At 39.2% G+C, this 57,671-nt stretch carries 52 protein-coding genes, 1 tRNA gene and 7 pseudogenes (1 of these 60 running past the window's edge); 36 read left to right on the top strand and 24 right to left on the bottom strand.

From position 1 onward, the window contains the following. A protein-coding gene (locus ACFINS_RS02055) for a hypothetical protein (RefSeq protein WP_375621575.1) crosses the window boundary here: on the bottom strand, positions 1 to 21 show its beginning. 501 nt of this gene lie to the left of the window's left edge; 21 of the gene's 522 nt are visible here — the first part of the coding sequence; its start codon is at positions 19 to 21; its stop codon lies off the left edge, out of view. Positions 22 to 1,871: 1,850 nt separating this feature from the next. Here ACFINS_RS02055 and ACFINS_RS02050 point away from each other — a divergent pair. The 9 genes and pseudogenes from ACFINS_RS02050 to ACFINS_RS02010 form a co-directional block, all read left to right on the top strand. Then, positions 1,872 to 2,438, top strand: a complete 567-nt coding sequence (locus ACFINS_RS02050; RefSeq protein ID WP_375633370.1) for a hypothetical protein — start codon at positions 1,872 to 1,874, stop codon at positions 2,436 to 2,438. Between the two features lie 1,470 nt (positions 2,439 to 3,908). Next, the gene (locus tag ACFINS_RS02045; protein ID WP_375650143.1) at positions 3,909 to 4,853 is read left to right on the top strand and encodes a YopJ/AvrA family T3SS effector serine/threonine acetyltransferase; all 945 of its coding nucleotides are present in this window, start codon (positions 3,909 to 3,911) and stop codon (positions 4,851 to 4,853) included. Between the two features lie 323 nt (positions 4,854 to 5,176). Then, on the top strand, positions 5,177 to 6,103 hold the full coding sequence (locus tag ACFINS_RS02040) for a YopJ/AvrA family T3SS effector serine/threonine acetyltransferase (RefSeq protein ID WP_375705818.1): 927 nt from the start codon (positions 5,177 to 5,179) through the stop codon (positions 6,101 to 6,103). Positions 6,104 to 6,427: 324 nt separating this feature from the next. Then, a complete protein-coding gene (locus tag ACFINS_RS02035; protein WP_375705817.1) occupies positions 6,428 to 7,354 on the top strand; it encodes a YopJ/AvrA family T3SS effector serine/threonine acetyltransferase in 927 nt (308 codons plus the stop codon). Between the two features lie 694 nt (positions 7,355 to 8,048). Beyond that, positions 8,049 to 8,711, top strand: a complete 663-nt coding sequence (locus tag ACFINS_RS02030) for a lysozyme (RefSeq protein WP_375611604.1) — start codon at positions 8,049 to 8,051, stop codon at positions 8,709 to 8,711. Then, a complete protein-coding gene (locus ACFINS_RS02025) occupies positions 8,708 to 8,944 on the top strand; it encodes a hypothetical protein (protein WP_273790902.1) in 237 nt (78 codons plus the stop codon). Before ACFINS_RS02030 ends, ACFINS_RS02025 begins: the two co-directional genes overlap by 4 nt. Beyond that, positions 8,868 to 9,080: a hypothetical protein gene (locus tag ACFINS_RS02020; protein ID WP_375627760.1), complete on the top strand. Its 213-nt coding sequence runs from the start codon at positions 8,868 to 8,870 to the stop codon at positions 9,078 to 9,080. The genes ACFINS_RS02025 and ACFINS_RS02020 overlap by 77 nt, the downstream gene beginning before the upstream one ends. Further along, on the top strand, positions 9,073 to 9,285 hold the full coding sequence (locus ACFINS_RS02015) for a hypothetical protein (protein ID WP_375610233.1): 213 nt from the start codon (positions 9,073 to 9,075) through the stop codon (positions 9,283 to 9,285). The genes ACFINS_RS02020 and ACFINS_RS02015 overlap by 8 nt, the downstream gene beginning before the upstream one ends. Positions 9,286 to 9,872: 587 nt before the next feature. Further along, a pseudogene (locus ACFINS_RS02010) lies at positions 9,873 to 10,042 on the top strand (integrase); the annotation flags it as partial. A gap of 774 nt (positions 10,043 to 10,816) precedes the next feature. Here ACFINS_RS02010 and groEL read toward each other — a convergent pair. The 3 genes and pseudogenes from groEL to groES all read right to left on the bottom strand — a co-directional run. Further along, positions 10,817 to 11,022, bottom strand: a pseudogene (gene groEL, locus ACFINS_RS02005) (chaperonin GroEL); the annotation flags it as partial. 70 nt (positions 11,023 to 11,092) lie between these two features. Further along, positions 11,093 to 12,736: a chaperonin GroEL gene (groL, locus tag ACFINS_RS02000; protein WP_375606493.1), complete on the bottom strand. Its 1,644-nt coding sequence runs from the start codon at positions 12,734 to 12,736 to the stop codon at positions 11,093 to 11,095. Between the two features lie 58 nt (positions 12,737 to 12,794). Next, complete coding sequence (gene groES / locus ACFINS_RS01995; protein ID WP_005774667.1) at positions 12,795 to 13,091, bottom strand: co-chaperone GroES; 297 nt, start codon at positions 13,089 to 13,091, stop codon at positions 12,795 to 12,797. A gap of 227 nt (positions 13,092 to 13,318) precedes the next feature. On the opposite strand from groES, the gene fumC reads away from it, so the two are divergent. From fumC to ACFINS_RS01975, 4 genes and pseudogenes are all read left to right on the top strand, one after another. After that, on the top strand, positions 13,319 to 14,707 hold the full coding sequence (gene fumC / locus ACFINS_RS01990) for a class II fumarate hydratase (protein ID WP_375638305.1): 1,389 nt from the start codon (positions 13,319 to 13,321) through the stop codon (positions 14,705 to 14,707). Positions 14,708 to 14,840: 133 nt separating this feature from the next. After that, positions 14,841 to 15,032: a hypothetical protein gene (locus ACFINS_RS01985; RefSeq protein ID WP_375705816.1), complete on the top strand. Its 192-nt coding sequence runs from the start codon at positions 14,841 to 14,843 to the stop codon at positions 15,030 to 15,032. 623 nt (positions 15,033 to 15,655) lie between these two features. Next, a pseudogene (locus tag ACFINS_RS01980) lies at positions 15,656 to 15,875 on the top strand (lyase family protein); the annotation flags it as partial. Between the two features lie 626 nt (positions 15,876 to 16,501). Further along, entirely contained in the window at positions 16,502 to 17,389 is an 888-nt protein-coding gene (locus tag ACFINS_RS01975; protein WP_375611600.1) for an outer membrane protein, read from the top strand. Between the two features lie 1,637 nt (positions 17,390 to 19,026). Here ACFINS_RS01975 and ACFINS_RS01970 read toward each other — a convergent pair. Beyond that, positions 19,027 to 19,111 (bottom strand) — tRNA-Leu (locus ACFINS_RS01970). A 221-nt stretch (positions 19,112 to 19,332) separates the two neighbouring features. Between ACFINS_RS01970 and ACFINS_RS01965 the strand changes: the two genes are divergently transcribed. Continuing rightward, positions 19,333 to 19,938 (top strand): YqaA family protein, encoded by a 606-nt coding sequence (locus ACFINS_RS01965; protein ID WP_273790911.1) that lies wholly within the window; start codon positions 19,333 to 19,335, stop codon positions 19,936 to 19,938. 12 nt (positions 19,939 to 19,950) lie between these two features. Beyond that, complete coding sequence (locus ACFINS_RS01960; protein ID WP_375668247.1) at positions 19,951 to 20,523, top strand: disulfide bond formation protein B; 573 nt, start codon at positions 19,951 to 19,953, stop codon at positions 20,521 to 20,523. On the opposite strand, the gene ACFINS_RS01955 is transcribed toward ACFINS_RS01960, so the two are convergent. Continuing rightward, on the bottom strand, positions 20,520 to 20,654 hold the full coding sequence (locus tag ACFINS_RS01955; protein WP_375613250.1) for a hypothetical protein: 135 nt from the start codon (positions 20,652 to 20,654) through the stop codon (positions 20,520 to 20,522). The genes ACFINS_RS01960 and ACFINS_RS01955 overlap by 4 nt on opposite strands. Before the next feature lie 164 nt (positions 20,655 to 20,818). On the opposite strand from ACFINS_RS01955, the gene ACFINS_RS01950 reads away from it, so the two are divergent. After that, complete coding sequence (locus ACFINS_RS01950) at positions 20,819 to 21,343, top strand: type II toxin-antitoxin system PemK/MazF family toxin (RefSeq protein WP_375613249.1); 525 nt, start codon at positions 20,819 to 20,821, stop codon at positions 21,341 to 21,343. Positions 21,344 to 22,414: 1,071 nt separating this feature from the next. Here ACFINS_RS01950 and ACFINS_RS01945 read toward each other — a convergent pair. Together ACFINS_RS01945 and ACFINS_RS01940 are read right to left on the bottom strand one after the other, a co-directional pair. Beyond that, entirely contained in the window at positions 22,415 to 22,615 is a 201-nt protein-coding gene (locus tag ACFINS_RS01945; protein ID WP_375631973.1) for a hypothetical protein, read from the bottom strand. A gap of 289 nt (positions 22,616 to 22,904) precedes the next feature. Beyond that, positions 22,905 to 23,567, bottom strand: a complete 663-nt coding sequence (locus ACFINS_RS01940) for a hypothetical protein (protein WP_375705815.1) — start codon at positions 23,565 to 23,567, stop codon at positions 22,905 to 22,907. A 1,073-nt stretch (positions 23,568 to 24,640) separates the two neighbouring features. Between ACFINS_RS01940 and ACFINS_RS01935 the strand changes: the two genes are divergently transcribed. From ACFINS_RS01935 to dut (ACFINS_RS01925), 3 genes and pseudogenes are all read left to right on the top strand, one after another. Next, positions 24,641 to 25,450: a VIT1/CCC1 transporter family protein gene (locus ACFINS_RS01935; protein ID WP_375611594.1), complete on the top strand. Its 810-nt coding sequence runs from the start codon at positions 24,641 to 24,643 to the stop codon at positions 25,448 to 25,450. A 259-nt stretch (positions 25,451 to 25,709) separates the two neighbouring features. Continuing rightward, the gene (dut, locus tag ACFINS_RS01930; RefSeq protein WP_375640903.1) at positions 25,710 to 26,240 is read left to right on the top strand and encodes a dUTP diphosphatase; all 531 of its coding nucleotides are present in this window, start codon (positions 25,710 to 25,712) and stop codon (positions 26,238 to 26,240) included. Positions 26,241 to 26,428: 188 nt separating this feature from the next. Continuing rightward, a pseudogene (gene dut, locus ACFINS_RS01925) lies at positions 26,429 to 26,906 on the top strand (dUTP diphosphatase). 853 nt (positions 26,907 to 27,759) lie between these two features. Here dut (ACFINS_RS01925) and ACFINS_RS01920 read toward each other — a convergent pair. Together ACFINS_RS01920 and ACFINS_RS01915 are read right to left on the bottom strand one after the other, a co-directional pair. After that, complete coding sequence (locus ACFINS_RS01920; RefSeq protein WP_375705814.1) at positions 27,760 to 28,353, bottom strand: biopolymer transporter ExbD; 594 nt, start codon at positions 28,351 to 28,353, stop codon at positions 27,760 to 27,762. Next, on the bottom strand, positions 28,350 to 29,252 hold the full coding sequence (locus tag ACFINS_RS01915) for a MotA/TolQ/ExbB proton channel family protein (RefSeq protein WP_375705813.1): 903 nt from the start codon (positions 29,250 to 29,252) through the stop codon (positions 28,350 to 28,352). The genes ACFINS_RS01920 and ACFINS_RS01915 overlap by 4 nt, the downstream gene beginning before the upstream one ends. 1,005 nt (positions 29,253 to 30,257) lie before the next feature. Between ACFINS_RS01915 and ACFINS_RS01910 the strand changes: the two genes are divergently transcribed. Both ACFINS_RS01910 and ACFINS_RS01905 read left to right on the top strand, forming a co-directional pair. Then, positions 30,258 to 30,584, top strand: coding sequence for a YqjD family protein (locus ACFINS_RS01910; RefSeq protein ID WP_375640905.1), 327 nt, complete (start codon positions 30,258 to 30,260; stop codon positions 30,582 to 30,584). Between the two features lie 3 nt (positions 30,585 to 30,587). Further along, entirely contained in the window at positions 30,588 to 31,031 is a 444-nt protein-coding gene (locus tag ACFINS_RS01905) for a hypothetical protein (protein ID WP_375631986.1), read from the top strand. 119 nt (positions 31,032 to 31,150) lie between these two features. On the opposite strand, the gene ACFINS_RS01900 is transcribed toward ACFINS_RS01905, so the two are convergent. Further along, on the bottom strand, positions 31,151 to 31,345 hold the full coding sequence (locus ACFINS_RS01900) for a hypothetical protein (RefSeq protein ID WP_375612520.1): 195 nt from the start codon (positions 31,343 to 31,345) through the stop codon (positions 31,151 to 31,153). A gap of 1,024 nt (positions 31,346 to 32,369) precedes the next feature. On the opposite strand from ACFINS_RS01900, the gene ACFINS_RS01895 reads away from it, so the two are divergent. Beyond that, on the top strand, positions 32,370 to 32,534 hold the full coding sequence (locus ACFINS_RS01895; protein ID WP_375705812.1) for a hypothetical protein: 165 nt from the start codon (positions 32,370 to 32,372) through the stop codon (positions 32,532 to 32,534). Between the two features lie 732 nt (positions 32,535 to 33,266). Here ACFINS_RS01895 and ACFINS_RS01890 read toward each other — a convergent pair. Then, on the bottom strand, positions 33,267 to 34,010 hold the full coding sequence (locus ACFINS_RS01890; RefSeq protein ID WP_375638296.1) for a nuclease: 744 nt from the start codon (positions 34,008 to 34,010) through the stop codon (positions 33,267 to 33,269). Between the two features lie 158 nt (positions 34,011 to 34,168). Here ACFINS_RS01890 and ACFINS_RS01885 point away from each other — a divergent pair, with 158 nt between their 5' ends. The 14 genes from ACFINS_RS01885 (at position 34,169) to virB11 (ending at position 44,765) form a co-directional block, all read left to right on the top strand. After that, a complete protein-coding gene (locus tag ACFINS_RS01885) occupies positions 34,169 to 34,519 on the top strand; it encodes a TrbC/VirB2 family protein (RefSeq protein WP_375612518.1) in 351 nt (116 codons plus the stop codon). A 27-nt stretch (positions 34,520 to 34,546) separates the two neighbouring features. Further along, complete coding sequence (locus ACFINS_RS01880; RefSeq protein ID WP_375628050.1) at positions 34,547 to 34,870, top strand: type IV secretion system protein VirB3; 324 nt, start codon at positions 34,547 to 34,549, stop codon at positions 34,868 to 34,870. Then, positions 34,870 to 37,230 carry a VirB4 family type IV secretion/conjugal transfer ATPase gene (locus ACFINS_RS01875; protein ID WP_375705811.1) on the top strand — a complete coding sequence of 787 codons (2,361 nt, stop codon included), beginning with the start codon at positions 34,870 to 34,872 and terminating at the stop codon, positions 37,228 to 37,230. The genes ACFINS_RS01880 and ACFINS_RS01875 overlap by 1 nt, the downstream gene beginning before the upstream one ends. After that, positions 37,227 to 38,003, top strand: a complete 777-nt coding sequence (locus tag ACFINS_RS01870; RefSeq protein WP_375705810.1) for a type IV secretion system protein — start codon at positions 37,227 to 37,229, stop codon at positions 38,001 to 38,003. Before ACFINS_RS01875 ends, ACFINS_RS01870 begins: the two co-directional genes overlap by 4 nt. A gap of 24 nt (positions 38,004 to 38,027) precedes the next feature. Continuing rightward, the gene (locus ACFINS_RS01865) at positions 38,028 to 38,300 is read left to right on the top strand and encodes an EexN family lipoprotein (RefSeq protein WP_026500396.1); all 273 of its coding nucleotides are present in this window, start codon (positions 38,028 to 38,030) and stop codon (positions 38,298 to 38,300) included. After that, positions 38,300 to 38,566 (top strand): EexN family lipoprotein, encoded by a 267-nt coding sequence (locus tag ACFINS_RS01860; protein WP_375660640.1) that lies wholly within the window; start codon positions 38,300 to 38,302, stop codon positions 38,564 to 38,566. Before ACFINS_RS01865 ends, ACFINS_RS01860 begins: the two co-directional genes overlap by 1 nt. Further along, positions 38,566 to 38,979, top strand: coding sequence for an EexN family lipoprotein (locus ACFINS_RS01855; RefSeq protein ID WP_375705809.1), 414 nt, complete (start codon positions 38,566 to 38,568; stop codon positions 38,977 to 38,979). Before ACFINS_RS01860 ends, ACFINS_RS01855 begins: the two co-directional genes overlap by 1 nt. Positions 38,980 to 39,265: 286 nt before the next feature. After that, positions 39,266 to 39,688: an EexN family lipoprotein gene (locus ACFINS_RS01850; RefSeq protein WP_375660644.1), complete on the top strand. Its 423-nt coding sequence runs from the start codon at positions 39,266 to 39,268 to the stop codon at positions 39,686 to 39,688. Between the two features lie 46 nt (positions 39,689 to 39,734). Next, a complete protein-coding gene (locus ACFINS_RS01845) occupies positions 39,735 to 40,673 on the top strand; it encodes a type IV secretion system protein (RefSeq protein ID WP_375660645.1) in 939 nt (312 codons plus the stop codon). A gap of 6 nt (positions 40,674 to 40,679) precedes the next feature. Next, positions 40,680 to 40,967, top strand: coding sequence for a type IV secretion protein VblB7 (locus tag ACFINS_RS01840; protein ID WP_375660646.1), 288 nt, complete (start codon positions 40,680 to 40,682; stop codon positions 40,965 to 40,967). Then, positions 40,964 to 41,635 (top strand): virB8 family protein, encoded by a 672-nt coding sequence (locus ACFINS_RS01835; RefSeq protein ID WP_375660647.1) that lies wholly within the window; start codon positions 40,964 to 40,966, stop codon positions 41,633 to 41,635. Before ACFINS_RS01840 ends, ACFINS_RS01835 begins: the two co-directional genes overlap by 4 nt. 2 nt (positions 41,636 to 41,637) lie before the next feature. Further along, positions 41,638 to 42,489: a P-type conjugative transfer protein VirB9 gene (virB9, locus tag ACFINS_RS01830; RefSeq protein WP_375642883.1), complete on the top strand. Its 852-nt coding sequence runs from the start codon at positions 41,638 to 41,640 to the stop codon at positions 42,487 to 42,489. 27 nt (positions 42,490 to 42,516) lie between these two features. Beyond that, complete coding sequence (gene virB10, locus ACFINS_RS01825; RefSeq protein ID WP_375705808.1) at positions 42,517 to 43,695, top strand: type IV secretion system protein VirB10; 1,179 nt, start codon at positions 42,517 to 42,519, stop codon at positions 43,693 to 43,695. Positions 43,696 to 43,712: 17 nt separating this feature from the next. Beyond that, entirely contained in the window at positions 43,713 to 44,765 is a 1,053-nt protein-coding gene (gene virB11 / locus ACFINS_RS01820) for a P-type DNA transfer ATPase VirB11 (RefSeq protein WP_375638285.1), read from the top strand. Between the two features lie 867 nt (positions 44,766 to 45,632). Here the strand turns inward: virB11 and ACFINS_RS01815 are convergent. From ACFINS_RS01815 to ACFINS_RS01760, 12 genes and pseudogenes are all read right to left on the bottom strand, one after another. Next, positions 45,633 to 45,752 carry a type II toxin-antitoxin system RelB/DinJ family antitoxin gene (locus ACFINS_RS01815; protein WP_375705807.1) on the bottom strand — a complete coding sequence of 40 codons (120 nt, stop codon included), beginning with the start codon at positions 45,750 to 45,752 and terminating at the stop codon, positions 45,633 to 45,635. 166 nt (positions 45,753 to 45,918) lie between these two features. Further along, the gene (gene vbhT / locus ACFINS_RS01810; RefSeq protein ID WP_375705806.1) at positions 45,919 to 47,436 is read right to left on the bottom strand and encodes a type II toxin-antitoxin system protein adenylyltransferase VbhT; all 1,518 of its coding nucleotides are present in this window, start codon (positions 47,434 to 47,436) and stop codon (positions 45,919 to 45,921) included. Beyond that, positions 47,423 to 47,608 carry an antitoxin VbhA family protein gene (locus tag ACFINS_RS01805; protein ID WP_375628016.1) on the bottom strand — a complete coding sequence of 62 codons (186 nt, stop codon included), beginning with the start codon at positions 47,606 to 47,608 and terminating at the stop codon, positions 47,423 to 47,425. Before ACFINS_RS01805 ends, vbhT begins: the two co-directional genes overlap by 14 nt. Positions 47,609 to 47,808: 200 nt before the next feature. Then, a pseudogene (locus ACFINS_RS01800) lies at positions 47,809 to 48,054 on the bottom strand (HigA family addiction module antitoxin). A gap of 649 nt (positions 48,055 to 48,703) precedes the next feature. Further along, on the bottom strand, positions 48,704 to 49,681 hold the full coding sequence (locus ACFINS_RS01795; protein ID WP_375645687.1) for an RNA-guided endonuclease InsQ/TnpB family protein: 978 nt from the start codon (positions 49,679 to 49,681) through the stop codon (positions 48,704 to 48,706). Positions 49,682 to 49,704: 23 nt separating this feature from the next. After that, entirely contained in the window at positions 49,705 to 49,845 is a 141-nt protein-coding gene (locus ACFINS_RS01790; protein ID WP_375611780.1) for a helix-turn-helix domain-containing protein, read from the bottom strand. A 50-nt stretch (positions 49,846 to 49,895) separates the two neighbouring features. Then, positions 49,896 to 50,332 (bottom strand): annotated as a pseudogene (locus ACFINS_RS01785) (IS607 family transposase). After that, a complete protein-coding gene (locus tag ACFINS_RS01780) occupies positions 50,287 to 50,517 on the bottom strand; it encodes a MerR family DNA-binding transcriptional regulator (RefSeq protein WP_375611770.1) in 231 nt (76 codons plus the stop codon). The pseudogene ACFINS_RS01785 and the gene ACFINS_RS01780 overlap by 46 nt, the downstream one beginning before the upstream one ends. A 268-nt stretch (positions 50,518 to 50,785) precedes the next feature. Further along, the gene (glmM, locus tag ACFINS_RS01775; protein ID WP_375611769.1) at positions 50,786 to 52,159 is read right to left on the bottom strand and encodes a phosphoglucosamine mutase; all 1,374 of its coding nucleotides are present in this window, start codon (positions 52,157 to 52,159) and stop codon (positions 50,786 to 50,788) included. 470 nt (positions 52,160 to 52,629) lie between these two features. Then, positions 52,630 to 54,792: an ATP-dependent zinc metalloprotease FtsH gene (gene ftsH / locus ACFINS_RS01770; RefSeq protein ID WP_375705805.1), complete on the bottom strand. Its 2,163-nt coding sequence runs from the start codon at positions 54,790 to 54,792 to the stop codon at positions 52,630 to 52,632. Between the two features lie 114 nt (positions 54,793 to 54,906). Further along, positions 54,907 to 56,394 (bottom strand): tRNA lysidine(34) synthetase TilS, encoded by a 1,488-nt coding sequence (tilS, locus tag ACFINS_RS01765; RefSeq protein ID WP_375705804.1) that lies wholly within the window; start codon positions 56,392 to 56,394, stop codon positions 54,907 to 54,909. A gap of 18 nt (positions 56,395 to 56,412) precedes the next feature. Next, positions 56,413 to 57,671, bottom strand: a pseudogene (locus tag ACFINS_RS01760) (tol-pal system protein); the annotation flags it as partial.

The raw sequence follows: 57,671 nt of genomic DNA, 5'->3' as shown, positions 1-57,671 counted from the left end.
TTGTGATTTATCTTCGATCATACGGATATTTTCTCACTTCTAACATGCCCACTCACTCTTTGAGAACATGCAACCAGCAAAACCGGTTTATCTAGCACTCTTTTCACCATGAAACACGCGCTATAAGCCCCTTTAAGTCTATTTTTAAAATTTCTCATACGTGACAACATACAATCCCTAAACCTTACAAGCACAAATGCCATTGTATCCTCTTATCTATTACCCACACTTCAAAAGACAATGTTTCACAAAACTCAACAAGCAAAAATATTCAATCTAAGAAATATCTGATGTGTAAAGTTTACAAACAATACACTGATTTATAACAATTTATTGTTTTTCATATTAAATGAGAACCCTAAATACCGTAGGATTGTCTTATTCCAAACCTATTCCATATTAAATCAACCCAAACCATGTCTCTTGTGCGTTACAAGCAGAAAGAGCCATATAGAGTAAAACATTAAGAAAGGATGATAAATGCCTCTAAGGAAGCGCCTCAAATGCCAAGAGCTGTCCGCAACAATGAGAGCTGGCAAAATGTGTGATGCTATAGACTTTCTTCTTCACAAGCGTAAAAATGGAAGTGTGCAATAGATTTTATATTATTCAAACTTTATATGGATTTCATTGGGGACTTTATCGTTATACCCTTCATGAGCACCCTTGCAAAATGGGCAAAAGAGAGCCCTAAGACATGGCTCTTTAAAAAGCAACACAACACAAAACAAAGTCAAACAAGCAATCGATTATCCAGTATAAAAAACGTGCGACAAACAACCTTAATCCTCATTTGAAAGCTTCTTAATCAAAAAGGCTTCATTTTAAAAATTCTTCATTAAAGATGAAATATCTCACAGCCCCTACATTTGTATAGCCCCTACATTCATCAAGGCATCTCTTATAAAAGCATCTTTTTATAAAGGCATTTTCTTCTTATAAAAACAGCCTCTTTCGATAATGCATTCCGTCCTTTAAACGACATCCCCTCGTCTTATGATGAGATCCATTAAAACGGAAAACTTATACTCTATAAAGGATACTTACAAAGGATACACCAAACAAAATAGCGAGATCATTCACAGTTTATTTTAAGCCGATAAACGATATTTTATTTGAAAATATAGGGCATCTTATGCTATTATAATAGAATGCGGAGGTTTGCTTTTTGCCGCTCTCTGCCACTCAACAGAAGACAATATATCTCCTATAAAGGATAAAAGTATGCTTAACAGCGTGATGTATATCAAATATCTTGGGAAAGCGCCCAACAACAAAAAAATAAGAGAACCCAAATAAAAAGCTTCCAACTTAAGAAAACAATGACCTTTCAAAAGTGGAATTGAAAAATTTCCACAAAGCGCTCGTGAAAAAAGAGACAAATAATCCCATTAGAAAAAACTTCCTATTAGAAAGACGATGACATGCCCTTGAAATCCATTGTTATTTTTTCATTCACATTTGACAAAAATTTTCCTTCAATCTCTCAAGAACAGTTAAGAAATATTTAGAAAGCAAATAATCCGCTAGCAATAAAAAAATAAGCATGACAGGGGCGGAAGATAAGACTGATAGGGATAAGATAAAAAAGGTAAGAAACCACCTTAAAGATGATTTTTTCGCCCCACACCGTTGCTTTTCTTTGCATTTAAAACGCCTTTAGTATCGTTTGTTTTTTGATCTGCAACGGCTGATATTTCCCGGTATTTGCTCACTCCCCCCCAGTATTTTCCCCCTTTTAAGTATTTTCCTCTTTTTAAGTATTTTCCCCCTCTTAAGTATTTGCTCCCCCCAATATTTGCGCCAAGTGCTTTTTACATCACTGTCCCCCATCAACAGACAGTTTCTTTTTCATTCAAATGGTTAAGTTCATGAAAATACGTAAAAAACGCGGTAGATCGAAAATAACAGGAAAGCGAGAGCCCAATAGCTGTATTTCACGTGCCCAAAATTCCAGCGAATCTGCGCTTCAATCTGCGATTGAAATGCGTGCAAAACACTTTGGTTTAAGCTTCGAAGAAGCGAAAAATCCGCTTGTCGGAACCTATATTGGGCGTCTTTGTTTGCTTGGCTATAAAGAGGCTTCATCAGGCATCAGTAAAGAGCAATATGACACGGCGCAACAATACTTGCAAATTAGAAACGACTATTTATGTGCAAAAGGTTTACCAAACGGTTATTATGATGGTTTTACGCACAGCGCATCAGATGAGAAAGCAAAAAAGCAATGGGTCCAAAGAGCAACGGAACACTATGAAGCTATGCAAGAAGCGATTAAAGAAGCACAATATCTACATCGTCAACACAACTTCCATGCGGCATTACACTATCTTGTTATAGAAGATCAACCGCTGCCTAATCTTGTTGGTTCGTTGCGTATTATTCTTGATGCCCTTTATAAACATTTTGACAGTTCTACCCAAAAGAGCCTTGGCTAAAACACCCATCATTTCCTCCCCCTCACAGGATAAAGATTCTCCCCCTTCTTTTATAACATGCCTCTTTATAACCAGCGCCTTTATAAAGTCCCCCTTTGGCAAATGACACTTGAGAACCTCTGAGCATGCCCTTTCATAGAATTTCATGGGATTGACAAGCTTAAAGCGCACAACAAACAAGCTTAAAAATATCCACCACGCCCTTTAAAAAAATACTTCAACTGTCAAAGAGACTTAACCTTATACCTACCAGTGCCTCACTTAATCCATGCCTCAAAGGACAATATTTCACGGCATGGACAGGATAAATATTGCCCCCTCTTTAAAAAACAGCAACATTCTTCCCTCTACCCCCATTGTAACAAACCACCCTCATCATACACTTCACCCAATATCGCAACATCCTTAGCTCTTCAGACAATTCATTATCGTCATTTTACGTCTTTTCTTGTACAATTCTATATGGCTCTTCTGATCTTATGACGGACAAGAGCTATGGCTTTTATTTCAGCATAATCTGGGTTTCTCATTCAAGATAAATAATGATAAAATATCCACTATAAATCAATAGCTTATCATTAAAACAACCCGTTGATTTTTGACACAATTAAAAGCATCATCCCTTAAACGAAAGAAAAAGCCCCTACCAACAATCTCCTCCCTCATCAACAACTGCACCGATAACCCTCCACACCCATCACACCACCACTAATACGACAGCCAGCACAACCCCAATCACCCCCACAAATCGCCAACACCTAAAGCTTTGTTCCACAAACACCTTCCAACCACCGCCTTCCTAATTCCATCAATAAAATACCACGGATTTCAAAACCACAATTCTCCCTTCATCTTGTCCACGCCTTTCTCAAAGGAGAAAATGTTTTTTGCCACATCAAAAACTTTTCCATTAAAACAAGATATTTTGCTGCATAGCCAATGAATGAGCTTTTTTCTGTAGATTTTTTCCCGCGATAAAGGAGGAAAAATAATCGTTTTGCGGTTGACAGAATATGAAAAATCGTATTTAATGATGGGTGCGGCAAGGGGTTTTCTGCGTCCAGATTTCATCGTAAAATTTTCGCATTATCATAAACTGTTATAAAACAGTGTGTTTCGCGACAATGTTTAAAACTTTACGGTTTGAAGGTATCTTTCGTCCTTTTCTGACTGTTTTCTTTTGCATTACACAATTTGCATCACCAACAGCCCCATAATTTTGAGATTTTCAAAACAAGTGGTATTCAATAAGGGCTCTCAATAGAACGCCCTAATAATCCCCCCATAAAATACCAATATCATACATCACAGCAATGATGAGCACTACACGCATAAAAATATGAAAACGGCATTATTATGCTCTCATCGCCTCACCTTTCAAGATGCAAAGGCTTGTTTTTCAAAACATTGTTTAGCCAGAATTGAAGAAGATAATATCACTTATCGATCATCAACATAGAGGCTAAGATTATGAAGCCACAAGATTCTCCCCCACCACATTCCTCACAAACCCCAGAAGGTGCAAGTGCACCTGAAGGGACGCATGCAAATGCATCATTAGACACTCTTACTGCACATTTAGAACGGCTTAACATTGAAAAAATAAAAAACACCCCTTTTAATCGTGCAGAATTAAAAGATATTATTGCCGGTTTAGAAAAGCATAATGCCGATGGCAGTTGGATCAAAAATTATTATGATATTCTAGATCTGTACATGATGCCAGCCTTGGTCGATCAAGCAAATCGTAAATATCCAGAGATGAATCTCAAACTTACAAGCCCCCCTGACGGCTTTGCCCTTGCTCTCAAAGAAACGCTCGAAAAGGGCATAAAATCTTCTAGGCTGATCGTTAACGCACAAGATAGGGGAATTCATTTTGCGGTTGTCGATCATCAAACCATTGATAATAAAACATCTTTGATCTTTTTTGAACCGACCTTACTGCGTGACACGCTTCCCGCATTACTTGCATTAAGAACGCGACAATCCATTGAACATCACCAATTTCCGAATATTCATTTTGCCATGGTAGAAATGGATATTCAACGAAGCTCCTCTGAATGTGGGATGTTCAGCTTAAGCCTTGCCAAAAAGCTTTATCTCGAAGCTCAAAAATTAGAAAGACTACACAAAGATAATATTAAGGGTGTGTTATGTGAACCAGACACGCCTTTACCTGCTGAAAAATTAGATCCATATCTTCCAGCTCGTTTATACAAACACGTGCAAGGAAGAAGACGTCTTGGGGAATATCTAAAAGCCAATCCAGAAGCAGCACAGGAGAAAGTAAACAAAAAAGGCGAAACCCTAAACGAGAGGTTTGAGAGAAGCTTGGTAGCAACAGAGGGAAAAACTGTTTCCGTTTCACAACACAGAAAAAGAGCCACAGAATACAAATCTCTAATGATGTAATAAGCGTTTTGGCCATAGCCATATTCCACCTTCACAAAGTAATGAAGCTCTGCGGCTTTACGGTAAGGCATAAATTGCTGTTAGCAAATCTTCTTTTGAGGTAAAGATGCAAACAGTAAGCGACGTGATCTCTTAAAAGATAAAAAGATACCTTACCTTTGACTCTGAAAAGCGTGGGGTTTTGTCTTTCGTAACCATTTTTTTTAATAAAGATGATTTCATCTCTTTGTTTTTTTAGATAAAAATCTTTCCTGCAAACATTGTTTAGCCAGAATTGAAGAAGATAATATCACCTATCGATTATCAATATGGAGGCTAATAGTATGAAGCCACAAGATTCTTCCCTCCCTCATTCCTCACAAACACCAGAAGGAGCAAGTGCAAATGCATCGTTAGACACTCTTACTGCACATTTAGAACAACCCAGTAGCGAAAAAGGCAAAAATATCCCATTCAATCGTGAAGAATTAAAAAGTATCATTGCCCGTTTAGAGAATGATATCTCAACGGGTCGTTGGTTCACAGCTGATTATGCAAGTACAGACCTTAAACTAATGCCAGCCTTGGTAGATCAGGCAAATCGTAAATATCCCGGCATGCGTCTTCAATTGGCAGCGTCATCTCACGACTTTGCCCTTGCACTCAAAGAAGCCATCGAAAACGGCGTTCAATCTTCTAGATTTATCATTCACACAAAGGACAGGGGAATCCATTTTTCAGTGATTGATCATCAAACCATCGATGACAAAACCTCCGTGATATTTTTTGAACCTACAACACTCAACAATATGAAACCAGCAGTGCTGGCATTAAGAACACAATTGGCTCTTAAAGCGCATGAGTTGCCCAATTGTTCTTTTGCCATGGTAGAAATGGATATTCAGCGAAGCTCTTCTGAATGTGGAATGTTCAGCTTAGCGCTCGCTAAAAAGCTTCATACCGAATCTCAAAAATTAGAAAGACTGCATAAGGATAATGTTAAGGGTGTATTATGTGAACCAGATACACCTCTATCTCCTGAAAAGTTAGATACATATCTTCCAACCTCTTTTTACAAACACGTGCAAGGAAGAAGACGTCTTGGGGAATATCTAAAAGCCAATCCAGAAGCAGCACAGGAGAAAGTAAACAAAAAAGGCGAAACCCTAAACGAGAGGTTTGAGAGAAGCTTGGTAGCAACAGAGGGAAAAACTGTTTCCGTTTCACAACACAGAAAAAGAGCCACAGAATACAAATCTCTAATGATGTAATAAGCGTTTTGGCCATAGCCATATTCCACATCCACAAAGAATGAAGCTCTGCGGCTTTACGGTAAGATATAAGTTGCTGTTAGCAAATCTTCTTTTGAGGTAAAGATGCAAACAGTAAGCAACGTGACCTCTTAAAAGACAAAAAGATACCTTACCTTTGACTCTGAAAAGCAGGGGATTTTTTCTTTCGTAACAAAATTTTTTAAAATAAAGATGATTTCATCTCTTTGTTTTTTTTAGATAAAAATCTTTCCTGCAAACATTGTTTAGCCAAAATTGAAGAAATAATATCATTTATCAATCATCAATATAGAGGCTAAGATTATGAAGCCACAAGATTCTTCCCTCCCTCATTCCTCACAAACACCAGAAGGAGCAGGTGCAAATGAATCTTTAGAAGACCTTATTGCACGTTTGATGCAAAGTTCCATCCAAACAGAAGAAGAACATGTTGCACCGAGTTCTGACGAATTAAAAGATATTATTACAGGCTTAGAAGATGATTTTGTCACCGGCCGTTGGATTAACGCTTATTATGAAAACACAGATATTAGATTGATGCCGGCTCTCGTAGAAAAAGCAAACAGCAAATATCCAGAAATGAATCTCAAATTGGCTCTTACAGCAGAAGAGTTTTCGCACGCCCTAAAAGAAGTCGTTGAGAGCGACGCAAAATCTGCCCGATTTATAGTAAATTCGGGAAGCAAAATCCACTTTGCCGTCCTTGATTATCAAAAAGTTGATGAGAAAATCTCTTTGATTATGCTTGAACCTACAACATTTCAGAATATCATAGCTTGCAAACTAGGGATAAAAATAAATCAAACCCTTCAATGTCTTCAACTGCCTCCTTATTCTTTTACCACGGCAGAAATGGATATTCAGCGAAGCTCTTCTGAATGTGGGATGTTCAGCTTAAGCCTTGCCAAAAAGCTTCATCTTGAATCTGATAAATTAGCAAGATTGCACAAAGATAATGTTAAGGGTGTATTATGTGAACCCAACTCATCTTTATCTGCTGAAAAGTTAGATTCCTATCTTCCAACCACTTTTTATAAACATGCGCAAGGAAGAAGACGTCTAGAACAATATTTAAAAGTCCATCCGGAAGCTGAACATGAAACAGTCAACAAAAAAGGCGAAACCCTGAGAGAGAGATTTGAAAAAAACTTAAAAACAACAGAGGGAAAAACTGTTTCCGTTTCTTCCCACCAAAAAAGGCTCACTGAATACAAATCTTTAACGATGTAATTGAGGCTTTTTCCATATTCCTATTCATCAAAGAACGAAGAGAGGCTACTTTACGGCTAAGATTTCTCTAAGCAAACCAGCTTTTGCGCTCATAAAACAAAAATAGCCAACAACTTTCCTCTTAAAGAAAAAGCACCATTGTCCTATAAAAACCATCCCCTCTTAAAATTGTATCAAAATTCCACAGCTCTTGTTAGCCCAAAGCTCTGTGTAACAATGAGACTCTTTGGATAAGCAAAACGTTTGATACATAAAATATTTAATGCTTTCGTCTTCAGTAAAAGCATATGTCTTTTTTTTCTGAGAGTATCCACTTCGTATCTCAAACACCCCCACATCAATGCCATACGACCAAACAACCGCAATAGACCAACACTTATCGTGCATCAACCCAACAGCTTCCCGCACCCCAAGAAGGCTCCATCAAAAACACCAGGAAAAGCTCTTAAAATCTACAACCTCTCTTAACGGAAAACACCAGCCCAACTATTACTCCTCTTGCCCAGCCATTATTCCACTTACCCAACTATTATCCCTTTTGACCAACCATTCCCCCATTCCCTAAGATGTCATAACCAACCTTTTGATTTCATAAAAGTTTCACATCTCTTCTGTTTTTGAAGCGTGAAAAATTCATTTTTAATCTGTCAACCAGCCTCACGTTAACGTGAGGCTTTATTTTATGGAGAAGCAAATGAGAAAAATATCATCAGCAGGGCTTGCGCTCATTAAACAATGGGAAGGATTGCGTTTACAAGCCTATAAAGATGCCATCGGGGTGTGGACAATTGGCTATGGTCATACCAGCGCGGCTGGTAAACCGTTCGTTCACAAGGGCATGATCATTACTGAAAAACAAGCAGAAGAAGTTCTTTCTCAAGATTTAAGACAATTTGAAAATACCGTTGAAAAACATGTGACGGTTTCTTTAACGGATGAACAATTCGCCGCGCTCGTATCGTTTTGCTATAATATAGGAACATCGGCTTTTTGTAATTCGACCCTGCTCAAAAAACTCAATAATGGCGAATATGAAGCCGTCCCTGCTGAGTTACAAAAGTGGACTAAAGCAGGAGGAAAACGTCTTCACGGTTTAGTGCACCGTCGTGCAGCAGAATCGGGATTATGGGCAAAAGGGGCTTATGTTTCTCCCAACTACCAAACTGTAGAAACGCAAGCTCCAATGGGATTTTTCAAAGCAGAAGCGCTTACACCGATTATTGGTTCTTTTTCTGGACTTGGGGGCTTATTGGCAGGCAATGGTCCCATCCAATGGGCATTAGCAACCATTATGGTTTTAGCCGCCTGCGTTGGCATTTTCTTTGTGGCAAAACGGTTTCGGGAGCAGCGCTTATGATGTGGTGGTTGAAAAAAAATCTGATGATAACAGGAGCGGCTCTGACCGCTTTTTTTATCGCTTTAGCAAAAGCTTTCACTCTTGGAAAGAAGGTTGAACAACAAAAGCAAATAGAAAAAACGCTAAAGTCATCAACAACACGGCTAGAGGTGGAAAATGAAATTAATCAAAAAAGTGATGCTGATGTACGCGCTGCTCTTACTCACTGGTTGCGCGATAAAAACAATCAATGAGCCTTTTTCTTGCGTTGGTTGGATGCCCATTTATTTAGACAACAAAGATCTCAATATCATCAGTTCAAATCTCGCAAGAGATATTTTAAAGCATAACAAACAAGGGGAACACATGTGTGGGTGGAAACATGGCTAGAAAAAAAACGGAAAAACAAACAGAGCTTACAGAAAAGGAAAAAGAAGTCCTACAAGAAATCATCACAACGTATAAAAGTGTAAAAATGATGTCACGCTATACGAAATGGATTATATTCATCATTTTCTTATTAGCACTTGATTTTTCACGGATCGTAGATGTGCTGGGAAGTATTTTTACACAAAAATCGAATATTCAGCTCTAAAATAAATAAAAAACGTGAGACGTGTTAAATCTTTTAAAAAGATAAAAAGCCATTCGTTATTTTTTGAAAACATGGAGATTTTATTGATGATTTTTCATGTCTCACGAGAAATTTTTACACGCCTCACAAACGTCGTGCTCTTCACAAACACTTTCATGAAATGAATTTAGGAGCATGAAGAGAGATTTTTAACCAACGCGTAAGTCAGCAACTTTGGTAACATAAGAAAAGGATCATACCAACATACATTTTTTTAATAAACTATTGATATCCAAATGATTTTATACTCTTCATAAATAGCATTGCCAAGAATTTGTATTAAAAGACATTTCTTTTAAAGAAGTGCATAAACAAGCAATGTAATGGGAGCCTTACATAAAGCCTCTCATCTTTACGTTGAATAAAAAAGCAAGCCGGCTCCTCTCACCCTCCCAATTCCCTGCCTCCCAATTCCCTGCCTCCCAATTCCCTGCCTCTCAATTTCCACCCTCCCAATTCCCTGCCTCCCAATTTCCACCCTCCCAATTCCCTGCCTCCCAATACCCTGCCTCTCAATTTCCACCCTCCCAATTTCCACCCTCCCAATTCCCTTATGTTCTATGCATAAAGGTCAAGTTGAAGAGAATATATGGAAAATCCTTGGCTCGAAAATATGAAAAGAAGGCATGAGGCTACAACAGAATTTCGCGTGCCTTTATCATCAGAAGCATTAAAAATTCTAACACAAGCACGTCTACTGTCTTGTCATGATTTTTTTCGGCTAACTGTCATGGTCCCCTTAGTTCAAAAATGGCTCCCCACTCAAGAATTTTCTGTCACAATATAGGCAACAAACAGAACTTGAGTATAACAATATGGGTTTGGCTCCAGTTTAGGTGATGAGCTTACCGAAAAAAAGATGAGAGCAAGGCGAAAAATTAGCTTTTATCTTTAAGCTTCTCAAATGGAGCAGTCTCCCCATTTCAGAGATCAACGAAACAGAGAGATGCTTATTCTCCTATGCAAAAGCTTGAAATACCAGCATCTTATTCATAAAAAACAAACCAGCCCCATCATGCTCTTTTCAACTCTGTCTTTCCAACGCTCAATAGGTACTAACTCTTAACTACTGACTCTTCTTAACTACTGACTTTTAATGATTGCGTTGGTTCATAAAAACCGTAGTGACCTCTCACCTTATGAAGCACAAACCCAGGATTTTTTAACGATGCATGCATAAACCTGAAATGAAAAAACAGAACTGTATTAGGAATAAATAATTATAAATCAAATGGTTATATTTTTATTAGCACAATATTTTCAAAGGAAACCACGATCCCCGCACAATAGAAACATTTCATAAAAACAAGAGAAAAAGCTATGGATTAAGAGTGAAATTCATTCACAATAACGGTAGATCAACCAGAGGAGAATAGAACAATCCTATAAGATAAAGGAACTGTCATAAAAGGAAAAACTGTATGAAACGTGAAAAAGCATAAAAAAACGGGCCCAGAAGACCCGTTTCTTTATTACGTCTAGGAATAAGAGCTTAGAAATCCATTCCGCCCATTCCACCCATTCCGCCAGCAGGCATCGGAGGCATTGGTGTATCTTTCTTTGGAACTTCAGCAACCATTGCTTCTGTTGTGATCAGAAGGCTCGCAATTGAAGCCGCATTCTGAAGAGCAGAACGCAAAAACTTTCACGGGATCAACAATTCTTGAAAGCAATCAAATCACCGAATTCACCGGTTGAAAAACATGAAAAGCATAAAAAAAACGGGCACAGAAGGCCCGTTTCTTTATTACTTCTATGGAATAAGAGCTTAGAAATCCATTCCGCCCATTCCACCCATTCCGCCAGCAGGCATCGGAGGCATTGGTGTATCTTTCTTTGGAACTTCAGCAACCATTGCTTCTGTTGTGATCAGAAGGCTCGCAATTGAAGCCGCATTCTGAAGAGCAGAGCGCACAACTTTCACAGGATCAACAATTCCCAAAGCAATCAAATCACCGAATTCACCAGTTGCGGTATTGTAACCATAAGTGTCAGCATTATTTTCCAGCACTTTGCCCACAATAATAGCGGCTTCTTCACCAGCATTGCTTGCAATCTGGCGCGCTGGTGCTTGTAGAGCACGACGAACGATACTAATACCAGCTTCTTGGTCAGGATTACTTCCCTTAACGGTCAACGCATTTGCTGCACGCAACAATGCGGTACCACCACCAGCAACAATACCTTCTTCAACAGCAGCACGTGTTGCATTCAAAGCATCATCAACACGGTCTTTCTTTTCTTTCACTTCAACTTCTGTTGCACCACCCACACGGATAACAGCAACACCACCAGCGAGTTTAGCAAGTCTTTCTTGCAATTTTTCACGGTCATAGTCAGAAGTTGTTTCTTCAATCTGAGCCTTGATTTGATTGACGCGAGCAGTAATTTCAGCCTTTTGTCCAGCACCATCAATAATGGTGGTGTTTTCTTTAGAAATATTCACTTTCTTTGCACGTCCAAGCATATCCAAAGTGACATTTTCAAGTTTAATGCCCACATCTTCAGAAATAACCTGTCCGGATGTCAAGATAGCGATATCCTCTAACATTGCTTTACGACGGTCACCAAATCCAGGAGCTTTTACAGCAGCAATTTTCAAACCACCACGCAATTTGTTGACAACGAGCGTTGCCAAAGCTTCACCTTCCACATCTTCAGCGATAATGAGAAGTGGTTTTCCAGACTGAACAACAGCTTCAAGCACAGGAAGAAGAGATTGCAAATTAGACAATTTCTTTTCGTGAATGAGAATGTAAGGATCATCAAGATCAGCGACCATTTTCTCAGCATTTGTGACAAAATAAGGGGAAAGATACCCACGGTCAAATTGCATTCCTTCAACGACTTCTAATTCCGTTTCAGCAGTTTTAGCTTCTTCAACGGTAATGACGCCTTCATTGCCCACTTTTTCCATAGCATCAGCGATCATTTTACCGATTTCAGCAGCGCCATTAGCGGAAATTGTTCCCACCTGTGCAATTTCTGCTGAAGTTTGGATTTTTTTTGCTTTTTTGAAGAGGTTTGCCACCACTTCTTCAACAGCAGCATCAATCCCACGTTTAAGATCCATTGGGTTCATGCCCGCAGCAACAGCTTTAACACCTTCTTGCACAATAGCTTGTCCTAAAACAGTTGCTGTTGTTGTTCCATCACCAGCGATATCATTGGTTTTAGAAGCAACTTCGCGCAACATTTGTGCACCCATATTTTCGAACTTATCTTCCAGTTCGATTTCCTTTGCAACGGATACACCATCTTTTGTGATACGAGGCGCACCGAATGATTTATCAATCACCACATTGCGACCTTTAGGGCCGAGTGTCACCTTAACAGCATTAGCAAGGATGTCGACACCGCGCAACAAACGCTCACGCGCTTCACGGCCAAATTTGACTTCTTTAGCAGCCATTTAATTTCTCCTTGGAGTTTTCTCAAAATAGTACACAATGAAAAACTAAGTGCTTCAATTAGCCCATAATTCCCATAATGTCAGATTCTTTCATGATGAGGAGGTCTTCCCCATTAATCTTGACTTCAGTTCCAGACCATTTTCCAAACAAAATACGGTCTCCTGTTTTGACTTCTAAAGGCACGCGCTTTCCGTTATCATCGAGAGCGCCATTGCCAACAGCAATCACTTCGCCTTCTTGGGGTTTTTCTTTTGCTGTATCAGGGATGATAATCCCACCAGCCGTTTTATTTTCAGATTCAACCCGACGGACAACGACACGGTCGTGAAGTGGGCGGAATTGTATATTAGCCATGTTTTAAATCCTTAAAACTGAACATAATTGCATTAATCTTAAAAGTTCTTGCTAGCACTCTCAAATTACGAGTGCTAGCATGTGTTAGATATAAAATCGGCATCTCTCAATGTCAAGAATAGCCATAAAAATAATTTCTCTAAATGAAGCTTCAAAGTCTTGCCTCTTATTGCACTTTCGCGTTATCTATCTTTTTTGAGAACCCGTGAACAAAAAAGGATCTTATCATGGTTGAAACACGTCAGGAAACGGATAGCTTTGGAACGATTTCGGTACGTCAAGATCGTTATTGGGGCGCACAAACTGAACGTTCTCTGCATAATTTTAATATTGGCAGTGAAAAGCAGCCTCTTGCCATCATCTATGCCTTAGTCCTTGTCAAAAAAGCAGCAGCGATTGTAAATATGGGCAAAGGAAAACTACCAGAAAATATTGGAAAAGCAATTATTGCCGCCGCTGATGAAGTGCTTGCTGGCGATTTTGATACGCATTTTCCACTGTCCGTCTGGCAAACAGGTTCTGGCACACAAAGCAATATGAATGTCAATGAAGTCATTGCTAATCGTGCTAGTAAGATTTTGGGAGGAAAACTTGGAAGCAAAAAACCAGTTCATCCCAATGACCATGTCAACATGAGCCAATCATCGAACGATTCCTTTCCTACGGCGCTTCACATTGCCACCACGTTGCAAACACGCCAACACTTACTGCCAATCCTTGAAGCTCTTATTGCGACATTAAAACAAAAAGAGCAAGAATTTGCAGATATCATTAAAATCGGCCGCACCCATACGCAAGATGCAACCCCTTTAACCTTAGGGCAAGAATTTTCAGGCTATCGTGCCGCATTAGAAGCCAATCGTCAGCGTATTGAAAATGCTCTAACCGATGTCCAAATGCTTGCTCAAGGTGGTACGGCTGTTGGCACAGGGCTGAATGCGCCAAAAGGTTTTGACGTTGCTTTTGCGCAAACAGTGAGCACTCTCACAGAAATAACGTTCCAAACTGCCAGCAATAAATTTGAAGCACTTGCCCATCATGGTGCCCTTGCGCATTTCCACGGGAGCTTGAATGCTCTCGCTGCTGATCTGTTTAAAATTGCCAATGACATTCGGTTTTTAGGCTCTGGTCCACGTTCCGGTTTAGGGGAACTCAGTCTTCCTGAAAATGAACCCGGATCTTCTATTATGCCCGGCAAAGTCAACCCCACGCAATGTGAAGCCTTAACCATGGTCGCATGCCAAGTCTTTGGTAATCACACCAGCGTAACCTTTGCCGCAAGCCAAGGACATTTTGAACTCAACGTTTATAAACCTGTTATTGGCTATAACGTTTTACAATCAATTACCCTTCTTGGTGATTGCATGCGTTCTTTTGATATGCATTGCATTCAAGGATTACGAGCCAATCGTGTTCATATTCACTCACTCATGGAGCGCTCACTCATGTTAGTCACAGCTCTTGCACCAGAAATTGGCTATGAAAAAGCTGCTGAAATTGCCAAAGCAGCGCATAAAAATGATACAACTTTGCGCACCGAAGCATTAAAAGCAGGTGTTTTTGTAGAGGATTATGACCGATTAGTTGATCCTAAAAAGATGATTGCTCCCCAATAAACAACCCACTAAAAAAGATGCAAACATCTTAAAACAAATCTTTCTGTCAAAAGATCGGGGTGTAAACACCCCGATGATGACCGATAACAATTACCCACAGCGTTCATTTTAGGCTCTGATCCGCATTTATGCTATGGGTGGTTTTGTTGCTTATATTGTACTTAAAAGGCACAACGGTTTTGGAAAGGCATGGATAGTCATAGCTCAACACCCAATGGCTATACTGGCAGAAAGTGATTTAAATGGATATGACCTTAAGGTGTTTTTCATTCTAGCTTCGCGTTTTGATTTTGAAAATCTATTAGCTATCAACCAAACAGAATGAGCTCAAAAAAATCGGTATTAATAGACATAATTTCAATCGAAGTATAAAAAGATTAATGAATTCATCGTAGTTACGCTTTACAATGTTATCATTATTGATAACATTGGGTAGATAACTCTTATCTCAATGAGATAATGTGTTTATTTATAATGATAATCTAGCGTTATCCATATTGAACGAAAATCCTAAATACCGTAAGATTTTCTCATTTTAAATCGGTCCCATGTTGCATCAATCAAAATCACTGACTTGCACATCACAAACGCAATGAATATGTGAATAGAAATTGTATCCGATAAGGACTACAAACGCCTCTAATGAACCACCTCAAGTGCCAAGGACTGTCACAACACCCCACGAACTGGCAAATATAGTAATGGTACCGGCGTGCTCCTTTATGAAGCGTAAAAGAGATGCTCAATAGATTTATTATTATACCATTCACAATCGCTGTCATGAAATGGGTTTAGGAACATTGAGAAATGTCTCTTTTATGAAGCGTGAAGATGGGAGTGCTCAATAGATTTATTATTATATCATTCACAATCGCTGTCATGAAATGGGTTTAGGAACATTGAAAAATGTCTCTTTTATGAAGCGTGAAGATGGGGGTGCTCAATAGAGGAACAGCTGTTGGAACAAAATTCAATGCACCGAAAGGTTTTGACCTTTGCTGAAACAATCAGCTCTCTAACGGGGATATCCTTGACAGCTCGCAAGAAATTGGAGGCATTTGCCCATTATGGCGCCCTCACCCATTTCCACAAAAACCTGAATGCACGCGCTAATCTCTTTAAAATAGCCAACGACATTCAGTTTTTAGGCTCTCATCCACGTTCCGGCTTTAAGCGAACGGAACGGAGAGTTTATCCGTTTTACATGGCGCATAAGAAACCTCATGAGACTTGAGATTCTCGCACTTTACTCCTTCTGATTCTTCGTATTCCATTCAATCAATCAAAACTATTCGCTTAGATTATTATAAGCAAAAGTGGCATATAGATAAAAAAGAAATAAAGTCGCCCATCCCCTCGAGTGCTCAAAAGGCTACCGCAATACAAAGCTATGCAATATCAAAAACGAGCAACGAATATGACGGTGCCAATATGCATTTTTTACGATAAATTGAATATTTAAGCACATTAATGTCAATCATAATGGATAATACATTTAATAACAAAAAGTGTTTTAATGTATATAAAGTAATATTTTTTTAACAAATAGAAAGCTTGTTTACTATACTATAATTTTTTCTAAAACACAGAGAACACTGAAAGAGTATATAAAAATACTGAAAAATCAATATAAACGCGGGATAATAGCATGAAAACAAGTTTCAAGAACGCTTAAATATGGATAATTATAGAGTTTTTGAATGTTTTAGTTTTCATAATGATATTAAATATAGATTTTTTTAACCAATTCGTATATAATGCGATTTGTATCTGAAATAAATTGGGGACGTTTTTATGAAAACAAAATGTTTAGTTGCACTATCTATTTTCACCTTCATTACCGCTTCAACAGCGCAAGCAGCAGATACAGTAATCTTTAAGCAATCAGAACCGAAGGTTTCATTGCAAGATGTTTCATCGTCACGTATTTCACCGGTTACTGTTTCTGCGCCTTTTTCTTGGTCTGGTTTTTATTTTGGAGGACAAATTGGATATTTTTCCAATAAAAATACTCTAAATTATGCACAAGAAGCCAGGGACGGAAAGTGGGCTTGGGTTGATAGAGATTTATCACCGAAACTATCAGGATTGAGAGCAGGTTTGTATGCAGGTTCTAATATTGATCTGGGAGATCTTGTTTTCAGTTTTGATACCGATATGGTCTGGTCTGGGAGGAAAAGCACCCAAACAGACAATGGAAAGAAAATTCTAGATGAATCAAACTCCATTAACATTGCCTTTAAAAAAGCTGGGATTCCTATCATAAAACCTGCAGCTCAGGGTGAAACGATATCCAACTATGGTGACATTGTTGTTAGCAGTGTAACATTGAAAGAAACGTGGTCTGGTGCCACGCGCGCGCGTATAGGTTTTGCTTCCCATCGTCTTATGCCTTATATTGCAGGGGGTATAGCCTATAGACAGATGCAATATATCATGTCACTTTTATCAAAATCGCAAGAAGATTCGACAATTTTTGCTTCTGGCAATGTGTTAGATGAGACAAAAACAATGTTTGGTTACACTGTTGGTGGTGGTTTTGATCTTGCAATGACAGATAATATCATTATGCGGACAGAATATCGTTATTCAGATTTTTTTAAAAAGAAATTTGCAAACGATAACCTTAAAATCTCTTCTCAAACGCATGATGTTCGCTTTGGTATCGCTTATAAATTCTAAGTTTTTTAGAAAAGTTGAACGATTAAAAAACCCTGTTAAAAACGGGGTTTTTTAATGCCCCTTTCCCCCTAAAAAGACGTAGATTCTAAAAACCTGTACTAAACTGTAAACAAATAGTCACGAAACAATAAAGCCTCTCCCTCTCTTAAAGCAAATTTCTATCCTCTCAGCCTTTCATGTAATGCCTTTGGAATATAAAAGCTTTACCATCATACCACTGGGCGCCATCGTAAAATAAATGAGAGCCGTTATTTAAGAGATATTTCTTTAAAATAAATATGGATATTGTGCATCAATTGCAGTTTTATAAGATGATGTTGACTTGGCCTCCCCGCTCTTAAAGGATAAAGATTCTAAACACCCATTTTTAAACACCCATTTTTAAACACCATGTCCGTTTATAAAAGCACAAAAACCCTTGGAGACTCTTGGGGGATATTGGGGGATATTGGGCGGGCTTCTTTGGGCTCCTCCTCATGGAATGCCCTTAAATCTCAAGCAAGACAAACACTGAAGAATATCCAACACACACCGAAAAAAATACTGTAACGTTTCAAGGAAGTATGCCCTATATGACCACACTTCAAACGACAGTATTTTACCGCTATTGTATGCCAGAGTGGAGAGAGAATATTGCGGTTCTCTGTTTATGTAATTTCTATAACGGGGAGACAGCTTCATTTAGGGAGCACATGAAGTTGTCAAGGTAAAAACCAATTTCCAATCTTACCATTTCCCTCTGCTTTACGACTTTCGAAAGCCTCTAAAGCATAATCTTTTAAGCCTCTCATGCTCCTGCCTTTTAAAGAGTGGAGATTACGCACTACCCCATGTTTTTGTTGCTCACATATCTTTTTGGCGATCACGCCCCTCATGTCATACGACAACGCTTCAAACCAAACACACTCAAATTCAAGACACTTTGGTTGCCAATTCACATGCGTGTTTTAAAGAAACAGCTCTCAAAACCCTCAAGCCCATTTTGCGACAGCACCTACAAGAATATAAAATCTATAAAGCCTCTAAAGCACTATTTTTTTAAACCTCTAAAACTCTGCCTTTTAAAGAGTGGAGATTACGCACTACCCCATGTTTTTGTTGCTCACATATCTTTTTGGCGATCACGCCCCTCATGTCATACGACAACGCTTCAAACCAAACACACTCAAATCCAAGACACTTGGATTGCCAATTCACATGCGTGTTTTAAAGAAACAGCTCTCAAAACCCTCAAGCCCATTTTGCGAAAGCACCCACAGGAATATAAAATCTATAGAGCACCATCTCTACACTTCATAAAAATGCAAGCTGGCACCATCCATCATATACTTTACCTCCAATGATGCCCTTGAAACGGTTCATAAGAGGCATTTTTATTCATTTTTTGTAAAATTTCACTCCACGCGAGCTCATCTAGCTTGTAACGTACAAGCGACATGATTTTGGTTGATTTACTATAAGCAGACTTGAAATGAGAGAATCCTACGGTATTCGAGGTTTTTCATTCAACATGCAAAACATTGAACACGGTCTATAAATCCCCCTATGTTTTATAAATCCCCCCATGTTTTATAAATCCCATGTTCTATAAAACAACGTGATGCACCATAACAGGATAAAGGAAAATATTTATGAAGTGGTGCGGGTGGTCGGACTCGAACCGACACTCCTCTCGGAACCAGATTTTGAGTCTGGCGCGTCTACCAGTTCCACCACACCCGCACACTGCTATAAAAGACAGGACTATAAAAGACAGACTTGTCGATTATTCCTTTGCACTATATGAAGAAGAACAGATTCGTCAACAGAAGACTTCTCATTTTTTAAGAATTCATATCATTTTCTTATCTATTTTATGAAATACTTTCTTTATTGGATTTCTCTACCGGATTTATAGCAATCTCATTTGTAAAGTCTTTACCTCTTAAACTTATAAAAGCCTCATGATATTAAACAAATTAAAGCTTTGGACGATTTCTTTAGCAAATCGGCGTACAGCACCACACTGGCTTGGTTTCATTGCCTTTATTGAAAGTTCTGTTTTTCCAATTCCCATAGATGTTTTATATATTCCGATGCTTCTTATCCATCAAAAGCGGGTTTATCGCTATGCTTTGATTGCGACAATCTGTTCTGTATTAGGAGGCATTGCCGGTTGGTTTATCGGACATTTTGCCTATGATACCCTTGCCAAACCCATTTTAGAAATTTATGGTAAGGTTGAAAGTTTTGAATCTCTGAAAAATAGTGCAACCCTGCAATTTCTAATCATTTTACTGATAACATCAGGTTTTTTTCATCTTCCCCCCATCAAGATTGTCACAATTTTGGCCGGTGTTATGAGTGTGCGTCTTGAACTTTTCATGCTTATTTGTATTTTTTCTAGAGGCGCTCGTTTTTATCTTCTCGCGTGGCTGATTAAACATTTTGGACAAAAAGCAATGAATTTTCTAGTACAGCATTTCAAATGGATTGTTCTCATTGGTTGTGTTAGCCTCCTTTTAATTTATGGGATTTTCATAGCTTTTTTAAACAGGAAGCTTTTATAAGGAACAGACTTAATGGCATGCGTTTTGTCTTCTCACCCACTTTTACACAAACACCTTCATCTTGAACCCAGCAGAAAAGAACAAAGTTTATGGGCTTTTTTTCTCGCTTTTTGCTTGTCTGCCACAATAGGTATTGCCCTTGGTTTTGAATATTTCGGAGGATATCTTCCTTGCGATTTATGTCTCATAGAGCGTTTTCCTTATTATGGAGCCATACCATTTTTGCTCTTAGCAGGTTTTGGGGCATATTTTTTTCGCATAACTGCTTGGATACAACTTTTGTTTTTGTGTGTTTTTGTCTTAATGTGCATCAGCCTTGTTTTAGCCGTTTATCATGCGGGTGTTGAATATGGCTTTTGGGAAGCTCCCCTCAGCTGTGGTTTAAGCGCAGTCAGAAAAACCTCAGACATTAACCAGCTGCTTAACCAATTAAATAGCATTCATCCCCCTTCTTGTTCTGAAGCATCCGCACGCTTTCTTTTTCTTTCATTTGCCGGTTGGAATGTCGTCTCAAGCCTATTTTTCTCCCTTATAAGCCTCTATATTACTTCAAAAGGGCTCCTTTCAATCCATAAAAAACTCTAACCATAAAATAGAAACGAAACCGCGTGCACTCGTTCTCTCCAATCGCTTTCCCCTACCAACAACCCTCCAATCACCAATCCCCACCCAAAACCACCCACCGCCAAACCAACCCACCCACACCAACGAGTCACCAACATCCCTCCTCTAGCGTTGTACTCAAAAGACAAAAATAAGCAGATACATCCATTTTATGGTTTCACCTCTCTGTACTTATAAGCAACATTTTGATAAAAACTCGTGATAGAAAAGCCGTAAAATAATAAGTGAGGGGACCAATAAATATAAATGGTCTGCTATGGCTGAAGATAAGAACACAGAGCCTTCTACCCTATCACCTATTTCCTTAGATATAACCAAACTTGAAGAACCATGTGTTATGATGGAACATGATCATAATGCATGGCGTGAGCATATAAAAGAAAGGGATTTAAATGCGCCTTACGAAAAACCACCTCATATAAAACCACGAATCAAATCGGCACCACGCATCAGACAAGTTTTTTGGTGCGATTTTCCTCATGATTCGATACTCCCTGAATTTTGGAAAAAGCGGCCTGTTTTAGTGCTTTCTAAGAATGCAAAATTATATGGAAATGTGACAGTTTTACCTTTTTCAACGAAATCACAACCCAATAATCCCGCTGCGTATCCAATACAATCTCCTATAGAGAATAAAAAAGCATGGATTATCTGCAATTATGTCACAACAGTTTCTGTAAGTCGTTTAAGTTGCTCACGTACCGTTCCAAGATTATCCTGCGAAGATTTTCATAAAGTTGTAGCTCTGATGCTCAAATATTTACCGCATTTACACTATTGACTTTTGAGAAAAATAAGTGTATCTATATCAGCATACACGGCATCAGTAATGGTGGCCGCTTCCCCGCAAGGGGAGATAGGAACGAAGGAGTGGGAAACCGCTCCTTTCGTCATTTTTGGTATTTTTTTGAAAACTGCCATTTTTTGCAACCTTCCCTAGAACATATCCAACATTCATTCTCCACCGTTGTTGTTTTGAAATATCTGCGATTTGGGGTAAGCAGAAGACAATATCCACACCTTGGATCCGGTAAAGTTTCCCATGGAGATTACCGAGATATTGTACATACTTATCATTTCATTGCACAAAAAATCGTGCTGCCGTTGCTTAAACTTTATATGATTTTCCGCAATGGGAATATCTTTCCAAGATTGAAAAAAAGCTTCGCTTTATATGACCACACCTCAAAATAGTATTTTTACGAGATAACAAAGAAAATTCTCTAATAAACTAGAAATCAACCCCCAATCGATTTCTATCTCTTCACCAATAACAATTGTTTATTGCCCTAACCGCATTATTTCACCTGTCACACGACCCAACATAGCTTTTACAGATAGATTTTCTTCCCCTTTTCCGAGAAACGATCTATGCTATTTTGGGATTTACTGCTAAATTGCGTATGCTTGCACTTTGAATACCTTTCTCTCACCATATAAAAGGTAGATAAAAAAATAATTTCGTTTATCAGCTTTATTTTAAAGACATACCTATTTTTTACAGGATACGTTTTCCTTTCTATCAGCCCTATCGCATTTAATACACTTGTCGTTTCTAAACATGAACAACCAAGCATCACAATGAAGCAATAGACACCCATCACTTTCATGGGCACTTGCATTGACAAGAGATAAACAAGAGCATTAATCACCACACACGGAACAAAAGTCTATAGAGACTACGCCATAGACTTTCGCCACGCAAGGGTTATTCTTAAAGCATATTTATGATGAGATAATCATTTATGACATCCTTTTTGTTACGCCAAAGAACGGGTTTTGCTAACGAGTTTTACTATTGTGCAAATTTTTCAAGAGAAATCCTCATTCGCTCATAGATGACAAGATTTCTTTATGGAGAGCGCACATGACGCTCAGCTTTGACCTTTTCCATAACAAGGGTAAGTTCAAACTTTAACCAACACGACAATACACCTACTCTAAACGATTTATGTACCACCTCATCGGCAACAGGCTGCTCCAATATCGGTGCATTGACTTGAGGATTTTTTGCACTTCCACGCACCGTAAAAAAAGAAAATATTTTTCTCATGTTGCATTCTCATTTCAATTTATAATGGATTTTAAAAGTGCCCCAAAAAATCAAACAAAAATAGAGAGGTAAGTTACGAAAACTACAGGGTAAATTTTACTGCCCAAAATGTCTATTTTCCCCCGCCTGAACAGTCAGAGGAACACTATAAAAATTATTTTTATTGAAAAACAATTACTTATAATCTAGGGAAGAAAAGTAAAAATCTCCCCCAGAAAAAGAGATTACCTTCAAAATTATCAAAAAAAGCAGCACAATTTTAGTGATCTTTTTATTTTTTTTCTTTTGATCAAAGAGAGCTGGCAGGTGTCTTAGGCGCCCCTCCGGTAGGTTCCCAATTCGCAACAGCCGCTAATTCCTCAATGAGCTTCTCTCTTGGTAAATTATCATCATCCACCAACTTGTACTGAACGGCATTGTCACTAAGCCACTTTATAAGCGTTCCTTTAACAGTTTTACCACCCTCAGCCTCACTCACCGCTTCCCATGCTGCAACAATAGCAGCAAGCTTTGGAGCATAACGTGGATGCGTTGGATCTTGAAACGCATATTTTTGATCCTTAACGTCACGAGAATCATCCTCAGGGAAAAAAACTTTAGGTCTCTTACCACGCAATAAAAGCCATTTTTTTAAATCATCTAGGGAAACAGAAGAATATTCAGCAATAGGACCGTTCAAATGCCCCACCCGAAAACCACTAAGATAGTACCATTCTACCCTTAATTTTCCCTCTTTTGCTTCTCTTACTATGTCACTATAAACAGCTCGGAACAAAGCAATTTTATCAAACGGTACTCGCTCCTCTCCTTCGTAAATATCACTGTCTTCAGGGCTATATTCGCCGGGAAATTTACATATAAGTGGATTCAAGCCCGCTATCAATAACGCTGCCTGCAGTATTGTTATTTTTTGAGAACATAAAAACCATTCTAAACTTTCATCAATTTCCATATATTCCCCGCTTTTTTTACAAAACTTAACATATTTTTTAAAATGCTAAGAGCAATCTCCTTCACTGACACAGAGATTATACTCCCCTCACATTGCACGCTTATCACACTTTTTAATAATCCCACAACCACACCCCTCCTTGTGATACACAAGAAAATGATTTGAATTGCTTCAATATAAGAAGTTTTGAAGTGAGAGGAATCCTACTGAATTTTGGGCTTTCATACAAGATATCAGGCCAGTTACAAGGCGATAAATGCCCCTTCATAAAGCATAAATTTTTATGCGTGATCAAACAATTTGATATGATAATATCTCTGTCATTTATGCACTCCCACCTTTATCTGTCCCTGCAATTACAGCACAAAAGATAATTCGTTACACGCTAACAAATCCACCTAAATGCAAAAGCTGTAACAACGCTAAAATGCGCGTAAATATCATAAGAATACTGTCTTACACCTCCACAAGCAGAATGAGTGGCGTAAAACTGTACAATAAAATGTCATGCCTATAATGAACAGTGCTAAAGACTGTCGTAACACTGGGAGCTAAGGTGTATGATGATGCCGGCTTGCTTTTTTATGAAGCGTAAAGATTAAGAAGACTCAATGGAGTTTATATTATTTCATGGAAATTTTGCCGCTCTACCCTTCTATACTCTTCACGAGGCCCCCTCGCGAAATGGGCTTTTATCCCTTGAATAAAGATCTCCTTTAAAAGAATCATTTCAAATTCTAAGAGCTGTTACAGTCTTTTGAACGCATAAAATGAATGATGATGCTAGCTTATTCCTTTCCTATATTCTCGAGCATCAATACATTGAAATGCTCCATTCAAACGCCCCTTTAGCAAAATAAAGCACATTGTCTCTTAAATTTTTTCACGTAATCATTTCTTTCATGCGCCCCTGTCGTCTCCATTTGATAAATCTCCTTGTACTTTCTCAGCATCCCATCACCTTTTTTCTCAGTGCAACCTTTTTGCAATTTTTCAGTTTTGAACTTTTAGATTGACTTTCGGTTTATTTTTCTTATGTTTTAGAATTATTCTAAAGTGCAGAGGAACAGAAAATGTTGAGATCGTTTTTTTCATTTGTACAACGTAAAGCTCTGTCCTTTCGTTCAGCACAAAACGTGATACTTAAAGCGCTCAAATTAAAAGAGCAACATGCGGCGCTCTATTTAAAATATGCAAAAGCTCTAGAACCTTATTCCTCTAAGGAAGCCGCGGTTTTTACCGCCATGGGGCTTCAAGAGCTTAAAAATTATAAGCAACTTTTGTGCCTTTCTTGCCATAATCGTGCAAACACTATCGGTTCATTATGTGACAAAACTTCTCTTGTGAAAGGCAAGAACCGCCATCCCTCCCAAAAAACAACAGCGGCAAATCACACCATAAAAAAACCTTCGAAAACGCAAAGACAAACACTTTTGACTTGGATTCAACCAGGTCTAGCAGGGTTAATGGATGGCTCTGTTTCCACCCTTGCCCCCATTTTTGCCGCAGCTTTTGCCACGGGAGACACGCATCAAACTTTTTTGATAGGACTCTCAGCTTCAATTGGTGCAGGACTTTCGATGGGTTTCACAGAAGCAGCCCATGATGACGGCAAATTATCAGGACGTGGTTCGCCATTAAAAAGAGGCCTTGCCAGCGGCATTATGACCACATTAGGAGGATTAGGCCATACGCTTCCCTATTTAATCAACTCTTTTTATGTAGCGACAATTATTGCTTTTATCATTGTTTTTTTCGAACTAGGCGCCATCGTCTGGATTCAGAACAAATTCATGTCAACTCCCTTTTGGCGCGCTTCTTTACAGGTCATCATTGGGGGAGCTCTGGTTTTTGCCACGGGTATTCTTATCGGTAGTATCTAAAAAATCTTATCTGTAACCACAATTTAGATCTCAAATAAGCGCACGCCCCTAGGCATAAGCCATCCTTGATGATGCCATTATTGAAAAATGCCTTTGATGATGTTAGGTGGTGTTGTGGAATATTTTAGGTCAGTAAGAGATGATAAGCAAGCTCTGGGGACAACCTATATCCACACACCTTTATCGACTTGGTTTTATAGATATCTTTTGTTAAAGTATCATTTTCTTCTAGACCTCATATTTTGGAAATGCCTCGATCATGTCGCACACTGAAACAAACGCCTCTCTAAACAACCATCCTGTCTCTTCTCAATCTTCACATGCCCAGACTTTATTTGTTCAGCGTCTTGCACACGGACAAGGTTTAGAACTTCCTTGCTACGCGACAGCGGGTTCTGCGGGTCTTGATCTACGGGCAGCAATTGGAGAAGAAGAAACGCTTGTTCTTGCCCCTGGGCAGCGGGCACTTATTCCAACAGGTCTCATTTTTCATTTATCTCTTGGGTTTGAAGCACAAATACGTCCACGCTCTGGCTTAGCCTTAAAACACGGCATCACATGCCTCAACACTCCAGGAACGATTGATAGTGACTACCGTGGTGAAGTCAAAGTCCTTCTTATCAATTTAGGCCAAGAAGACTTTTCCATCCAACGAGGCATGCGCATTGCCCAAACAGTCATCGCCCCCGTATCTCAAGTTAATGTTTGCGCCATTGAACCAGAGCAAAATACCCAAAGCCATAACGAGAGCCGTGGAACAGGAGGTTTTGGTTCAACGGGACACACTTAAGAAGCTCTGAAAAAATCGCTATCCTTAAAATAACACACACACTTATTCCAACCACTCTTTCACTTAAAACCCCTTGGGCTTTTAAAGTACACAAGGAGTGCGCATTTGCTTTTAAAGTTTTTTCACTAAACGCCCCTCTAAACAAGTATCCTTACTCTTCTCCTGTCTCTTCTCGATCTTCACATCCCCTGACTTTATCCGTTCAGTGTCTTGCACTTGGGACAAGATTTAGAACTTCCTCACTACACAACGGCTGGTTCTGCTGGTCTTGGATTTACAAGCAGCAATTGGTAAAGAAGAAACACTGGTTCTTGCCCCTGAGCAGCGGACACTTATTCCAACAGGTCTCAATTTTTCATTTATCACGTGGGGCTTGTGAAGCACGCATCCGTCCACGCTCTGGCTTAGCCTTAAAACACGGGCATTACATGCCTCAACACTCCAAGAACGATTGAGTGTGACTATCCGGAAGTGAAGTCAAACTCCTTCTTATCAATTTAGGCCAAGAAGACTTTTCCATTTAAACGGGGCATGCGCGCCATTGCCCAAACAGTCATCGCCCCTGTATCCCAAGTTAATGTTTGCGCCATTGAACCAGAGCAAAATACCCAAAGCCATAACGAGAGCCGTGGAACAGGAGGTTTTGGTTCAACGGGACACACTTAAGAAGCTCTGAAAAATCGCTACTCTCAAAATAACACATACCCAACCACTCTTTCACTGGAAATTCTTTGAGCTTTTAAAGTGCAGAAGGAGTGCGCATTTGCTTTCAAAGTTTTTTCACTAAACGCACCTCTAAACAAGCATCTCTCAATTACGTCTCGTGCACTATACAAAACTTCATTATCACCAGATACCCCTCCCCCATAACAAAAACATTGGCATTAACCATTGAGCGTTCACACACCACTTGTAATGTCGACAATCTATACATCATATTGATTTATAATAATAATGAATTGTCTTTCAACTTAAATGAGAAATCTCAATACTGTAAGATTGTTTCATGGCAAGCCTATTTATATTAAATCAATCAAAAGCATGTTTCTCACATTCCAAACGTGGCTAGCATACAGATAAAAACTGAAAAAATGCCTACAATGAATACGTGTCATAAACACTGTCGCAACATTGGGAAAAAATATAAATACGATAATGGTGCTCGCTTGCTCTTTTGTTAAGCGTAAAGATGGTGATGTTTGATAGGTTTTTTGATTATTTTACGGGGGCTTTACCGTTATACCATTTATGAACACCGCCGCAAAAAAGGCTTTAAGATGTATTAAGATACACAACAATCGCCTCTGCTGTTTTCTTGATCGCACCTCTTGCGGCAAAATGAGTAGAGCTTAATCCTAAAAAAACCGATTCAATATATGAACCCCCTGCGTAATATCAAACCCCTACGTAATATCAAACCCATGCGTATTTGGTTTAATAAATCCACGGAACCCTCATCAATTTCACTCTACGACTTTGAGTAATATGCTTTGCTTCCTGCAACAAAGGCTGTTTTTTATCACTGATCAGAGACATCGGCTGGAATATTAGCGTTTCCCGCAGTGCTCGTTGTTACGGCATCCACATGCCCCACAACGTTACCACCCGCGCTACCGCCCGCTCCATCGACAGCAGCGTTCGCTACCCCTGTTGTTTTATTATTGATCTCACCTCTCGAGACAAGATTGGTAGAGTTTTGCAATCCTACAAGACCGATTTTATGATATCCAGCCATGCGTATTTGATTTAATAAATCGATGACAGTACCATAATCAATTTCGCTATCCGCTTTGATTAAAATTTTTGTCTCTAAATTTTGCGTCGTTTCCCTCAACAAAGCGTCTCTCAAAGCTGCTTGTTCTACAAGATGATCACCAATGTAAAGAGAACGATCTTTTTGCAACGTAACATAAAGAGGTTCATCAGACTGAACCACTGAAGGTGCTTGAGTTATAGAAGGAAGCTGAACGGAAATGGCAGATGTTGCCAAAGGCGCAGCAACCATAAAAACAATAAGCAACACCAATACAACATCAATAAAAGGGGTTACATTGATTTCGCTTTGCAACCCACTCTCGTCTATATCCCAATCATTATTAAGGCTTGCTTTCATTTTTTATGACTTTTCTGTTGTCTTTGTCTATCAAGTTCACGGCTCAAGAGCCTTTCAAGAGCAGCAGCGATATCACCTAAATCACTACGATAACCACTCAAAGCACGCATAAGGCTATTATACATAACAACGGCGGGAATAGCCACAAAAAGCCCAACAGCCGTTGCGAATAAGGCTTCAGCAATTCCAGGCGCCACCACATCAAGTCGCGTTGTTTGAGACTGAGCAATCCCAATAAAAGAATTCATAATTCCCCAAACAGTTGCAAAAAGACCAACAAAAGGAGCAATTGCGCCAATAGTTGCAAGAACAGCACTTCCACATGCAACACGGCGTGTAGCAGCCAGCAAGCAGCGTGACAAAAGTGAATGAACCCTTTCTTTTAAACCTTCATGAACATCACGAACCCTAGCATCGCGAACATCGCGGGAAACATCTTCATATTGATTGCTCTCCTCATAAAAGAGAATATCTTCAATCGTTTGTGCACTTTCCCCTGTACTGTTTTTTTCACCAGAGCTTTCGTTTATCCCTTCAGGAGCAGAAAAATGAACCTGTTGTGCAGAAAGATACACCTCTTTAAGGACTTCTTTGAGAAAAAACACACCAGCTCCTTTGCTTTCTTTCAAGCTAGCTGCCAAACGCGTAAGAGTCTGAGCATTTAGAACCAATTGAAGTTCATGACGTACTCTTCGTTTTACCAAAGTGATCTCAACAATTTTCACAAAAGCAATTGTCCAAGACATAAGTGAAGCAAGTAACAAAATAATGATAACGGCTTTCACCACCCAATCAGCAGCCATAAACATAGAAAGAGGAGAAAAATCATGCACTGTCAATACAGCAGACATATTATCTAAAGGGACTGTTTTATCTAAAGGGACTGTTTCAGATTCCATTTTTATCTCACATTCTTGTGCTCTTATCTTTATTTATGAGCTGGATCGTCACCCCGCATAGCATCACTGTTCCACAATGCCACTACCCTTTTAACGTCACTTGTGTATTCCTCTTAAGAAAGAAAACTTGATAAATCAAGTATAGTTTTATTTCACAAGCTCTCTCTTAATTCTAAAGAAATTACTCAAGAAATTTTTCTCTAACAATTCAACAAGTTTATCTTACCCAATCAATTTATTGCATAAATTAGGCAAAATGATAAACTTACAAGAAGTATCGCATATAATATTTTAATTTATAAGAATAATTTATCATCGTTCCTGTTAAATAAATCTCTCATATCGCAAAGCTTTTCTCATTTCAGCAGCTCTTTTAAAGCCAACAAAATATTTGCTTACATGAAACAAGCAGCAAAAATATCATAAAATCCTCGGAGAAAAGGATATGCACTTCTCTAACAACCAGTGCACTAAAGTACCTCTCCTATCCTAAAATAAAAATATACCTTACGTTTTTAAAAAAGAACGATCGCAATATTCTTAAACTGACCAAAAGTATCATGGGGAGCGCGTGTTGCCCCCAAATACATAGAGAGCAAAGAGCCGCAATATTATTTTCTTTTTCTTCTGCAAAAGCATAAAAATGACATTATTTCTGCCGCAAAATCGCAACAACGATGTTTTTTACCTGTTACAAGCTTAAAAAATAAACCTCAACAGGCTTTTTAAAAAACTTTTATAAAAAACTGCGCCACGAGAAACTGAAGAATGGTGCTAAATTACTGCAAAAGCATAAGACAATTCTCAACAGATGCGACCCTTTACAGACAAAGCATATCGTATAGGAAAGATTTATTTTATCAAAAACAATTTTAAATTCGACAAAATGAAAGGAACCAAAAAAAGCTTTTGGCGTTACTCAAGCAGTGAAAATTTTCACTCCAATGCAAATGATCACTATGAACACACCAATACAAATATAATGAATCAAGAGGGAAAAATACCATGGCCCATAATAAAACAACACAGCACGATAAAACAGCCGTAGAAAAAGACCTACAAGGACAATTAGAAACGTTACGCACTGAAATTTCAGGGATTACCTCAACCCTAACAGATCTTGGTGCAAACAAATTCAACGCCGCCAAAGACAAAGCGGAAAAACTATATCACTCAGCGAAAGAAAGTGGTGAAGACATGATGTCTCAAGCAAAAGACAAGATCAGTGATCTTGAACAAACTCTGAACCAATGCGTTCGCAAAAACCCTGGCAAAAGCGTTTTGTTTGCCGCAGGGGTTGGTTTTATTCTTTCTCAATTACTACGTCGTTAAGCAATGCATAAGTTTATCGCTCCTCTTTTAAACCATCTTGTCGGTGGAGGGCTTAAAAGCACAGTCAAGCAAGTACGCCTTCAAGCAATTTTCTATGGGTTTATTAGCATTTCATTCTTCATGTCTTTGCTTTTTTTATGTACCATCGGTTTTATTGCGTTATGTTCTGTTATGAAGCCTCTTGCTGCCGCCAGTATCATGTTTTTAATTTGTCTTTCTCTTGCGGGATTAGGTCTTATTATCAGTCGCGTTCTCAAAACTTATCAACGCTATGACCAACAAAAAAAGACAGAAGAACAACGCCACAAACTCATGACAGATGCGACTGTTTCCAGCCTTGCAGCTCTCAGTCAACATCTCCCTTTTGCCAAATTGGGTGTTCCCATTCTCGGACTTGCAACTTATTTTTTGTGGAAAAAAGATAAAAAAGACCGCTTTTCAGAGTAAAATATGTAAAACTGTCACTCTAAATTCCCCCTCAGTGTGCTTTCTTTTATAACAAAAGAAAGCACATTTTTTTCCTCATAGTCTCTTTAGCTTCTTCAAATACCTGAAAAAAATCCCCTTCATTTTGCTAAAAATTCCATAGAACCGCTACACTCTCTTTCAGATTGCAACCCATTTTTCATGAACATAACAACATAAGGCAATGCTTGCATTAGAAGTCCTAGTTTAATTCGAAGCCATTTATTGTTTTTTGAAGGAAATGATGTTCCGTTTCTGCCTTTCTCTATATTTTCATAAGCTTTTTTCAGAACCAAAGGTCACGTCATCGATTTGAATTTATAAAGCAAAAATATTCCCCGGATGAAAATTCTTTTTTCAAAAAATCTGAAATTTTTACCGATAAGAAAGTTGTAAAAACGTCCATTACACAACAAAAATTTATCAACTCTGATACGAATAGAACAGAGGTCATACCTACAATTCACGTCACAGAAAAAATAAAGAAAGAAAATTTTATAGAAATATTTGCTGATGGCATTCAAGCAATTTGTAATTTATCTCGTACAGGACATCGTGCTTTGATAATAGTTTTAGAAGAATATCGATCTAATAAATCAACAAACGAAGATCCCAGCAGCGTTACCTTAATTTGGTTTGATGGGGGTATAAATGGAAAAAAGCGCGATATGGTCGACAGAACTTTTCACAACGGTTTAAGAGAGCTCATACAAAAAGGAATTTTAAAACCAAAATTGCCTAATCAATACTGAGTGAATCCTATTCTGTTCTTCAAAGAAGAAAAAGTTGCTTTTATGAAAGAATATCAAATAGAATCATCTTCTACCAAACCGGATATTTCATCCGTTGAACATCAAACAGATCTTGAAGATTTTATAACAAAATAACTTGTATCATTTATCGTACTGTGTATATTGTGGAGCATCTTGATTTAAGCGCGTGAGGGGAAAATAATGTCAAAATCACAAATAAGCAAAGAGGCGCTCGTCCTTTTGCTTTTATGGCTTCGTGGTCCTTTAAGATTGATACTAAGCCTTATAATGATAATGGGGTTTGTGGGATTGTTTACAATTCCTATTATGATATTATCAATAGGTTGGTCAAAAGCACTAATAAACATTACAATTTGTTCCTTTATATTAGGTTTTGGCTCTTTCCTTCTAATTTTTTATTATGATAAACTTATAAGATATTTACAATAAACTGTTCACATATTTTTCCATTAACAATACTAATAAAAAACAAAAGATCACGATAATTAAATCTGTATTCCGATATAATTGATGAGATTAATACATATAATTTTTAAAGAGGGGAAAAATGAAAAAATTTATTTTAATATGCTTGGCTCTATTGACTATAGGATTGAATATTACAGGTTGTGGTAAAAGTGAAGAGGAAAAACGTAGAGCCCAACAAGAAGAACAAGCTAAAAAGTTTTTTGAAACAAAATCGCCAGATACAGATCGTGGACATGCATTTTAAAAAATACCCTACGACAATAAAATGTGAGTTATCAATCTCTAACTAAAAGAGTATTTTGTGTAACTCACACCTGACAACGTCATTGTACACTTTAACACGTATGAAGACAATCAGTTTTAAAAACTTTGGAAAGGCTTTTCATAACCTATCCGCTTAACGCTAAGTATTTATATAACAAAATACCCATTTATTATCTTTTCTTGTCTTTTTTATAATATTTTCAAATATATATCACTTAAAATACCTTATTATTTTCATCACTTTCTTTTGACTTATCCCCCTATAAGCTTTCTCTTTAATCATGATCTCAAAGCCGCGTGAGAAAAGAACAAGATAGGCCTTTTGGTTATTGATAAGGGGCACACGTGCGCCTAACGATACGCTTTTACAGAATTTCCCAGCCTTTAAAACTTAAGGCTTTTAGCCTTCTCATTTAAATGCAGGTTTGATGTCATGATTTTGGGGTGCGATTATTAAGAGTTTGAGAAGCGAAGAGCTTTTCATTTAAAAAGCAAAACGAAATGACGTATAGCCAAGGAAACGCGCTCTCCCATAGCACTGTAGTAAACAACCTATAAGGATATTTTAAACACAACAAATTTTCATAACGAGCGTTGTCCACCAAGGACTGTGTGGATTATCATTAACTTTTTTCTGATAAGATTTGCAGTAGAATATTGTCTTGATTTTTAAATAGCGCTTGAAAAGACGCTTTATCAATAATGGTCAATATTAATTATGGTCAATGGGATTATAGCTTCCATGATCTCTTCGCCAATCTTCTGGTTGTTGAAATTGGCTCGACCATAAACCGTTTTGTGCTTTTTGAGCAGCAGATTGTAGAGTTTTATAGTCTGCGGGGGATGGAAAATGATGCTGATCTTTTGTCAACACCATCAACCCTTCTGCCAGCCCCAACCGCGCCAGATCAACCCCATCTACAAAACATTGTGCATAATGAACCTGTTGAACGACACGTGCTTGCCGACAAGTAACCTTTTTATCAATTGTTTTTGAAACAAGCCAAGCCGTAACAAAAGCACCGCAAGGCCACTTAACTCCGTTGCGTGAGGCAAATTGTCGTGTTTCACAGCTTTCCACACCATATAAACGGATATCACGGATGATCTTTTTTCTCCACCCATCATCTACAAGCGTAATCATTTTAAAGGTCACACCACTTGTGACCTGTATAGCACCGGAATAGACCGGCACATTTTCTTCATAAAATTGTGATGCGATTGGTTCTGAATGCAACACCACATTTTGTTGGATTGCGTCTTGTTGGTTTGCATAATCAACCAATTGTGACTTCGGATTTTGAACGGGGTTTCCAATTGTCTTTTCTGATCCTTCAAAAAGAGAAAATTGCATAATATTTTCAGTATGTTGACTGAAATAAAAGTATCCTAAAATAATAATACAAATTAAGACAATATATTTAGGCGCTGCTCGAAGATATTTTAAAAGTATCATTTTGAATATTACTATATTTTTTGTTTATTAAATAATAAAAGATTAAATATTATTAATTTATCGATAGAAAAATTTATTTTTTTCATTTATATGATTCCCGATTAATATTTTGAATATTAATTTTGTGATTAACTTAAACATAAAGCGGGGGAATTTTCATGAAAAACATGAATAATTCGTTCATTAATGAACATACCTTACAAAAAACTATTCTATCCAACACCCAAAAGAAATGGTTAACAGCAGCATTGATGCTGTTTATTGCCTTCATGGCACTGAGTGAACCAGCATTTGCTGATGGCGGCTTCGGAAAAATTGAAACTGCTCTTCAAAAAATAGTTGATGCTTTAAAAGGACCAATTGCAAAATCAATCGCAACCATTGCGATTGCTGGTGTTGGGCTTGCATGGATTGCTGGTTATGTTGAAATGCGTAAAGCTTTCTTTGTTTGTGTTGGCATCGGCATTGTTTTTGGTGCATCGCAAATCGCATCAATGTTTATGTCTTAATTCGCTTAACTTTAGCCTTTCAAAGCCATGAAAGAGCACGACAAGCTAACAGAAGATACGTTATTTCTTGCTTGCACGCGCCCTGCAATGATTGCAGGCGTGACGGTGGAAGCTATGGGATTAAATGGGATAGGAACGATGATATTGTTCATTATGGCAGGCAATATTTTTTTTCTAACCTTTGGTGTGATGCTGCATTTCATATTCAAGGAAATCCTAAAGCATGACCATAACAAATTTCGTATTCTTCTGACATGGCAAAAGACATCTATTTTTGCCAGAAATTCGAGTCTATGGGGTGGGGGAAGTATTTCTCCATTACGATTAATTCGTAATTATGAGGAATTATAATGAATAGAACAGAGCGCAAACGTGAAAAGCAGCCAGAGGCGATCATTCCTTATGTGCGCCATGTCAATAAACACATCATTGCGCTGGATTCACGCGCTCTCATGAGCGTTATTAAACTTGAAGGCATTAACTTTGAGACAGCGGATATTATTGATCTGAATGTGCTTCACGAACAGCTCAATAATCTGTTTAAAAACATAGCGGATGAACGGATAGCGCTTTATAGCCATATTATCAGAAAGCGTGAAACGATTTATCCGGATGGGACTTTCAGATCGGCATTTGCCAAGCAATTAGATGATAAATATCGCGACCGGATGATTTCACAGGAGCTTTATCGCAATGATCTTTATCTTTCTATTTTGTGGAATCCACACGTTGATCAAACGGATAAATTAGTGGAGTTTTTCAAACGTTTAGGCAAAGCCAAGCAAGAAAAGACAGAAGTTGATGCAGAGTCCATTCGCAAGCTTGAAGATATTACCACAGATCTTATTCAAAATTTAGAGCGCTATGGTGCAAGAAGATTGAGTCTTTATGAACATGAAGGTAATATTTATTCGCAGCAAAGTGAGTTTATCCACCAATTGGTGGGAGGTCGTCGTGAACGTATCCCTCTCACATGGGGAACGATAGCTTCGACTGTTTATTCAGACCGTCTCATTTTTGGGAAAGAGATCATAGAAATACGTTATGAGGCGGAACAGCGGTTTGCGGGCATGTTTGGTTGGAAAGAATATCCAGCAAAAACCAGGGTAGGCATGGCGGATGGTTTGCTCACCCTTCCCTTTGAGTTTATTTTCACCCAATCTTTTATTTTCAAGAGCAAAAATGCTGCCAAGCAAATTATGGGGCGCAAACAAAACCAAATGGTCAATGCAGGAGATCGAGCAGGTTCACAAATTATGGAACTGGATGATGCGCTTGATGATCTTGAATCCAATCGTTTTGTTTTAGGGGAGCATCATTTATCATTGGCAGTTTTTGCTGATACGCCGCAAGAGTTAGCGGATAATCTTGCCAAAGCGCGTTCTCGTCTTACAGATGGTGGGGCTGTCATTGCGCGGGAAGACTTAGGGTTAGCGGCGGCTTGGTGGGCACAATTGCCTGGCAATTATGCTTATCGCACCCGCTCTGGTGCAATAACAAGCCGCAATTATGCAGCGCTTTCTCCTTTTCATTCTTTTCCGGTTGGGAAAATAGATGGCAATGTATGGGGACCAGCGGTAGCCTTGATGAAGACCTCTGCTGGTTCACCGTTTTATTTTAACTTTCACTTTGGTGATTTAGGCAATACGTTTGTTTGTGGTCCCTCTGGTTCTGGGAAAACGGTTATTGTCAATTTTCTTTTAGCACAACTTCAAAAGCATGATCCCAATATGGTCTTTTTTGACAAAGATCGGGGCGCAGAACTTTTTGTCAGAGCGGGTGGCGGCACTTATATGCCCTTGAAGAATGGTAGACCGACAGGCATAGCACCGCTAAAAGGCTTAGACTATAACAATCCAGCAGATAGAGTTTTTTTACGCCAATGGATTATAAAGCTTGTTTCGTCTGAAGATCAAAAGATCAGTGAATCAGAAAGACAAGACATTACGGCGGCTGTTGAGCAGCTTGCCTTGTTGCCAAAAGAACAACGGACGATCTCCGCCTTACAAATGTTTTTTGACACCACGCACAGGGAGGGGATAGCGGGTCGTTTAGAAAGATGGTGTAAAGGCAATGCCTTAGGGTGGGTTTTTGACAATCCTGATGACGACATTGGCATTGATGCAAAATTTATTGGTTATGACATGACGGATTTTTTAGACAATAATGAAATTCGTCCACCCTTGATGATGTATCTTTTTCATAGGATTTTGTCTCTGATTGATGGGCGTCGTATTATCATTGTCATTGATGAGTTCTGGAAAGCCTTAGAGGATGATTCCTTTAAAGCCTTTGCGCAAGACAGGCTGAAAACTATCCGTAAACAAAATGGTTTGATGTTGTTTGCAACGCAATCTCCCAAAGATGCGATCAATTCGACCATTGCCCACACCATTATAGAGCAATGCCCCACACAAATTTATTTTCCCAATCAAAAGGGCAATCATGGGGATTATGTAGAAGGTTTTAAATTATCGGACAGAGAATTTAACCTGATACAATCAGAATTAAGCCGTGAGTCACGGCGTTTTCTCATCAAACAAGGACAAAGTTCTGTTGTAGCAGAGCTAAATTTACGCGGCTTTGATGATGAAATAGCCATTTTAAGTGGCACCACCAAGAATATTGAACTCCTAGAGACCATTATGGATGAAGTTGGACAATCTCCAGAAAAATGGCTTCCTATTTTTCAAGAAAGGTCAAAGCAATGAAAAAACTTTTATTGGCAACAGCTCTTTGCGCAATTTCTTTTGGTTTAACAACCAATTCATTTGGTTTTGGCGGTATTGTATTTGATCCCAAGGCTTTTGGACAAATGATTAAACAAGTTCAACAAGGCCAACAACAGCTTAACAAGTTGCAAGAACAAATTCAACAAGGCAAACAACAGCTTGAGCAATTAAAGAGCCAACTCGATCAAGCGAAACAATTATATAACTCCTTAAATGTCAAGCCTGACATTTCGGGATTGAAAGAGATGTTTAACAAGCAAGGGAGCAGTGGCGCCCTTCCTTCAGATTTTAACCACTTTCAACAATCAATGGGCAGTGGTGGTGGCGGTGGCGGCGGCGGCGGCAGCAAAAACACGCAAAAATGGCAAGAAGAGCTTAAATACAAAGAGCCCGCAGGGGGTGCTGGATCAAAAGAAGCAGTAGATGCTTTTTACGCACAAGAAGTGAAAAAAGCCGAACAGAACACGGTAGGACAAGCAGCAAAAGGCCAAGACGTCTACGAAGAAGCCAGTGAAACACAAAAAAAAATTACCAAGCTCCTTGACGAACTTGGAAGTACTGAAGATGCGGGTAAAATTCAAGGCATTCAAGCACAATTAGCAGCGGTACAAGCAGACCTCCAAACAAAAATACTCCAAATGCAAGCTGCCATGATGATTCAACAAGCAGAAGAAAAAGCGGCAAAACAACGTGAAATGGAAGAATTTAAAGCACGATACAAAGCTTTAGCCAAAACACTGCGTGGTCAATAAAGAGTAAAAAAGAGGGGCTTAAATATGAACAAGATCATCATAACAACATTGCTACTTTGCACAGGGCTGATCACGGCTGGTTGTGAAAAAACCCATAGCGTAGAAGAATTTAAGAAAGATCACAAATTATACGAAAAATGGAAAATGAAATGTATGACATCAGGGGATCTCGATTCGCAAAATTGTAAAAACGCAGAGCAAGCTTATCGTGAGAGTCTTCCAACATGGGGATGGGGGAGAACTGGCTCTACAAATGACGATAAACAAGAATCTGAAAAGAAACAGGACAATAAATAATGAATAAAGTTCTCATAACAACATTGCTACTTTGCACAGGGCTGATCACGGCTGGATGTGAAAAAACCCACAGCGTAGAAGAACTTAAAAAAAATAAAAAACTGATGGAAGAAGTATTACTGAAATGTTTGACGTCAGGGGATTTGAATTCGAAAAATTGTAAAAATGCAGAGCAAGCTGAATTTGAAACCCGTAAAAATTGGAGAGGCTTTGGCTCGACAAATGACGATAAACAAGAATCTGAAAAGAAACAGGACAATAAATAATGAATAAAGTTCTCATAACAACATTGCTGCTTTGCACTGGGCTCATCACGGCTGGATGTGAAAAAACTTACAGCGTCGCAGAATTTAAAAAAGATGAAAAATTACGCCTAGAGTGGGATGCTAAATGTGGATTTGCAGGAACTTCAAAAAATTGTGAAAACATGCGGTTAGCATTTTTAGAACTTCAAAAAGAATATGAAGCAAAAGCAGCAGAAAGAGAGCGTCAAGCGGAAGAGAACCTTCATGAAGCATTAAAAAAAGCTAGAGCTAAAATAATGTCCGATCTTGAAAAAAGAGAAGCTGAATATCAAAAAAGGCAAGCTGAAGAAGAACAAAAAGCAAAAGAACAAGCCGAACGAGAAGCAGAAGAGCGCGCTAAAGCTAAACAACAACAGAATAACAATAAACTATAAAAAAACACGATGAAGAGCGGAGCATCTAAATGGCAATAGTAACAAAAGGCATATTCACTAAGATAGACAATATGTTGATGGAGCCACTTACAAGGACAATGGATAGCATCTATTGCGCTTTAGCTGCTCAACTTAAAGAACCTTACAGACTATACAATAGATTTATGGCAAGATTATGTCTCTGCCCTAGATTTATCATCACTGGTTATAAAAACCGATAACACAAGCATAATTTAAAGATTGTGCTCAAACCTTGTAAAACTGAAAGGAAAAAGGGGAAATATCTATGAATAAAGTTCTCATAACAACATTGCTACTTTGCACAGGGCTCATCACAGCTGGATGTGAAAAAACTCACAGTGTAGCAGAATTTAAAAAAGATAAAAATTTACGCTTAGAGTGGGATGCTAAATGTGGATTCGCAGGGACTTCAAAGAATTGTGAAAACATGCGGTTAGCATTTTTAGAACTTGAGAAAGAACGTCAGGCACAAGCTGAAGAAAGAAGCCGGAAAGCGGCAGAGCGCTTCAACAAAGCGATGGATGAACTTATGGAGCAACAAAAAGCTGAACATGAAAAATGGAAAGCTGATTTTGAAAAAAGAAAAGCTGATTTTGAAAAAAGACAAGCTGAAGAAAAAGCAAAAGAACAAGCCGAACGAGAAGCAGAAGAGCGTGCTAAAGCTAAACAACAACAGGATAATAATTGAAGCAGAAATGATCATATTTGCAGACATTAAATAAAACGGACGTGCAATGGCATTTGAAAATGTAACTGTATTTACTCGGATGGATAGTTTTGTAATAAAGACTCTTGAAGATGTAATGAATAAAACTATTAATAATCTCTCATTAAGTTTAAGTGCTCCGCTTAAAGCATCTTGTACAATTTACATTATATTTATGGGATACAATATCATCTACGGGCGTTCTTCCATGCCCTTATGGGAATTTATAGCGACAACTTTCAAACTCGGTATCATTGTTACACTCGCCACAAAAGCCGGTATTTATAATGCGTGGGTCAGGGATATATTTTTCAATGATCTGCCGAATGCCATTGCAAATGTCACACAAGGTGCAGCACACTCGGATCAAAATATATGGGACAATATGCTAAGACAAGCTGGTGCACACGTTTTTGACGCATCAGATCAGTACACAGGATGGACTGAAACGGGTAAGTTTCTTGCGACATGGCTTGCTGGTTTTGGCTGTTTAGTGGATGCCATTATAGTTTCTGCAGTTGGTTTTATCGTCTCAATGTTTGCTAAACTTGGTTTATTTCTTGTCCTATCGATAGGACCACTTTTTATAAGCCTTGGTCTGTTTTCCCCAACAAGGCGTTTTACAGAAGCATGGTTAGGACAAGTTGCAAACTTCATCATTTTGCAGGTATTAGTCGTGTTGCTTGGCGGTATGTATGTCAATCTTGCAATGCAAATCTTCTCAGTAAATCTTGAAGATATAATGCTTTCCTTAATTAATTTCTCAGCTGTTGGCTTTTGTGGTATTTACCTTTTCATCAAATTACCTGATATAGCATCAGCTTTAGCCTCGGGCGGTGCTTCTCTCACAAGTGCAATAACGGGAACGCAACGCGCTGGAAAAGAAGCTTGGCGCGCTACTAAATTTGCAGGCAACACAATAATGAAGGGTGTTAAAAAATTAGCATCACTATTAGCAAAGGCCTAAGTTCAAATGCGGAAATTTAAAAAAATTGGGATTATCTTACCATTTCTCTTTCTCAGTGGCTGTGTGTCTTCACCAAACACACTGAAGTCACTCCCAAAATGTGATGGATATTCTAAACGTCCACTCAACAGATCAATGTGGAATTGGGAAGGGAAAAAACCCACGCCCACACCCATTATCATCAGTAACAACACCCCTTCATCCCTAAAAGAAGGGAAGCTGGAAATGCTTCTGGCACAAAAATTAACGGATGAAGAAATCAAATCTTACAAAAATTGCGGGCAAAAAGCATGAAAGAAAAAGACATAGAACAATACATTGCTGAAGCGCGCTCGTTCGATCAAGATCGCATGCTCGCCTCACGCCGCACCACCCGCGTCTCGCTTGCCATTGCCGGCATCGCCGTTGCGGTTGCAATACTGTCTTCTCTCGCGGTCATCACCCTCACGCCCCTTAAAACCGTGGAACCTTTTGTCATCCGTGTAGACAATTCAACCGGCATTGTCGAAGTTGTGGAATCCTTAAAAGAAGGTCCCACCAATGTCGACGAAGCAATCACACGCTACTTTGCTGCAAAATATGTCCGCTCCCGTGAAGGCTTCACCACAGAAGAAACACAACACAACTTCCAAACCGTCTCCCTCCTCTCTTCTTCTGAAGAACAGGAAAGATTTGCCAGCTGGTATGGAGCAAGAAATCCCCAAAGTCCTCAAATTCTCTATAAACACGCCGCCGTTACAATAACAATAAAATCAATCTCCTTTATCAATGACGATGTCGCCCAAGTGCGTTACTACAGAACCATTCATGACAACGACAACAACAAAGAATTCATCACCCACTGGGTTGCAACACTTACCTTTGAATATATCAATGCCCCTATCTCTGTCCAAAACCGTTTGATAAATCCTCTAGGGTTTATTGTTAGTGAATATAGAACCGATCCGGAAGTGGTCAACTGATCATGACAAAAAAAATTCTTTTTTTCATTCTTAACATCGCTATTACCCTTTCTTTAACGCCTAGCCATGCCAGTATTTTTCCCACTCGTGCGCCAAGCGATAGCCGCATTCGCTTTATCAACTATGATGCCTATAATGTCACAAAAATTATTGGCTCCATACGCTCATCGGTACAAATAGAATTTTCTCCCAATGAAGAAATTGCCCATGTAGCAATTGGCAACAGCGTTGCATGGGAAGTCGCCCCCGCTGGCAATATTCTTTTCCTCAAAGCGCGGGAAGTCCAACCCATTACCAATCTCCAAGTCGTCACCACAAAGCTTGATGGCTCAAAGCGCTCCTATCAATTTGAACTGATGGTCAAAGATGGAGAAATTTCCTCTGGACAAGAAACATATTTCCTTGTGAAATTTCGCTACCCACAAGAAGAAGCAGAACAAAGAAGACTCGCAGCCCTTATGCGACAAGAAAAACAACAAGCCCAGCGTATCGATAATGTCTTCAACGCTTCTGAAACCTACGGACCACGCAATTGGGCTTACACCGCTCAAGGCTCTATCACTCTTGAACCCTCCTCCGTTTATGACAATGGCAAAACAACAACATTTACATTTCCAGACAACCAAGAAATCCCTGCCATTTACATTGTCAGCAATGACGGTACAGAATCGCTGGTTCCCAAAACCACAAGAGGCAACATGGTGATTGTCCATGCCATTAGCGCACGCTTCACCCTAAGACAGGGAAAAAACGTCCTATGCGTCTTTAACGAAGCCTATCAACCAAAAGGCACAAATCCAAATACCGGAACAACCTCACCATCTGTTGAACGTAAAATTGCATCAGATCTTTAAATAAGCGGGAATTGAAGGGGACAACACATGAGTGATAAATCAATCATCGAAGATCGCGGATCTATTGGGGATGGCAAAAACAATAGCGCCAAAAGCGCTGGCAAAAAAATAGTTGTCGCAATAGCCTGTATAGGAATCTGCGGCTATGTGCTCTGGAACATCTTATCCTCCCCCACAGAACAAAAAGACACCGCAAAAGCTCATAAAAAACAAGAAAAAAGCTTTCACAATTCCCTCGCCCCTTTAGAGCTCGCGCCCTCTGACCCGCGTGCAAACATAGCGCCAATAACCTTACCACCCCCACAACCACTCGCACAAGAACCCAAAAAAGATGACCCATTACTTGATGCCGCAAGACGTGCCCCTGTTATCGCTTTTGCCAAAGGCTCTAAATCTCAATTAAAAGACATCGTCAACACGACTCTCAACCCCTTTGAAAAATTCCATGCCCTTGAAAATCTCGCGAATGCGCAAAATTCTCCTGCCCTTCAAGACACACAAAATTTTGCAACCCTATTAAAGCCTACCAAAACAGAAGAAGCAAAAGCAAAAGCAAAACTCATCGGCAATAGAAACTTTATCATCGCCATGGGAACCTCTATTCCCTGTATCTTAGAAACCGCATTAAACAGTGAGCAACCAGGCTTTGCAAGCTGCATCATCAACCGTGATATCCTCTCTGACAATGGGCGCGTTGTTTTGCTTGATAAAGGAACCCAAGTGATTGGCGAATACCGCGGAGGGATAAAACAAGGTCAATCTCGCCTCTTTGTACTCTGGACAAGAGCAAAAACCCCAACCGGTGTCATCATCGACCTTGCCTCACCCGCAACCGACAGTTTAGGCAGAGCCGGTTTTGATGGCAACATCAACACCCATTGGTGGGAACGCTTTGGCTCTTCCCTTTTACTCACCGTTATTGATGGTGCCACAACAGTTTTAACAAATAAAATAGTAGGCAATTCCAATAAAGAAGGTTCAAACAACTCTGGAGGCGGCGGTTTTGAAGGCGCAAACAACACTGGAAAAGAGGCCGCCAGTATTGCTCTTGAAAATCAAATCAACATCCCTCCTACCCTAGAAAAATTTCAAGGCGAACTGGTCAACATCTTTGTAGCAAAAGATCTCGATTTTTCCTCTGTCTATAAACTAGTCGTAAAGAGCAAAAGAAACCGCTCTACTCCCAGCTATTCCTTTTTTCATTAAGCCAATAAAGTCACATTATGCCATCAGCAAAAAATGCAGAACGCGCCTCCATCGTTTTAACAAAATTAAAGATCTTAGATGACTTCCTCAATAATGACAATTTATTTGAAATTGTCATCAATCGCCCTGGCGAAGTAATCGTTGAGGGTCCCAATGGTTGGCAAACCCACATCTTAAAAGAGCTAACCTACAGCGAACTAGAAGGGATTGCAAAAGTTGTTGCTGCCTACACAACACAAAAAATCAGTGTAGAAAACCCCGTTCTCTCCGCAACACTGCCAAACAACGAACGCATACAAATTGTTATGCCTCCAGCAGTTGCAGCCAATACCATTAGCATGACCATTCGTAAACCTTCATCACGCACTTTTTCTCTTGAAAGTTTACATGAAAACAATCTGTTTTCTGTCGCCCAAAACACCAGTTTCACACCCACGCAACAAATGACAGAACGGTTATCCGAACTCTCTGATACAGACAAAGAGCTAACAGATCTCTTTATCGCGAAAGATTTTTGCACCTTTTTAGAAAAAGCCGTTATTACACAACAAAATATCTTAATATCGGGAAAAACCGGTTCTGGTAAAACAACCCTCTCCAAAGCTTTGATTGCAAAAATCCCTGACTATGAACGAATTCTCACCATTGAAGACACACCAGAACTTGTCGTTCCGCACGCCAACAAAGTGCAGCTCTTTTATTCAAAAGATAACCAAGGCTTAGCAAAAGCAGGCGCAAAAGAACTGCTTGAATCAGGCTTACGCATGCGCCCCGACAGAATCCTTCTACAAGAGCTGCGTGATGGTACAGCCTTTTACTATATCCGTAATGTCAATTCTGGTCACCCCGGCTCCATTACCACCGTCCACGCCTCAACAGCCCTTGCAGCCTTTGAACAAATGACCCTTTTAGTCAAAGAAAGTGACGGTGGTGGTAATTTAGCACGCGATGATATCCGCGGCTTATTAATCTCGATGATAGATGTCATCATCCAATGTAAACGTTTGGAAGGAAAATTTCGTGTAACAGAAATTTATTACGACCCTTTCAAGCGCCGTGATGCTTTTTAAAAAAACGCCACCCTCACACCCTTTTTTATAAGCAAAAACTATACCAATAGAGCTTTCTTAAAAACACGATTATAAGCCGCGGATATCATCGCGTGCTAAATTACCACCATAGCTTCAAGTTCAGTGTCAATAATCGAAAACAACAAGTAAAAAGAAGTAAAAATATCATCCCCATTCCCAATCACGAATGCGCCCCACAGGAAAACCAAAACGTGCCGAAAATGATATCTATAACCCTATATTTTTTCTGATTTTTTTTGACATCAATATTTGCAGGAATATCGATACAAAATTTAGTATCCGCTTCACCTTTAGCTTCAGACAAAAGCTTCACAAACACCTTTTAATATACGAGATCCTGCTTTATGTGCCTTATCCATTATTATTCTTTTCGATATTCATCAAGGCGCAATATAAAAATTTTCTTCAACGCATTCCTCTCTGATTTTGTCAAATTACCTCAAGATGATTGACTGTAAATATCTTCGATCAACACCGGAATATTTTAACCACCAAAAAAGGGTATAACTTTATATCCCCCACTTTTACTCTTATGCTTTTAAACCTAACTTTCCTTGGCTTTCTCTCAACCCTTGCATAAGACCACCAGCATCTGAATGAGTAGCAATAAAAGAAACAATATCAAATAATTATTCAGGCGATATGCCTTCTTCTTTCACAGAAATTCAATAAGCTGCCATTTCAATCACGGTTTGCATACATCATTCAATATACGGAAACACCCATAACGATAATGATGTAAATGAAAAGCTAACTTGAAGTGAATGATCAGAAATATCAAATATCCAAATGACAAAACAAATCTTACCTATCTTCAGCTATATCTCTTAACCCTTGTCACTTCTCTTAACCCTTATCACTTTTCTCAAAAGTTTTAAGCGTTTTCTCATGAGGAATATACATATCAAACGGCAATCCTCTTTCATCAACAACTTTTGTCAAAGCAATACGGATGAAATCAGACACCGTAAGTCCTAAACTTGCTAATATTTCACCGAATTTTTTTTAACGCCCTATCTATGCAGGCACATACAACGTCTTTTGTCACACCCATATTAAACCTCTTTTGATTACCTCTCTTTTGCCATATGGCTTAATAGGGCTTATACAGCATAAGGCTTTATCCTTGCCCTTACCGTATCATATCTATTGATCTTGCACGCGCTATTGCGTTGATTTTCTCCTGTTGTCTCTGTTGCAAAAACTTAACTGCCATTTGAAATTCTTTTATGCGTTCTTTATTATAAGACTGTTCTTTGGGGATTGCTTTTGATAAATCAAAACCATATTTATGAATGGCATCATGTCCAAAACGTTTATCTAAAACACTTTGTAGCTTTAAAAACTCTTGATTAACCTGCTCTGGTATCTTTGAATAACTATCACAACCAGCTTCAACATTTTTCATAAAAGTCACTGCTTCTTGTGAAAGTGACGGAACCTCAACTTTCAATCGCTCACGCTCCCGTGTAACACTAACCATCAGCGTCTCATAAGAATTCTCATAAAAGGATTGAAGCAGTTTAATAGAAGAAATAGCAAGAGGAACATGATAAAGCGCTTCTTTTCGTTCTTTTCCTGTAGCCTTCAATTTATCGATAAAACGATCTGATCCACGCAGTTCGCCCGCTCTATCAGGTGCCCTATCCAAAATATCAGGAAGTTTATCGCCTTTACCTGCTAAAATCGTTTGCTCAATCCTAAACGCAGCCTCTTGTGGATCTCTATAAATAGATGCTAAATGACTGTTTAACTCCTTAAACACATCAATGTAAGATTTTTTATTTCTAAGAGCGCTTAGCACCTTCTGTTCTAGATTAGAATTATCTATATAAGCAGCAAGGTATGGCTCTCGTTCTGTTGCTTTTGCAACAACATTCAAATCATTTTGTAATTGTTCAAGTTCTTCTTTTTGACGTTTAGCAAAACTTGTCTTTTCTCTATCCCAAGGAGTTTCAATCTTCTCTTTTTGTTGTTCCAAGCACTCTTTATTAAGATAAACGCCAAAAGCAATATTTTTGCCAATACCTTGAGAAACATCATCCCTTTTATTTTCTGTAAACTTGATAAGGTTCTTATAGATGAGTGCAGATAGATATTCTGAATTACCAAAATGTGCTTCAATTGACGCACGTGTCATTTCTTGTCGCTCAATACCCTTCCAGTTGATATGATAACCAGCTTCACGAGCCAGTTGCACCATAAATTCACGCTGAGTACGCCCATTCCCCTCTCGAAACGGATGCAACGCATTCAATTCGCCCATGTAATACCCAGCCCTTTGGCTAAAGTCATAAGCGCCAAGACCACGCAGATACTGTTCTTTTGCAAGCTTTTGCGTAATCTTCGGTGCATAACTTTCAATCTGATTATAACTAGCAAACATACTATTGCCTTTGGCAATATCCACTAAACGAACTTGTCCCGCCCATTCATATATGTCACCAAACAGTCTTCTATGAATCTCTTTCATGTAATTCAGATCAAACTTACCACCAATAGGAGTATGTACAAATTCGAAAGATTTTACATAAGAAATCGTAGATTCTACACGTTGCAGTGTGGCTTTGTCTTTAATACCAAGCCGATTATACATCACACCAGTTTCAGGATCAGTATAAGGATCACCGCTCCCCTTATACTTCTCCACGTTTTACCCTCTCCATATAATCTTTGAGGATATCACTTGTTTCAAACTCTCCAATAATAACACGTTCCATTTGCTCAACGACTTTTGGATCTGGCTCTAATCCCTCTAAACGTTGGCTTGCCAATGCATTTTCAGCATAGAGGCGACGCAGCTTAATTTCCTCTTCACTCAATATATTAAAACCCTCCTTTGCTTATATTTATTATAGCCAAACAGACTATAGAAACAAGATTTTATTCCTTGTCTTACCCGCGTTACATCTTTTGACCTTGTACGCTCATACGCATGATTTAGCTCTTGTATACGTTTCTGTTGCAAAAACTTAACTGCCATTTGAAACTCTTTTATGCAATCTTGATCATGGGACTGTTGTTAAGGATTTTTTTTTGATAGATCATAATTTGTTTGCATAGCAAGCCAAGCACGTGCTGTGCTTACACCAGACATTTCAAGCCTAATAGCAAGATTAGCACTCATAGCGGCTTTTCCATTTAAAACTCTAGAAAGTGCTACACGAGATATACCAAGCTACTCTGCTGCTTCATTAAAGGATAAACCAAGCTCTTTGATCACATCTTCTCGCAATAATTCACTGGGATGTGAAGGATTCTTCATCATTGTTTAGATCTGCTTTTTGATGACAATCCAGATAATCAACCATTTCCACATCTATGCTATCAAAGCGAAATATTACGCAACAATTTCCATTTACAGTAATTGACTAATAATCCTTGAAATCACCCTTTAGCAGATGTAATTAAAAGGATGGATAACTCAAATCTTTTGGCGATACATCTCCTTCAAGAGCACTTAGAATACGCTTTAATTTTTGAGCATGGGCGGTTCTAATCCCTTCAGTCGTACCAGTATTATAGAAGGCTTCAATCCTTTTATGTTTAAATCTTAAAATTGTAAATGAATATAGAGTGTACCCTTCCAAGATACAAAAAATGTTCATTATTTTTACATCACACGGCTTTTTTTACTTTATAAACATTAGAACTGTCGTGAAAAAATTGCTCATTCTCATCTCTTTCTCATTATTCTACTAATTATTGGAAAAGTATAAGTTCATAATTAGGAGGAGCTAAACGTAATAGGAGCGTATCATATCCCCAATTGGCAGCGGCACTTAGAAACATCAAGATGATATAACCACAATGACCATTGCTGTTTGATGTTCATGAGGCGCTGCACCCGCTGTATGTCCAGTAAAAAGAATGAATAACACTTAAACTCCCGTTCTATCAAACTTATGTAAATATAATCATTTCTGATTAAATATACTGTTGATTTCCTGCTTCTTCGAGGCTGGTTTCACCAAAGTCACAGGACATTGCCCAGAGCATTCCTCTCCACAGGCTGACACGGTGGAACTCACCGCCAAGTTTTTTAAATTAATCGCGGCATTAATGTCTCTATCATGGTTCGTACCACAATGAGAACATCTCCACTCACGTATGCTAAGAGGTAATTGTTCAATCTTACATCCGCAATGATGGCAGATCTTACTGCTCGCATACCAACGATCTGCAATAACAATCTGTCGACCATAACGTGCCGCCTTATATTCCAATTGACGGCGAAACTCGAAAAAGCTTTGATCTGCAAGGGCACGCGATAAATGCTGATTTTTCAGCAAACCTTTTACATGAAGATCTTCCAGACAAAATGTACCAAAACGCTGAATTAAATCTGTTGTAACCTTATGCAAATGATCTGTTCTGATATTACTTATTCGTGCATGAAGCTTAGCGAGTTTTTGTTTCTCCTTATAACGATTGCTCGAGCCTTTTTGCTTACGGCTTAGCTTTCGTGATAAGCGTCGTAAACGATTTAGCAAAGCCTTATAAGGTTTAACGCTTCTTATGGTTTCTCCTGTCGAAAGCGTTGCAAGTGCATTGACGCCCAAATCAAGACCAACAATAGCTTGGTTCTCGCTCAGTGGCTCTTGATTATTGGTTTCAACGCTAAGACTTACAAACCACCGATCCGCTTTACGGCTAATGGTTACTGACAAGATCTTTCCTTGAAATCGCAATTGTTCTCGCAGACGAACCCAACCAAGTTTGGGAATTCTTATCTTGGAACCTTGCAACTGTACTTGATCATTGGTTAAAGTAAAACGATCGTGCACTCCTTTCTTTCTCAAAGTGGGATATCGGCTTCTTCCTGAAAAGAAATTCTTAAAAGCCATACCCAATTGAATAATTGCCATTTGTGGAGCATTTTTAGTGACTTCCATTATCCATGGAAATTGTTCTCGTTTTAGAGAATTGAATTGTCTACGTAGCGCATAGTCATTAGGCTTTGTAAATTATTATCTTTCTTCCATGCTTCATATTGCTGCTGCCATTCCTTCAGTGCCCAATTATAAGCAAAGCGCGCGCAACCACTGGCTCGAGCCATGTAGCTTCGTTGTTTATTGTTTAAGTCTAGAGCTATTTTGTGAGCAACAATCATTGCGATGCTTCTACAGCTTGACGAACATTCTCTAATAACTTTTGATTTTTTCTCGAACGACTTCCATAAAGACGAGCACTGAAGACAGTAATAATTTCTAAAACATCTTTGGCTAAATCTTCTTCAAAACTGCTTTCTTCTCCTTGATTGAGAATGACAACCTCAACTTGTTTGGCTTCACAAATGGCGAAGACCAATTCCGCACCAAAGCGCAATAAACGATCTTTATGCGTAATCACCAAACGACCTATTTCATTTTCAATGAGAGCATCCAACAAACGTTTAAGACCTTTTTTACGATAATTCATCCCTGACCCTAAATCAGAGATGAGTTCATAAGTCCACCTTGGCTTGCGCAATAAAGCTCGAGAACCTGTTTTTGTCGCTCTAAATCGTCTTTTTGATCATGGCTCGATACACGCGCATAAGCAATGGTTTTTCTTTGTGATAGTTCTCTCGAATGAAAAGCTCAGGTCTAAGCCTAGATAGGTCATAACGGCGGTGACCTCCTGCCGTGTGCTCAGAAATAATTTTGTCTTCACATTCCCAACGGCGTAGAGTGCTGATCGAAACACCCAAAACTTGAGCGGCCTTACCTATCCCAATAAATCTATCCATAATGTGTATTATTACACAGATATAAATAGATTACAAATAAGCTGTTAAAGCCCCCCACTACAAACTCTGTTAAACTAATAACCGATTTACGAATAAGTAAAAGAAAAAGGAAAATCAAAAAAAGGCATATTTTTTATATCTTACGAACTATAGAGAAATCTATACGCATTGTAGTTATTAGAATTGGACTTTCCTTTTGTAATTGCCAAAATCCCGCATTAAAATCAGACCTTTATTCAAAGATGATCTGATAATTTTTTCAAAAAATTCAAGATTCCTCAAGTGCAGTCCCCATGCGTACATCATGATGAATAATAACATCCATCAACTCTGTCACGACAGTGTCCAATACTTCTCGTGCATCGCCTTCAGCCATAAGGCGGATAACCGGCTCAGTTCCAGAAGCGCGGATCACCAGCCGTGCCTCTTTTCCTAACCGCTTCTCTGCTTGATCAATGGCCGCTTTGACGGGATTTTTTTTCAAGACATTTTTATTTTTAATCGTTACATTTTTTAAAATTTGCGGTACAGGTTCAAACCGTTTACACAATTGGCTCATAGGGCTTTGACTTTCCTTCATACAGGCTAAAATCTGCAATGCAGCCACCAAGCCATCACCCGTTGTACCAAAATCACTAAGCACGATATGGCCAGAAGCCTCACCACCAACATTATATCCCTTTTGGCGCATGGCATCGACAACATAACGATCTCCAACTTTTGTCCTTACAAGGTGCAACCCTTTGCTATTCAAGAAACGCTCTAGTCCAAGATTTGACATAATCGTTGTGACAACACCATTGCACCGTAATCGTCCCATTTTATGCCAATTTTCAGCAATTACAGCAATTAACTGATCTCCATCAACCGTTTGTGCTTTTTCATCAACAATGAGAACCCGATCTCCATCTCCATCAAGAGCAATCCCCACATCAGCACGCACTTCATGCACTTTTCGTTTTAAAGAGCTTAAATCGGTTGATCCACATTTTTGATTAATATTGGTCCCATTGGGCTCATCATGAATAGCAAAAACCTCAGCCCCCAATTCCCATAAAGCACGGGGAGCCGCTTTATAAGTAGCCCCATTGGCACAATCCACAACAATACGCACAGTATCTAAGCGAACATCACGCGGCAAAGTTCGTTTGGCATATTCAATATAACGATAAATATCTCCCTCAACCCGTTTTGCATAACCAATTTCGGCAGAACTTGCTAAAGACTTTGAAAGATCTGTATCGATCAATTGTTCAATTTTCGCTTCCATATCATCTGAAAGCTTAAAACCATCAGGACCAAAAAGTTTAATTCCATTATCATAGAACGGATTATGAGAAGCAGAAATCATCACCCCAAGATCCGCTCGCAAAGAGCGGCAAAGCATTGCAACAGCAGGGGTTGGCACTGGACCCAATAAAAAAGCTTCCATCCCCGCAGCAGTCAACCCTGAAACCAAAGCGTTTTCCAACATATAGCCAGATAATCGTGTATCCTTACCAATCACCACACGATGAGATTGATGTTGTGAGCGAAATAAAACCCCTACAGCCATCCCCACCTTCATGGCAAAATCGGGTGTCATAGGAAATGAATTGGCTTTCCCCCGAATTCCATCTGTACCAAAATATTTTTGCACCATGCCTCTTTCCTTTAATATATAATTCTTCCCTTGGCTTTTCCTTAAAACCCTAACAAGCCCCCTTCACCATCTACACATCTAAACCACTCTCAAGCAATTATGTTTACACCCTCACACATAAAAGCAATATTATCTCCTCAAAATGCTCTATACATCCCTTTAACACAACCAACGGATAATTTCACACACTTGCTAAATCCGTAAAGAAACCCAGCACCAAACCTCACACCCTACCAAATCAGCAAGGAAATCTATCGCCTAACCTTACAACCCCCTACCACATTAGAAAAGCAACAGTCCACCTCGCCTTGTAGCATGCTAAAGCCGCCATCATACAACGGCTTTGCTTAATTTTTTGCTTCCATATTTTTGCAAATATTACAAGAAAGGCGCAAACAAAACTTGCGCCTTTCTCAAAGAATTTAGAAGTTTTCCTAAAACATCGTCACTCAAGCGATATTAAACGGTTCTTATTTTTCTTTATCATGTCCCGCAGTATTGGACTTCTTTTCAGCATTACTTTTAGAGCGGTTGACTGATTTTGTGGTGCCTTTTGTGCTTTGTGCTTTTTTCTCAGTCTCATCCGATTGCACTTCTTTAGACTGAGCCTCCTTAGGCCCAACATTACCGGATTTTGCTGTTTTTTTCCCAACAGCTGCCTCTGCTTTGCCTGCCTCGCCTTTATCTGTCTCTGCTTTATGAAGCACTGTTTTAGGGGCTGCTTCAGCGTTTTTTTCATCTACCACTGTTATCTCTGCTCTGACCGTTCCAGTTTTTGGAACAGAAGACCCCCGTGGCGCAGCACCCTCATCTTTCTGTGTGCGTGAAGGAGGCTTTCCTGCAATAACTTCGTTAATTTCAGCTCCCGTTAAAGTCTCATATTCCAACAAACCTTGTGCCAAAGCAAACCATTCTTTTCTTTTTGTTTTCAAAATGTTTGTCGCATTTTTATAGGCATCATCAATAAGCTTACGCACTTCCATATCAATCATGCGCGCTGTTTCTTCAGAGACATTTTGTGTTCGCGCAACAGAATGACCCAAAAAGACTTCATCTTGGTTATCGCCATAAGCTACATTTCCAAGCAGATCAGAAAATCCCCACCGTGTGATCATCGCGCGAGCTAATTTCGTTGCTTGTTCAATATCAGAAGAAGCACCAGATGTGATATTTTCCTTTCCAAACTTTAATTCTTCAGCCACACGTCCACCCATCATAATGGCCAGACGAGAAATCATCCACCGATAACTCATGGAATAGCGATCGCCTTCAGGCAATTGCATCACCATTCCCAATGCTCTTCCCCTTGGAACGATTGTTGCTTTGTGGACAGGATCAGCAACCGGCACATTAAGAGCCACAATAGCATGTCCTGCTTCGTGATAAGCAGTGAGTTCTTTTTCCTCTTGTGTCATAGCGGTTGAACGACGTTCAGCCCCCATCATCACCTTATCTTTGGCATCTTCGAATTCTTGCATCGTGACAACTCTTTTATTACGGCTCGCAGCCATAAGAGCAGCTTCATTGACCAGATTCATCAGGTCTGCACCGGAAAATCCTGGTGTTCCCCTTGCCAAAATTTTCAAATCAACGTTAGGCGCTAAAGGCACGTTGCGCACATGCACTTTCAAGATTTGTTCACGCCCAGAAACATCAGGGTTTGGCACAACAACTTGTCGGTCGAAACGCCCTGGTCTTAACAAAGCGGGATCAAGCACATCGGGACGGTTTGTTGCGGCAATAAGAATAATACTTTCATTGGGCTCAAACCCATCCATTTCGACAAGCAACTGGTTTAAGGTCTGTTCACGTTCATCGTTTCCACCGCCAAGACCAGCCCCCCGATGGCGTCCAACAGCATCGATTTCATCGATAAAGATAATACAAGGTGCATTTTTTTTAGCCTGTTCGAACATATCGCGCACACGGCTTGCCCCAACACCAACAAACATTTCAACAAAATCAGACCCTGAAATGGTAAAGAATGGCACATTGGCTTCACCTGCCACAGAACGTGCTAGCAAAGTTTTACCGGTTCCTGGAGGACCAACAAGCAAAACACCGCGTGGGATACGCCCCCCTAAGCGTTGAAATTTTTGTGGTTCGCGTAAAAATTCAACAATTTCTTGAAGATCTTGCTTTGCTTCTTCAACGCCAGCAACATCTTTAAAGGTAATACGTCCTTGCGCTTCATTAAGCAATCTTGCTTTCGATTTCCCAAATCCCATTGCACCGCGTGACCCATTTTGCATTTGCCGCATAAAAAAGACCCACGCCCCCACGATAATAATAACAGGTAATAAGGAAAAGAGGAGATTGAGGAAAATGCTATTTCCAGAGCTTTCAGGAATAGCTTTAACATTAACGTTTTTGCTTTCCAATTTTTGTATCAAACCTGGATCGCGAGGAGCATAGGTTGAAATAGCTCTATGTTCAATGGTTTTTCCTGTTAATTTTTGACCTTGAATGGTCACAGATTTCAACTCATTATTCTCAACTTTTTGCAAAAATTCAGAATAGGAGACTTCTCCACCACCAGAACGTTGGCTATCTCCATTAAAGAGAGAAAACGACACAATCAAAATCAATGCAATAACTCCCCAAATAAGGAGAGAGCGGTAATTGGAATTCATATTCAGCCCACTTAATCAAATATAGATTTCAAACAGTTCCCCTTAACATATAACCTTGTCAGCCCCTTGCCAAGGGATGAGAAGCTGTTTATTTTCTTTTAGAGTAATTTTCCTTTATCTTTTCACCTCAATATTAAAAAAAGGTTCCACAACATTCACCAAGGCTGCATCTTCTCGTGAGGAAAGCCAATCGAAAGGTGCCATAATTCGCTTGACGATAACATGTTTATGAACAACTGCTTGAGAAATCAACTCTGGAATATCATACCCTTTATGATTTGAGATCATCAGCAGCGATTGTAAAGAGGGAAAATGAGGCTTTTCAAGCTCAAAATCGCTATTTTTTAATAAAAATTTCAGCTGTTCTAAATTTGCGGCTCCAACCTTTATAGCCTCATATCCATGATTTGTGATATGATAGCGCCCATCCCATATAAAAGTTTTATCTGGCTCAACAATAGCCTCTTTCATATTTCGCCCTTCACGCCACAAAGAAATTCCCTGCTTGTTATATTCAATAACAGAGCCCGCATAAGTAAAACGCCGCTTTTCTGGAGAATCAAGACAGAGTTTTTGAACAAGCATGCTTAATTTCTGATTGGGGAGCAAATAAAATCCCCCTCCCATCAGCACAGCAAAGAGCCCCACCACGAAAGGAAAACTGGAATGTTTCTGTAAAAATAGCGCAGGCTTTGCTATGAAACAACGTCCATGTTGGACAGTAATATCCAGTGCTAAGATCAAATCAGCAATATTTTGCGCGTGTTGACGACGCTGCAATGCGGCTTCATTTATTTTTTGAGCAATATAAGCCAATTTTTGTGGAGAAAGAGATTGACGCACGCGCACACGTTCAAAATTGCGATCTTCATTGGTTGGATCATCAATCCATGTTTGTCCTTGTAAGCGTAAATAATTCCGTAATGTTTGGCGTTTTACACCAAGGAGTGGCCGAATCAAACGCACTTTTCTATGCAACAACGCCTCACGCGGAATACAGGATAAACCGCGCTCATAAAGGGGACCATAGTTTTTTTCGGCAATATTTTTTTTTGTTTTTCTGGTATGATCCTCATCACGTATACCCTCGGCTTCACCGCGCAAAATACCAGCAAAACCACTGGCATAAACTTCATCGCGCATGGCAACAGCTTCACTATATAAAGCACCTCTATTCTTTTGGAGACGTTGATACCGCATATGATAGGTCTCAACCTGATCATTGAGTGTATGCCCCGTCATAATAAGTGATGCGCCTTGTTTTTGTGCTTCTTTAACCAAGAGATCATAGCGTGCAACACGCGCGCTGGAAGCAATATGCGTCTTTGGCTTTTCGCCTTCCCATCGCACAGTGATATGTTGAATATCATGGACACGACAAATTTTCGCAACAGTTTCTGCTTCACGCATCGATTCTTTACGCAATTGATGATCAACCGTGACAACAATCATTTCTGGAGGAAATGCGAGAGTTTCCAAATGCTCTTTGACCAAAAACATCAAAGCCAAAGAATCACTTCCCCCTGAGACGGCAAGAATCAACTTCTGACATTGAATAAAATCCGATGTTTTAAAGAGATTTCTTGCCAGTCTAACGCACACCGAAAACGACCTCGCTGTTTATTTTGCAGGTTTACAAAAAACAGATGCTAATGTTTGTTGACGTTTTGATTTTTTCACAAAATGAGCACAATCGTCTTTATTTGGCTCAAGAGCGACCATACTTCTTGCTAATTTCAGTAAAATCTCGGAGGTATAGAGCTTCTTTTTATCTGCATACCATGCGGTAAGATAAACTTGTGCTGCTTCATGATAGCGTTTTTGCCCCAACAAAGATTCGGCCAACCAAAATAAAGCATCATCACTCAAAGGATCTTTTTTGTAACGATTTTGAAAAGCGCAAAAGCTTTTTTCAGCATCAACATAGTTAGCAGAACGAATAAAATCATACCCTTCCTTATACAAAGCTTTAGAAGAAGAAAGATTGTCACTCTGATGTGCTTCAATTGGAGCACTTACTTCATGCGCTTTGTTAAAAGGTTGACTGTTTTCATGGTCATGGCTCTCCACCTTAGCTTCCACAGCAGCAACCTTTGTCTGGTCACCTGTACTATGGTCCTGCTCCATCTCTTCCTTTACAGTCTGAGATTTTTCATCTACAGCAGACTTTTCAAAAGAACAAGAATAAACAGAAGAGACTTCTGTATCAAAAAGCTCGTGAAACTGCTTGTTAACATTTTTTAAACTGTTATGCTCAAGCACCATTCGTATCTTATGCAAAAGCTTATCTAAATCATAATCTTTAAATAAAGCCTGTTGATTCTCTAAAATAATCCCTTGGTGCTCTGCAACACTAGTAGCTTTTTCCACCACATCAGATGCTGCTTTATCAGCTGCTTCAGGTGCTTCTTTCACTGCATCAACAGCCTTATTAACAGCGTCAGTGGCTTTTTCCTCCACATCAGATGCTGCTTTATCAGCTGCTTCAGGTGCTTCTTTCACTGCATCGACAGCCTTATTAACAGCGTCAGTGGCTTTTTCCTCCACATCAGATGCTGCTTTATCGGCTGCTTCAGGTGCTTTCTTCACTGCATCAACAGCCTTATCAACAGCGTCAGTGGCTTTTTCTATCACATCAGATGCTGCTTTATCAGCTGCTTCAGGTGCTTCCTTCACAGCATCAACAGCCTTATTAACAGCGTCAGTGGCTTTTTTCGCCGCATCAGATGCTGCTTTATCAGCTGCTTCAGGTGCCTCTTTCACAGCATCAACAGCCTTATTAACAGCGTCAGTGGCTTTTTCCGCCGCATCAGATGCTGCTTTATCAGCTGCTTCAGGTGCCTCTTTCACAGCATCAACAGCCTTATTAACAGCGTCAG

This window comes from Bartonella sp. AA2SXKL, assembly GCF_042197205.1.
Taxonomy (GTDB): Bacteria; Pseudomonadota; Alphaproteobacteria; order Rhizobiales; family Rhizobiaceae; genus Bartonella.
The sequence above is the reverse complement of the archived record's forward strand: the minus strand, read 5'-3'. Positions and strand labels throughout refer to the sequence as shown.

Bases quoted from the DNA above. Each gene is read 5' to 3' on its own strand.
- ftsH (WP_375705805.1), bottom strand. From the start codon at position 54,792: ATGAATTCCAATTACCGCTCTCTCCTTATTTGGGGAGTTATTGCATTG.
- ACFINS_RS01790 (WP_375611780.1), bottom strand. From the start codon at position 49,845: ATGGCTCGAGCCAGTGGTTGCGCGCGCTTTGCTTATAATTGGGCACTG.
- ACFINS_RS01950 (WP_375613249.1), top strand. From the start codon at position 20,819: ATGGCTGAAGATAAGAACACAGAGCCTTCTACCCTATCACCTATTTCC.
- ACFINS_RS01915 (WP_375705813.1), bottom strand. From the start codon at position 29,252: ATGGAATCTGAAACAGTCCCTTTAGATAAAACAGTCCCTTTAGATAAT.
- ACFINS_RS01960 (WP_375668247.1), top strand. From the start codon at position 19,951: ATGGCATGCGTTTTGTCTTCTCACCCACTTTTACACAAACACCTTCAT.
- ACFINS_RS01865 (WP_026500396.1), top strand. From the start codon at position 38,028: ATGAACAAGATCATCATAACAACATTGCTACTTTGCACAGGGCTGATC.
- ACFINS_RS01795 (WP_375645687.1), bottom strand. From the start codon at position 49,681: ATGGAAGTCACTAAAAATGCTCCACAAATGGCAATTATTCAATTGGGT.
- ACFINS_RS02040 (WP_375705818.1), top strand. From the start codon at position 5,177: ATGAAGCCACAAGATTCTTCCCTCCCTCATTCCTCACAAACACCAGAA.
- ACFINS_RS01870 (WP_375705810.1), top strand. From the start codon at position 37,227: ATGAAAAAACTTTTATTGGCAACAGCTCTTTGCGCAATTTCTTTTGGT.
- ACFINS_RS02025 (WP_273790902.1), top strand. From the start codon at position 8,708: ATGATGTGGTGGTTGAAAAAAAATCTGATGATAACAGGAGCGGCTCTG.
- ACFINS_RS01835 (WP_375660647.1), top strand. From the start codon at position 40,964: ATGAAAGAAAAAGACATAGAACAATACATTGCTGAAGCGCGCTCGTTC.
- ACFINS_RS01985 (WP_375705816.1), top strand. From the start codon at position 14,841: ATGGGTGGTTTTGTTGCTTATATTGTACTTAAAAGGCACAACGGTTTT.
- ACFINS_RS02020 (WP_375627760.1), top strand. From the start codon at position 8,868: ATGAAATTAATCAAAAAAGTGATGCTGATGTACGCGCTGCTCTTACTC.
- ACFINS_RS01845 (WP_375660645.1), top strand. From the start codon at position 39,735: ATGGCATTTGAAAATGTAACTGTATTTACTCGGATGGATAGTTTTGTA.
- ACFINS_RS02045 (WP_375650143.1), top strand. From the start codon at position 3,909: ATGAAGCCACAAGATTCTCCCCCACCACATTCCTCACAAACCCCAGAA.
- groES (WP_005774667.1), bottom strand. From the start codon at position 13,091: ATGGCTAATATACAATTCCGCCCACTTCACGACCGTGTCGTTGTCCGT.
- ACFINS_RS01850 (WP_375660644.1), top strand. From the start codon at position 39,266: ATGAATAAAGTTCTCATAACAACATTGCTACTTTGCACAGGGCTCATC.
- virB9 (WP_375642883.1), top strand. From the start codon at position 41,638: ATGACAAAAAAAATTCTTTTTTTCATTCTTAACATCGCTATTACCCTT.
- virB10 (WP_375705808.1), top strand. From the start codon at position 42,517: ATGAGTGATAAATCAATCATCGAAGATCGCGGATCTATTGGGGATGGC.
- ACFINS_RS01895 (WP_375705812.1), top strand. From the start codon at position 32,370: ATGAAAAAATTTATTTTAATATGCTTGGCTCTATTGACTATAGGATTG.
- virB11 (WP_375638285.1), top strand. From the start codon at position 43,713: ATGCCATCAGCAAAAAATGCAGAACGCGCCTCCATCGTTTTAACAAAA.
- ACFINS_RS01940 (WP_375705815.1), bottom strand. From the start codon at position 23,567: ATGGAAATTGATGAAAGTTTAGAATGGTTTTTATGTTCTCAAAAAATA.
- ACFINS_RS01855 (WP_375705809.1), top strand. From the start codon at position 38,566: ATGAATAAAGTTCTCATAACAACATTGCTGCTTTGCACTGGGCTCATC.
- ACFINS_RS01910 (WP_375640905.1), top strand. From the start codon at position 30,258: ATGGCCCATAATAAAACAACACAGCACGATAAAACAGCCGTAGAAAAA.
- ACFINS_RS01780 (WP_375611770.1), bottom strand. From the start codon at position 50,517: ATGGATAGATTTATTGGGATAGGTAAGGCCGCTCAAGTTTTGGGTGTT.
- ACFINS_RS02050 (WP_375633370.1), top strand. From the start codon at position 1,872: ATGAAAATACGTAAAAAACGCGGTAGATCGAAAATAACAGGAAAGCGA.
- ACFINS_RS01875 (WP_375705811.1), top strand. From the start codon at position 34,870: ATGAATAGAACAGAGCGCAAACGTGAAAAGCAGCCAGAGGCGATCATT.
- ACFINS_RS01975 (WP_375611600.1), top strand. From the start codon at position 16,502: ATGAAAACAAAATGTTTAGTTGCACTATCTATTTTCACCTTCATTACC.
- ACFINS_RS01840 (WP_375660646.1), top strand. From the start codon at position 40,680: ATGCGGAAATTTAAAAAAATTGGGATTATCTTACCATTTCTCTTTCTC.
- ACFINS_RS01945 (WP_375631973.1), bottom strand. From the start codon at position 22,615: ATGAGAAAAATATTTTCTTTTTTTACGGTGCGTGGAAGTGCAAAAAAT.
- groL (WP_375606493.1), bottom strand. From the start codon at position 12,736: ATGGCTGCTAAAGAAGTCAAATTTGGCCGTGAAGCGCGTGAGCGTTTG.
- ACFINS_RS01880 (WP_375628050.1), top strand. From the start codon at position 34,547: ATGAAAGAGCACGACAAGCTAACAGAAGATACGTTATTTCTTGCTTGC.
- dut (WP_375640903.1), top strand. From the start codon at position 25,710: ATGTCGCACACTGAAACAAACGCCTCTCTAAACAACCATCCTGTCTCT.
- ACFINS_RS01935 (WP_375611594.1), top strand. From the start codon at position 24,641: ATGTTGAGATCGTTTTTTTCATTTGTACAACGTAAAGCTCTGTCCTTT.
- ACFINS_RS02015 (WP_375610233.1), top strand. From the start codon at position 9,073: ATGGCTAGAAAAAAAACGGAAAAACAAACAGAGCTTACAGAAAAGGAA.
- ACFINS_RS01860 (WP_375660640.1), top strand. From the start codon at position 38,300: ATGAATAAAGTTCTCATAACAACATTGCTACTTTGCACAGGGCTGATC.
- ACFINS_RS01920 (WP_375705814.1), bottom strand. From the start codon at position 28,353: ATGAAAGCAAGCCTTAATAATGATTGGGATATAGACGAGAGTGGGTTG.
- ACFINS_RS01905 (WP_375631986.1), top strand. From the start codon at position 30,588: ATGCATAAGTTTATCGCTCCTCTTTTAAACCATCTTGTCGGTGGAGGG.
- ACFINS_RS02030 (WP_375611604.1), top strand. From the start codon at position 8,049: ATGAGAAAAATATCATCAGCAGGGCTTGCGCTCATTAAACAATGGGAA.
- ACFINS_RS01890 (WP_375638296.1), bottom strand. From the start codon at position 34,010: ATGATACTTTTAAAATATCTTCGAGCAGCGCCTAAATATATTGTCTTA.
- ACFINS_RS01965 (WP_273790911.1), top strand. From the start codon at position 19,333: ATGATATTAAACAAATTAAAGCTTTGGACGATTTCTTTAGCAAATCGG.
- fumC (WP_375638305.1), top strand. From the start codon at position 13,319: ATGGTTGAAACACGTCAGGAAACGGATAGCTTTGGAACGATTTCGGTA.
- glmM (WP_375611769.1), bottom strand. From the start codon at position 52,159: ATGGTGCAAAAATATTTTGGTACAGATGGAATTCGGGGGAAAGCCAAT.
- ACFINS_RS01885 (WP_375612518.1), top strand. From the start codon at position 34,169: ATGAAAAACATGAATAATTCGTTCATTAATGAACATACCTTACAAAAA.
- ACFINS_RS02035 (WP_375705817.1), top strand. From the start codon at position 6,428: ATGAAGCCACAAGATTCTTCCCTCCCTCATTCCTCACAAACACCAGAA.